The following is a 57,671-nucleotide window of genomic DNA, read 5'->3' on the forward strand; positions in this document are numbered from 1 at the left end:
CGCGCCCACTGGTTCGACGACGAAGAGTCGAGCGAACCGGCGGAAACCGCACCGCAAGCCGGGGAGGCCGCTGATGCGGACCCCGCACAATGATCAGCTGAGCGAACCAGACCGCGCTGGTCGGCGCGGCCAGCATGTGCCGGAACGGCGCTGCGTCATCACCGGCGAGGTTTCGCCGGCCGAAAGGCTTGTGCGCCTGGCGCTTAGCCCCGACGGCGATATTGCGCCCGACGTACTCGGCAAGGCGCCGGGACGCGGGGCGTGGATCGGTGTCGATCGCGCCACGCTCGAAGCCGCGCAGGCGAAGGGCAAGCTGAAAGGCGGGCTGGCGCGGGCGTTGCAGGACAGCAATTTCACCATCCCCGACGATCTGGGCGCGCGGATCGAGGCGCAACTGGCGCGCGCGACGCTCGACCGGCTGGGGCTGGAATCGCGTTCGGGTACGTTGCTCAGCGGCAATGAAAAGATCGAGACCGCGGCGCGCAAGGGGCAGGTGCGCTTGCTGCTCCACGCCAGCGATGCGGGCGAGGATGGGCGCAAGAAACTGGCGCAGGCCTGGCGCGTCGGCGAAGATGCCGAAGGCTCGGGGCGCGAGGGGCTGGTCTTGCCGGTGGACCGCAGCACCCTATCTATGGCATTGGGCCGCGAGAATGCGGTGCATCTGGCGTTGACCGACGCCCGCGCTGCGGCGCGGGTGCTGGCGCATTTGAGCCGCTGGCAGTTTTTTACAGGATGGAGTAGGGACGCGGCCAACCGCGATTCCGACCCGCACGCCCCGCCGCTTGCTGGCGAGGACAAAATTGGGGCGGCGCCGACAGGCTCCGCCGCTTCGGACGCGTTTTGAAGGAATGATGAGTTTCGATGAGTGACGAACAGGACAAACCGACCCTTACCCGCAAGCCTTTGGGGCTGAAGCGGACGGTCGAGGCCGGACAGGTGCAGCAGCAATTCAGCCACGGCCGCCGCAATACGGTGGTGGTCGAGGTGAAGCGTCGCCGCGTGCTCGGTCGTCCCGGCGATCCTGCGCCCGAACCGGTGGTCGAAGAGGTCGCGGCCGCTCCGGCACCCGCGCCGGTTGCTGCGCCCGCCCCCGCGCCGAAACCCGCCGCGCCGCGCGTGAGCGAGAATGACAGCCTGATGTCGCGTCAGGAGCGTCAGGCGCAATTGCTGCGCGAGGCCGAAGAGGCGCGCATGTCGTCGCTCGAAGACAATCGCCGCCGCGAAGAGGCCGCGCGCGCCCGCGCCGCCGAAGAAGAAAAGCAGCGTGCCGAGCAGTCGGCCGCCAAGCCCGCCGAGCCGACCCCTGCACCGGCGCCGGCCGCCGCTGCCGAGCCGGTTGCCGAGGCGCCCGCCGCCGAAGCGCCAAAGGCTGAAACCGCCGCGCCGCGCGCGCCCACCAGCGCCGCACCAGCGCCGCGCCGCTTTACCCCGGTCGAAGCGCCCAAGCGCCCCGAGCCGAAGCGTCCCGAACCGAAGCCGAGCCGCGGCGGCGACGCCCGCCGCCAGTCGGGCAAGCTGACCGTCACGCGCGCGCTGAACGAAGATGAAGGCGCTCGCGCCCGCAGCCTGGCGGCGCTGAAGCGCGCCCGCGAAAAGGAAAAGCGTTCGCACACCGCATCGTCGGGTCCGCGCGAGAAGCAGGTCCGCGAAGTCGTGGTGCCCGAAAGCATCACGGTCGCCGAACTCGCGAACCGCATGGCCGAAAAGACCGGCGACCTGGTCAAGGCGCTGTTCAGGCTGGGCAGCCCGTCGGCGAGCACCGACACGATCGACCAAGACATCGCCGAACTGCTCGTCGCCGAATTCGGGCATGAGATCATTCGCGTCAGCGAGGGCGATGTCGATATTCGTCACGACGAAGACATCGACGACGCCGAACATTTGAAGCCCCGCGCGCCGGTGGTCACGATCATGGGCCATGTCGATCACGGCAAGACCAGCCTGCTCGACGCGCTGCGCGGCGCCAATGTCGTCGCGGGCGAGGCCGGCGGCATCACCCAGCATATCGGCGCCTATCAGGTGAAGACCCCCGATGGGTCGCTCGTCACCTTCCTCGATACGCCGGGCCACGAAGCCTTTACCGAGATGCGCCAGCGCGGGGCCAATGTCACCGACATCGTCATCCTGGTGGTGGCCGCCGACGACGGGCTGAAGCCGCAGTCGATCGAGGCGATTGCCCATGCCAAGGCAGCCGGCGTGCCGATCATCGTCGCGATCAACAAGGTCGACAAGGAAGGCGCCAATCCGCAGCGCGTCCGCGAACGCCTGCTCGAACATGAGCTGGTGGTCGAGGAAATGGGCGGCGACGTGCAGAATGTCGAAGTATCGGCGCTCAAGAAAACCGGCCTCGACAAGTTGCTCGACGCGATCGCGGTGCAGGCCGAAATCATGGAGCTGAAAGCCAACCCCGACCGCGCCGCCGAAGGCACGGTGATCGAGGCGAAGCTCGACAAGGGTCGCGGTCCGGTGGCGACGATCCTCGTGCGTCGTGGTACGCTGAAGGTCGGCGACATCTTTGTCTGCGGCGCCGAAAGCGGCCGCGTCCGCGCGCTGATCGACGATCAGGGCAAGCAGATCAAATCGGCGACCCCGTCGATGCCGGTCGAAGTGCTGGGTCTGGGCGGTGTCCCGATGGCGGGGGATACGCTCACCGTCGTCGAGAACGAAGCGCGCGCCCGCGAAGTCGCGACCTATCGTCAGGAACAGGCAACGCGCAAGCGCACCGTGCAGGCGCCGGTCAGCCTGGAAGGGATGTTCGAGGCGCTGGCCGACAAGACCAACGTCATCCAGTTCCCGGTGATCATCAAGGGCGATGTGCAGGGGTCGGTCGAAGCGATAGTCAACGCGCTGAACAAGCTGTCGACCGACGAGATCCGCGTTCGCGTGCTCCAGTCGGGCGCCGGGGCGATCACCGAAAGCGACGTGACGCTCGCGGCGGCGACCAAGGCGCCCATCATTGGCTTTAACGTCCGTCCGAACCCGAAGGCGCGCGACATCGCGAAGCGCGAAAATGTGCGCTTCATGTATCATGACGTGATCTATCACCTGACCGACGAAATCCGCAAGGAAATGGCGGGCGAGCTGGGTCCCGAGCGGATCGAAACCGTGGTCGGCCGTGCCGAAGTCAAGGACGTGTTCCCGGCGGGCAAGCGCGACAAGGCCGCGGGTCTGCTCGTGCTCGAAGGCATCATTCGCAAGGGGCTGCACGCACGCCTTACCCGCGACGATGTCATCGTGTCGGCGACCACCATCGCGTCGCTGCGCCGCTTCAAGGACGACGTCGCCGAAGTGCGCGCGGGTCTGGAATGCGGTGTCGTGTTGTCGGATACCAACGACATCAAGGCGGGCGACAATCTGGAAGTCTTCGAAGTCGAAATGCGCGAACGGACGCTTTGATCTGAATTTCCTCGCCGCGGGCAGCGGGAATTGAGACGATCGACGCAAGGCGTGTAAGCTCATTGCTTACACTCCTTGCGTGATTTTTTCTTTTGGTCTAACGATTGTCGATGGACGTTCGCTATTCGAAAGCCGCGCAGCAGGCGCTGGTTCGATCGAACAAGCGGCGAATCCTTTTGGACAAGATCGCGCTACTGGCGTCAGATCCTGCGGCGCTGGAAAATAATGTGACGCGACTCAAAGGGCGGACGGAGAGCCGACTGAGAGTTCAAGACTGGCGGGTCATCTTTGTCATCGAGGGCGATACATTGATGATTCGCGATATTGCGCCGCGCTCGTCGGCTTATGAGGATGAGACATGACGGTTCAATTTATTGAAATCGCAGGCCAAAAAATGGTCATTCTGCCAGAAGCCGAATATCGAAGCCTTGCCGACCAGGCTGAAGAGCGTGCGGATAGTGAGGCGGCGGAAAGGGCGGAGGCGCGGCGCCTTGACGGCGAAGAATATGTTCCGGCGTCCCTTGTCGAACGCCTGGTGGACGGCGAAGCCGGGCTGTTGGTGTGGCGCGAGTATCGCGGCCTGTCGCAGCAGGCACTGGGTGAGAAGGTCGGTCTTTCCAAGATGACGATTTCCAGTCTCGAAAGAGGAAAGCGCGATACCAGCGCCAAAAATTGGCGCGCGTTGGCCGACGCCCTCTCGGTTGATGTCGACGACATCATGCCATTCGACTGACAGCGCCGTGTCCCGCTACGTCGCCCTGTTCGGCAGCATTAATGTCGGCGGCAACCGGCTGACCATGGCCGACCTGCGCGCGGCGTTCGCGGCGGAGGGGTTTGCCGATGTCGAGACCGTCGTGGCCAGCGGCAATGTCATTTTCTCGCACCCCGCGCGGCCGACGCGCGGGCTGGAGGAAAAGCTGACTTTGATGGTCAGCGACCGGTTCGACATGCAATGCGCGGCGCTGGTGCGCGATCGGGACGAGCTGGCGGCGGCGATTGCTGACAATCCCTTTGCGGGAACCAATGAGGACAAGTTCGTCCACACGATGTTCCTCGACGGGCAGCCGACGCAGGGGCAATTTGATGCGCTGGCGGCGGACAAGTGGATCAAGCCGAACGAGCGCCTCGCGCTCGGCGACCGCGCGCTCTATATCGATTATGGCGACGGGGTGGGCGAGAGCAAATTGACCGCGCGGATGATCGAGCGGCGGCTGGAACATAAGGGTACGGCGCGCAACATGCGCTCGATTGCGCGGATTGTCGCGAAACTGGATGAATTGGAGAAGGGTGCGGCATGAAAGCGGCAGACACCAAAGGCCCCACGGTTCGCGCGCTGCGCGTCGGCGAACAGGTGCGCCATATCCTGTCCGACATCCTGGCGCGCGGCGACGTGCATGACGATCAGCTGACCAAGCATCCGGTGAGCGTCACCGAAGTGCGCATGTCATCGGACCTGCGCCACGCGACAGTGTTCGTCAAATCGCTGCTCGGCAAGGAAGAGGAAGCGGTGCTGAAGGCGCTGCGCACCAACACCGCCTGGCTGCAAAAGAGCGTCGCCGAACGAATGGCAATGAAATATGCCGCGAAGCTGAAATTCCTGTCCGACGAGAGCTTTGACGAGGCGAGCCATATCGAAAAATTGCTGCGCGACCCAAAGGTCGCGCGCGACTTGGCCACGGATACGGGTGATTAGAGCGCGATCACGCCGCAAATTTGCGGGGCGTGACGCGGCTCACCGACCCTGACTGCGCCAGCGCTTGACGACCCGCTCCAGAATTTCCGCCTCGCCGCCGGTTTCCCTCCACAGCTTCGAGAACAGCGGATCGCTCGATGCGGGCCGCTTGTCCTCCGCCAGCGTGTCGAGATAGACGCGGATCGGGATCGATACGCCTTCGCCGCACACGATGCATTCGCGGTTGCGCAGCGCCGGGATGGAATCGATGAACCCGCGCGCGCCTTCGGGCATCGCTGCTTTCACGAAATGCTGATCGCGCTCGTTGTTCAGGCGCATCGAGATGATCGTCCCGCACTGCGACAGCACGCCTTCGGCCAGATCGGACGGGCGCTGGGTAATCAGGCCCAGCGACACGCCATATTTCCGGCCTTCCTTGGCGATCCGCTCCAAGATCTTGCGCACCGCCTGCCCCTGCCCCGTATCCTTCGACGGGATGTAGCGATGCGCTTCTTCGCAAACGAGCAGGATCGGGCGCTGCGGTTCACCGCGCGACCAGATCGCATAGTCGAAGGTCAGCCGCGACAGCACCGCGACGACGACGCCGGTGATGTCCGACGGCACCCCCGACACGTCGATGATTGATATGGGACGACCATCCGACGGCAGGCGGAAAATCTTGCCCAGGAACCCCGCCATCGTGTCCGCGACCAGCATCCCCGAGAACATGAAATTATAGCGGGGATCGGCGCGCATTTCCTCGATCTTGCCCTTGATGCGCATGAACGGCGCGCTTGACGTCGCCTTGTCGAGCTTGCCCATCTCGTTGGTCAGGATGCTCAGCAGATCGGACAGCAGATAGGGAATCGGCGAATCGACCGTGATCTTGGTCATGCCTTCGGCCAGCCGGTTCTTCGTCCGCGCCTGGAGCAGACAGCGCGACAGCACGTCGCAATCGGCCTGACGGTCGCGCCCCTCGGCGGTGACGAACACTTCGCAATGTTCTTCGAAGTTCATCAGCCAATAGGGCATGGCGAGGTTGTCGACATCGAACAGCGCCCCGATGCCCTTGAACGCCGCCGAATACTCGCCGTGCGGATCGATCATCACGATATGGCCCTGCGGCGCCAAGTCGCAAATCTTGTGCAGGATCAGCGCCGCGCTCGTCGATTTACCGGTACCGGTCGACCCCAGCAGCGCGAAATGCTTGCCGAGCATCGCATCGACATACAGCGAGCCGCGAATATCCTTGGTCGGATAGACGGTGCCGATTTCGACATGCGCGCGCTCGTCGGCGGCATAAATCTGTTTGAGGTCGGCGCTGGTCGCCGCAAACACCTGGCTGCCCGGGATAGGATAGCGGGTGACGCCGCGGCGGAAATTCGAAATGCGGCCAGTGATTTTTTCTTCTTCGCCTTCGCCCAGAAAGTCGATCGTCGCGACGATCAGCCCTTCGCCGCGCTCGTGCAGTTGCTGGTCGCGGATGCTGGCGATCAGCCAGATGTTGCCGACGCGAACCTTGACCTGCGCCCCGACCTGCCCCGCCATCGCCACCGCGGCATCGCTCGACCCCGACAGCTTGCCGATCGTCGCGGCGTCGAGCAGGATGCGCGAGGCCGACCCCGAAATATCGATCACTTCGCCAATCATCAGATCGTCGCGATGATGGTTGATCACCGGCGCCACCGAAGCGGCCACGCCGCCACCGGCGAGCCGCACATGCTGCGCCGCCGTCGAATCACCGGCGGGAAATCCGCCACCCTGCATATCCATCAAAATGCCCCGCCTGAAATGGTCCCGACGGTGGGTATCGCAGGCGAGGGTAAATATAGGCTCAACGACGGCGGAAAATCGCCGATGCCGCATAACCGAGCAGCAGCGACAGCGCGACCGCGGTCAGACCATAGAGAAAGCCGTGCCGCTCGGCCGCCAGCGCGACAAAGCGTTCGAACCCCGCCTTGCGGATCTGGACATCGCGCGATGCGACCGCGAGCACGCGGCCGCGGCTGATCAAAAAGGTTTCGGCGCGATACGTGCCCACCGGCACGCGCGCGGGCACCGGAATGCGGGCGCGATACAGCACGCCTTCGGTAATTTCGACCGCCGCCGGATTTTCATAAAAAAGCCCGAGCCGACTATAAAGGTCGGTGAGGCCGGCCTCGAAGCGTTCGAGCTTGGTCGCTTCCGAAAATTCGGTCGGCGACATCGACAGATTGGCCAGCCCCAGCTCGAAAATCGCCGCGGTGCGCTCATCGACCAGCTTGTCGATCGGGCGCGACGATCCGATCGCGTAAAAACCGGGCGAGGTGCGCAAGCGAATGCTGCTGGCGTTGACCCAGATTCCGGCGACCCGCCGCTTTTCGCGCAGCACGATCGGTCGCACCGGCCCTTTCAACACGACGACGATGTCGGCGCGGTCGTCGGGCAGCCGCTGGCCGGGATAGAGGATCGCGCCGAACAGCAGCAATTCCTCGCCGGTAAAGCTGTACTGGATGTCGATCGCGCGGCTCGACACATCGGGAACGAGCCGCGGATCGGCCGCCTGCGCCGCCGCTACCGGCAACAGCGCCGCGAGCCACAGGATCAGGGCGCGAAAACCGGTCATTGCACCGAATAAATTTCGTCAGGGCGAATGAACAGCCCGACGGCCATTTGCAACGCCACCAGCAACACGATCACCGCCAGCGCCAGCCGCAGATATTCGGGCCGCGCCTTTTGCGCAAAGCGCGCCCCGAACTGCGCCCCAACGACGCTGCCCAGCAGCAGCAGCGCCGCCAGCACGATATCGACCGCGCCGGTGGTCAGCGCGTGGACCATCGTCGTCGCGATCGTCACGAACAATATCTGGAACAGCGACGTGCCGACCACGACCTGCGTCCCCATGCCGAGCAGGTACAGCATCGCCGGGACCATGATAAAGCCGCCGCCGACGCCCAGCAGCATCGTCAGCACCCCGCCGATCATCCCGAGCAGCAGCGGCGCCAGCGGCGAAATATACAGGCCCGAACGGTAGAAACGCCAGCGCAGCGGCAGATTGGCGACCATCGGATGGTGGCGCCGTTTGCGCGCCGGGGCGGGCAATCCGGCTTGCGCAGCACGAAAGCTGCCCCATGCCTCGCGCCCCATGAACGTCCCGACCGTGCCGAGCAGCGCCACATACAGGATCGAAATCACCGTATCGATCTGGCCCCAGGCGGTGAGCAGTTCGAACAATCCGGCGCCGATCAGTGATCCGAGCAAGCCGCCCGCGACCAGCACCGCCCCCATCCGCAGGTCAACGCCGTCGCGTTCGAGATGCGCCATCACCCCCGACACGCTCGCCCCGGTGACCTGCGTCGCCGCCGACGCTGCCGCGACGGTCGGCGGAATGCCATAGAAGATGAGCAGCGGCGTGGTCAAAAACCCGCCGCCGACCCCGAACATGCCCGACAGAAACCCGACCCCGCCGCCCAGCAGGACGATGACCAGCGCATTGACCGACAAATTGGCGACGGGAAGATAAAGGTCCATGGGCCTCGAAACATGCGTCCGCGGCGTAAAACTGCGCCGAGTCCCATGACCCTAGACCATTTTTCTAGAGCGGGGAATCGGCTGGACCGCTATTTTTGCGCGACCTAGAAATCGCTCGCGAGCGTCAGCGCGAGCCCGCTGGCGGGGCGCGCATCGCCCGCAATGCGCTGGCGCCAATCGAGCGCGATCCGGCCGCCTTCGCCGACTTGCGGAAGGCGCAAAGTCAAGCGCGGCCCGACATCGACGCGCGCCGCGTCCGGCTGCACCGCCCCCGCCGCCAGCGCGCCCAGCCGCAACGGTGATGTCTCGTCCGGTCCAATCCCATGGTCGATCACGACCGCGCCGTCGGCGAAGCCGTCGCGCCGCCGCGCCCCGACGACGCCCGCCTGACCATAGGCCTCTAGCCGGAACCCATGCGGCAGCGCGACGTCGCCGACGCCGCCGCTGACCATCGCGGCCAGCGCTGTCCGCCCCTCTCGGCCCACCGCCACGCGCTGTTCGATCGCGGCATCGACCGGCCAATGGGCCAAGGGTGCAAACGCCAGTCCAAAGGCCAGCTCGCGCTGGGCGGCGCGTCGCACAGCGATCGTCGCGCGGGCATAGGCGCGCACGCGGCCGGTATCGCCAAACCCATAGGCGAGCCGTAATCCCGCCTGGCTGCCGCCGAGTTGGCTTGCCGCCGCGATACCATCAGGCGCGCGCAAAGCGCCACCGCGCAGATAGAGCCAGCCACCGAGCGACCAACCCGCCATCTGGCGCCGCATCCAGAATGGCTTGCCCTGTCCGGGCGTCGCCTGTTCCGACGCCTTGACCGGGTACCAGTCGGCCCTGCTGTGCCGCACAGCCGTCCGCATAGCGCCGCCCGGTGGCGACGAGAAAAGCCGTGCGATCAGTGCCGCGCGCAGGCCGTGGCGATCTGCGCCCCCGGAATCACCGGACGACCCGCTTTCGTCATGCGCGATTGCAGCCGCGTCGAACGTGCGAGGCTGCGCGGCAACGCCCTGCGTAAAGCCCGTCAACCGGGGCGCTGGCGCCATATCGTCCGTGGAATCGTGAACAGGTGCAGCGATGCCATTGCGCCAGCCGGTCGCAGCAAAGGGCGTCGGCACGGACCACGGCGGCGTCACCGTTTCGGGCGGCGGCGGCGTCACGTCGGGGTTCCAATGCGCCGCAACTCGCAGCACGGTCCACCCGCCAACGCAGAACAGCAGAAAGCGCAGCGCCGGGGCGTCGCGCGCGATGGCAAGGCGCCGCACGCTCATCGCGCCATCACTGGTGCGGCGGCGACATCCGGCGTCATGTCGCTTTCGCGATGCTCGGTCTTGTCCCACACGACCTCGCCCGACCGCAGCATACGCCAGTAGATGACCAGCGCGCGCCGCGCCGCGAGCATCGCCATGATATTGGCGACAAAAGCACGCGGTACAGCCCACACCCCCTCGCGCCAGCCATAACAGCGCCCGGCAAACAGGCTGCGCATCGCCAGCCGCCAGACCAGCAGCATCGCGCCCAGCGCCAGCAGGATACGCATTGCGTCGCCAACGATCACCGCTTCCCAACCCAGAACGGCGCGCCCCAGCCAGCCAGCAGCAGTCAAAAACAGACCGGCATAGGCCGACAGCAATACCAGCGCAGCTAGCGGTGCCCGACGGTCGCGCCACAGCATCCAGCGGGCCAACCAGACACGATCCGACTGCGCCGCCATGACGCCGCGGCGCGATCCCGGCCAGCCCAGATGGTCCCATCCCGCCAGCGCAATCCCGGCGATCCAGCGCGCCTTTTGCCGCACCGCCGCATCGGTGCGATCGGGAAATGCCCCGCGCGACACGACCCGGTCACCCGCTGGCCCGGTTTCATCGACAAAGCGCGCGCGGAGCCCGTAAGCGCCGATCACCATGCCGATTTCATAATCTTCGGTCAGGCTGTTGCAGCGGAACGGATCGCCCCCACGCTCGATCGCCAGCAGCGCGAGCGTATGGCGCGTTAGTGCACAGCCGACCCCTGCCGAGGGCAAGGGCATCCCCAGCCGCGAGCGCACGACCATTTCCTTGCCATGCGCCTCGGCAAACTCGTCGCCATAGTGACCGCCGATCCACCGGGCGCCGCGCGCGATGATTGGAACGACGGGGATTTGTACCATCGCGGCGTCGCTCAAATGGCGTCGATACAGCGCGATCTCGCCCGGATGGACATGGTCCTCGGCATCATGAAGTACGATCGCGGCAAAGCGCATCCCCTCGGCGCGCTCATCCGCACCCAGCGCCGCCCACAGCCGGTTAAGATTGTCGCCCTTCGTCGTCGGCCCGTCGCGCTCGTTGACGACCAATCGCAAGCGGCGGTCGCCAGCAATCAGCGGCGAGATCGCAAACAGCGTCGCGGCATCATTGGGGTAACAACCGATGTAAATGCGGACATCCTCGCCTTCCCATGCGGCGAGCGAACGGCGCAGCATCGCGGCCAGGATACGATGTTCGTCCCACGCGGGAATGAAGACAGCGATGGTTCCTGTCAGTGGCGGCTTACCGGTCGCGCCCGCTTGACGCTCACCGCGCGTCCCCAACCAGAACGCATCGAACAACAGGTCGTCGAGCCCGATCAGCAAGATACCCACCGATGCGAACAGCATCAGTTCGCGGCTGGCCCCCAGCACCAGCCATCCCAGCCATGCGGTCGATAGCTCCACCCACCAGCCTCGTGCCACCGCGGCGTCATGCCACCCACAGCGACATTGCTATATCCCGAGGTGAATTTGTAAAGACGAGCGGCAGGAGCTAGGACACCGGCACCGCCCATCGAACAAAAAGGAACGACCGACCCATGAACGGCAGAAATCCGCCCCCTTCGGCCTTGCGCAACTTTCTTGCGAGCGAAAGCGCGGGCGGGATGCTGCTGATTTTCGCCGCCATTTTGGCGATGATTATCGCCAACTCGGCGCTGGGCGATGCGTATTACCATGCCATCCATGCGGAGACAGGCCCGGTACTGACCGACAAGCTCGGCCCGATGACCGTCCATCTGTGGATCAACGACGGTTTGATGGCGGTGTTTTTCCTGCTCGTCGGGCTCGAAATCAAACGTGAGTTCGTCGATGGCCGCCTTGCCAGCTGGGACCGGCGGCGCCTGCCGTTCATCGCCGCGGCGGCGGGGATGGTGGTTCCCGCTGTACTCTATCTAGGCTTTGCAGGGTCGACACCTGGGCTGGCGCAAGGCTGGGCGATTCCAGCGGCCACCGATATCGCCTTTGCAATGGGCATTCTCGCATTGCTCGGTCGGCGCGCGCCGACGTCGCTCAAGCTGTTTCTCGTCACCGTCGCGATCGTCGACGACATGGGCGCCGTGGCGATCATCGCGCTCTTCTATACCGCCGAGATCAACATGATCGCGCTCGCAGCCGCTGCCGCGATTCTGGGCGCGATGTTCGTTATGAACCGGCAGGGGGTCAAAAGCCTGCCGCTCTACCTGCTCGCCTTCCTGCTCCTTTGGTATGCGATGCTGCTTTCGGGGGTTCACGCCACCATCGCCGGGGTGTTGGCCGCGATGGCGATCCCGTTCGAGCGCACCCCCGGCGCCCCCGACAGCCGGACCTCGCCGCTCCACCGGCTCGAGCATGGGCTCCACCCATGGGTCGCCTTTGCGATCGTGCCGATCTTCGGCTTCGCCAATGCCGGGGTCGATATCGGCGGGCTGACCGCCGAACAGATTTTCGCGCCCTTGCCGCTCGGCATCGCGGCGGGGCTGTTCTTTGGCAAGCAGATCGGGATTTTCGGCAGCGTGTGGCTCGCGGTCAAGCTCGGCGTTGCAGGCAAGCTGCGCGGCGCGACTTGGCTGCAAATCTATGGCGTCGCGATGCTGTGCGGGATCGGCTTCACGATGAGCCTGTTCATCGGCGGGCTCGCCTTCCCCGGCAACGCGCTGCTGATCGAAGAGGCCAAGATCGGCGTCCTGATGGGCTCGCTCGCCGCCGCTCTGCTGGGCTTTGCCGTCCTTCGCTTTGCGCCGCTCCATCCGGATCATGATGCGGTCGAGCGCGAAACCGATGCCGAGATTGCTGCCGACGGCGATGTCGAGGACACCTCCGAAGACGAGGAGCCGGTAGGCGCATGATGCTCCGGTCGATAACCTTGGCGTTGGTCGTCGCCACCATTCTCTCGGGCTGCGCGACGAGCCAGACCGCACCCCGGTCCGGCGCGACCGACGTCGCCGCGATCGACGTGCGCCGCGCCCCTGCTTCGGCGCAGGTGCTGAACGACATCGCGGCGACCTACCTAAAACTGACGCTCGAGATCGGTACCCATGAAAACGGTTATATCGACGCCTATTACGGCCCGCCCGAGCTGAAAGCCGCAGCCGAGGCCACACCGCGCGACAAACCCGCGCTGCTCGCCGCGACGCGCGACCTGACCGCGCGGCTTGACGCGACCGCGCGCCGCCTGTCCGACCCGCTCGACCGCCGCCGCGCCGCCTTCCTGCGCGCGCAGCTGCGCGCCGCCGAAACGCGGCTGATGATGATGGAGGGCACGCGCTTCGCCTTCGCCGACGAAGCCGAGCGGCTGTTCGGCGTCCGTCCGCAGCTCAAACCCCTCGCGGACTATGACCGGCACCTCGCCGCGGTCGAGGCGCTCGTCCCGGGCGAAGGCCCGCTGGCCGACCGCGTCGAAGCCTATCTCGACGCCTTCACCATCCCCAAGGACCGCCTGCAAAAGGTCTTCGACGTCGCCATCGCGCGCTGCCGCGGCCGCAGCCTGGCGCATATCCCGATGCCCGAAGGCGAGAGCTTCCGGCTCGAATTCGTCACCGGCAAAAGCTGGAGCGGCTATAATTATTATCAGGGCGCCTATCACAGCCTGATCCAGGTTAACACCGACCTGCCGATCCGCCTGTCGAGGGCGATCGACCTCGGCTGTCACGAGGGCTATCCGGGCCACCACCTCCTCAACATGAAGCTGGAGGAGAAACTGGTCAAAGAGCGCGGCTGGAGCGAATTCAGCGTCTATCCACTGTACAGCCCGCAAAGCCTGATCGCCGAGGGGACCGCCAATTACGGCATCGATCTCGCCTTCCCCGGAGCGAGCAAGGCCGAGACCGAGCGCGACGTGCTGATGCCGCTCGCCGAAATCGCCGTGCCGTCGGACGACCGCTACTGGCAGCTACTCGCCGCGACGAAGGCGCTGGGCGGCGCGCGGCTGACGATCGCGCAGCAATATCTGGATGGCGTCATCGACCGGCCCACCGCGGTCGCGCTGACCCAGAAATATCTGCTGGTGTCGCAAAAACGCGCCGAACAATCGGTCAGCTTCACCGACCAGTATCGCAGCTATGTGATCAACTACGGCCTCGGCGAGGCGATGGTCCGCACCCATGTCGAGCGCGGTCGGCCGAGCCGCGACGAGATGTGGCGCCGGATGGCCAGGCTGGTCAGCGAACCGACGCTGCCCGCGGACCTGCTGACCAAATGAAGCGCGCCGCGCTATTGCTATGGCTCGGCCAATCGGGATCGCCGCGGCGCCCGCCCGCGGGGGTGTATCCGCGGGGTTGAGGGACAGACCAAAGCCCCTCCCCTTCATGGGAGGGGTTGGGGTGGGGTCTGTCGGCGTAGCGTAAGCCCGATAAACCCCACCCGCTGCGACTAGGAAACAAGTTTCAAAGTCTCGCTGCCCTCCCCTGAAGGGGAGGGATACAGTGCATCCAATCTGCAAGGGAAATCCCATGCTCGACAAAACCGACATTCACACCCGCCTCGAAGCCCCCGTCCTCAAGGACTATGGCGTTTACCTCGCGGTCGACCGCCTGCTCGCCTGCCAGAAACCGCTCGCCACCCTCGTCACCCCCGACGAGCTGCAATTCCAGATCGTCCACCAGGTCGAGGAATTGTGGATGAAGCTCGCCGCCTTCACCCTCGCCGAAATCGACCAGCATTTGCGCGACGGTCAGTTCATGCGCGCCATCACCCTGTTCGGCCGCGTCCATATGCTGCTCAGGATGATGACCGACCAGCTGGCGCTGATCGAAACGATGAGCCCCTATGACTATCAGGCGATCCGGCTCCAGCTCGGCAACGGATCGGGGCAGGAAAGCCCGGGTTTCCAGATGCTGCTGACCTTGCCCGCGGGACTATGGGACACCTATCGCACCCTGTATCTGGACCCGCAAAAGCGGACGCTGACCGACATCTACGACACCGGCTATGCCCATGACGAAGCCTATATGGTCGCCGAGGCGCTGATCGAATTCGACGAGCTGTTCCAGAAATTTCGCGCCCACCACATCTACCTCGTCCACCGCTCGATCGGCATGGGATCGAAAGCGATCAGCGGCCGCGCAGTGGACCTGCTCGACGCCGGCGCGCGCCACCGCTTCTTCCCCGAACTCTGGGCGATCCGCGCCCAGATGACCGACCGCTGGGGCGCCGCATATGGCGTCAAGCGCGACAGCATCCGGCACGGCGACGCGGGGCATGGCAGCGGGGTTTAGCTAATCCCCATCATTGCGACCCCGGCGAAAGCCGGGGGAAGCAATCCAAGGTAGAGTAAACCGCTCTGGATTGCTTCGCTGCGCTCGCAATGACGAGCCTTCTAGCCTCAAATATCCACCACAATCTTCCCGAAATGCCCATTCGCCGCCTGATGCCGGAACGCATCGGCGAGGCGGTCGAGCGGGAAGTGGTCGCTGATGATCGGGCGGATGCCGTTCGCTTCGATCCCCGCAATCATGTCGAGCTGTTGCTGGCGGCTGCCCACCGTCAGCCCCTGCACGCGCAAATTCTTGGCCATCAGCAGGCCGGTCTGCACCGGTCCGGCAAAACCCGCGAGCACGCCGATCAGTGCGACATGACCGCCGACCCGCGTTGCCATCATCGACTGGTCGAGCGTGCCTGCGCCGCCGATTTCGACGACGGTGTCGACCCCGCGCCCGCCGGTCAGTTCGAGCGCCTTTGCGCCCCACGCAGAAACCTCCTTGTAATTGATCAGCTCATCGGCGCCGAGCGCTTTCAGCCGTTCGAGTTTCGCGTCGGACGAGCTGGTCGCGATCACCCGCGCGCCCGCGGCCTTGGCGAATTGCAGCGCGAACACCGACACCCCGCCGCTGCCCTGTACGAGCACGGTTGATCCGGGCTGAGTCACCCCGTCGACAAACAAAGCGCGCCATGCGGTGAGGCCGGCGCAGGTCAGCGTCGCGGCCTCGGCGGCATTGTACCCCTGCGGGACGCGCGTAAACCAATGCTGCGGCGTCACCACCACTTCGCGCGCATAACCGTCGATGCCGTCGCCCGGCACGCCGCGGAACGCCGTCGCGGGCGGGGCGCCGTCGATCCAGTCGGGGAAGAAGATCGACACCACGATGTCGCCGGGTTTGAACTGCGTGACCCCCTCGCCCACCGCCTCGACCGTCCCGGCGCCGTCGGACATCGGGATGCGTCCGTCCGCAGCGGGGAGTATCCCTGTCACGACCGCATAATCGTGGAAGTTGAGCGACGACGCGGTCAGTCGCACCCGGATTTCGCCCGGCCCCGGATCGCCGGGGTCGGCGAGTTCGACCAGCATTAGATTGTCGAGCGCGGCGGGGGCGCGCAATTGCATGGCTTTCATGGGGACATCCTTGGGTTATGGTTCAGGCGGCGGAGAGCGCGCCCGATTTCCAGAGCAGAAAGGGATAGGTAGCGACGATCGCGATGAAGCTGGCCGAAATGCCCCACGGCACATCGCCGCTGCGCCCCGCCGCGACGAGCGGCGCGACAAAGACGAGCAGCCACAAGCTCTTGTAGATGATCTGAACGACCAGCAGCGGCGCGAACAGCTTTGGCATCGCGAGCCCCGCGATGCTGCACGCGAGGATCGCAAACCACAGGCTGCCGACGAGCAGGCGCAGCCCCGCCGATTCCTCGACCTTACCTTCAAACACGCTCGCGACCCCGCCGCCGAGGAACATGCCCCAGCAGACGGGCACAAGGATCAGGACGTTTGCGGCATAGGCAATGCGGAGCAGCCCGGCGCCGTCGAACATCGGCCTATTCCGCCGCCATCGCCATTTCGACGCGCTGCGGGCCGCGGATCACGCCGCCGGGGGTTGGCCCCTGCATCGCACCGTCACGGAAGGTCACCTCGCCCGACTTGATCGTCGCGACATAGCCGTCGGCCTTTTGCAGCAGGCGCTTGCCGCCCGCAGGCAGGTCGAAGGCGAGCCAGGGCTTGCCGAGTTTCAGCCGCTCCATATCGATGACATTGAGGTCGGCGAGATAGCCTGGCGCGAGCACGCCGCGGTCCTCAAGCCCATAGAGCAAGGCGGTATCGCGGCACTGGCGCTTCACCGCATGTTCGAGCGCGATGCGCTTGCCCGCCCGGTCGCGCACCCAATGCTGCAGCATGAAGGTCGGCGAGGCGGCGTCGCAGATCGTCCCGCAATGCGCGCCGCCGTCCGACAGGCTGTTCACCGTGTCGTCGGCATGCTGCAAATCCTCAAGGAAATTGAGGTTGCCGTCGCGGTAGTTGAGGATGGGGAAGTAGATGAAGCCCTTGCCATCATCCTTCATCAGCAGGTCATAGGCATATTCGCCCGGCGAAACCCCCGCCGCGGTGGCGCGCGCCATGATGCTTTCGTCCATCTTCGGTTCGTAATTAAAATCGGGGTCCATTTCGAACTGCACCGGCCAGCCGAGCGCGACGATTTTCAGGAAATCGATGATGTCGCTTTCGGGCCAGACATTCTCCTCGGCGATCATCCGCGCCTTGAATTCGGGATCCTTCAGCTTGGCGAGCTGCGCCTCCCACGGCAGGTCGATGATCTCGTTCCACGCCGGCTTGAAGCGGAACGGATGCACCGTCCCCTGCCACGCCATGATGATGCCGTTGCCCCGCAGCGCGATCTGCGCGACGATGTTGGCGCCGGTCGCATTCTGGCGGCGCATTTCCTCGATCTGTTCTTCGAGCGGCAGTTCCTTGGCGATTGATTGCAGCGCGGCGAAGGTCACCGGCAGCCCGGTTTCACGGCTGAGATCACCCATCCACTGAAATTCGTTCCACTCGCGCTTCAGGTCGCTTGCCATTTCGAACACGCCGTATCCGACGCGCCCCATCGCGCGGCCGATTGCGATCAGTTCTTCGGCGGTCGCCGTGGTACCAGGGACGAGCTCGCCGTCGATCGATTTGTGCAGCACGGTGCGGCTGGTCGAGAAACCGAGCGCGCCGGCGCGGATGCCTTCCTCGACGATCCGCGACATCTCGGCGATGTCCTGTTCGGTCGGGATCGCGCCGGGTTTCTCGCGGTCGCCGAGCACATAGGCGCGCACCGCGCCGTGCGGGACATGGCAGGCGACGTCGACAGTACGCGGCAATTTCTCCAGCGCGTCCATATATTCGGGGAAGGTCTCCCAGTCCCAGCTCATACCCTCGGCCAGCGCAGTGCCGGGGATATCCTCGACCCCCTCCATCAGCGAGATCAGCCATTCGTGGCGGTCGGGTTTGGCGGGGGCAAAGCCGACGCCGCAATTGCCCATGACGACGGTAGTGACGCCGTGCCAGCTCGACGGCGCCATTTCGGCGTCCCAGGTCGCCTGCCCATCATAATGGGTGTGGACGTCGACGAAGCCCGGGGTGACGATCTTGCCGCTGGCGTCGATTTCCTTGGCGCCAGCGCCAAGATTTTCGCCCACCGCGACGATCCGGTCGCCATCGACCGCGACGTCCGCGACAAAGGGCGCGCCGCCCGTACCATCGACGACGGTGCCGCCGCGTATCACCAGATCAAACATCCCGACTCTCCCGATCTTTTTAGTTTCACGAAGAAACCTATCATCAAAATCGCGAGATGCAAATAAACGGGCGAAGCCGCTGCGATGCTGTTATACCGATGCGATACACCACGGGAGTCGATGCCATGATCCGTCCGCTTACCCTCGCCCTGCTGCTCGCCCTGTCGGCGACCCCGCTCGCTGCCAAAGAGGCCGCGGCGACCGACTATGCCGCCGCGCTCGCCGATCCGGCGCGCCCTTCCGCCGATCGTGAACGCGACGCGGCGCGCAAACCCGCCGAGCTGCTCGCCTTCGCGCAGATCGCGCCGGGCGAACAGGTCGGCGATTTTGTGATGGGCGGGGGTTATGTCACCCGCCTGCTCGCCGCTGCCGTCGGCCCGGCGGGCAAGGTCCACGCCTTCCAGCCCGCCGAGTTCATTGCCTTCAGGGCGCAATATGGCACCGATCAGGCCGCGGTCGATGCCGCTTATGCCAATGTCGATGCCGTCGCGGGTCCGTTCGCGGCGCCCGCCTTTGCCGCGCCGCTCGACACGATCATCACGGTGCAGAATTTCCACGACCTCTATCTTAAGCCCTTTCCCGAAGGCACCGGCGACAAGGCGAGCGCAGCGCTGTTTGCGGCGCTCAAGCCCGGCGGAACGCTGGTGATCGTCGATCATAGCGCCGCCGACGGCACCGGCACGACGCTGGCCGACAGCTTGCACCGTATCGACAAGGCGGCGGTGGTCGCGGCGCTGACCAAGGCCGGGTTCACGCTGGAGGCCGAAAGCGATCTCTATCAACGCGCCGACGACCCGCGCACGACGAACGTCTTCGACCCCGCAATCCGCGGCAAGACCGACCAGTTCACCCTGCGCTTCCGCAAACCGAGTTAGGATCAGCATGGCCGACGATGATTATGTCTATGACGAGGCGAGCGGCGAATGGATGGCGGCGGGCGACATCGCCGCGCGCGACCCCGCCGATGCCGCGGGACCCGAAGTGCGCGACGCCGTCGGCAATTTGCTGGCCGACGGCGACTCGGTGGTGCTGGTCAAGGATCTGACCGTCAAGGGCGCGGGGCAGACGTTGAAGGTCGGCACGGTGATCAAGTCGATCCGCCTGACCGGCGACGCGCAGGAAATCGATTGCCGCCATGAGGGGATCAAGGGGCTGGTACTGCGGGCGGAGTTTGTAAGGAAGCGGTGAGGCGAAACAATCCTCCCTGTCGCGAAGCGATGGGGAGGTGGCAGCCCGGCGGGCTGACGGAGGGGCAATAACGCTACTGTCGCGGCCCCTCCACCATTCGCTTCGCGAACGGTCCCCCTCCCCATGGCTTCGCCACAGGGAGGATTTCCCTTACCCCAACGTCCCCCGCCTTGGCCCCAGATACCCGAACAGATACGCCCCCACCTTCCGCATCTGGATCTCCTCCGCCCCCTCAGTGATGCGGTACCGGCGGTGGTGGCGATAGATATGCTCGAACGGCTTGTGCCGCGAATAGCCAATGCCGCCATGCACCTGCATCGCGCGGTCGGCGGCTTCGCAGCACAGCCGGTTCGCCCAGTAATTGCACATGCTGACCTTGTCCGACAGCGTGTGCTCGATCTCCTTGTGCGGGGTGTTGTCCATGTCCCACGCGGTCTTGCGGATCAGCAGCCGCAGCATTTCGGCCTGCGTCGCCAGCTCGACGAGCGGAAACTGAATCGCCTGATTGCGCGCCAGCGCCTCGCCGAATGGCTTGCGCTGTCGCGCATATTTCACCGACTCTTCGATACAGAATACCGCCGCGCCCAGCGATGATGCCGCCTGCCGGATGCGGTTCTGGTGGACAAAGCTCTGCGCGATCGACAGCCCGCCGCCGACCGGGCCCAGGCGCGCGCTGTCGGGCACCCACACATTGTCGAAGGTCATCCGCGGATGGTCGGTCGGCATGTTGAAGGTCCACATATATTCGTCGACCGTCATCCCCGGCGTGCCGGTGGGCACCAGCAGGCAGGTGATCCCTTTGGCATCGCCATCCTTGCCATCGGTGCGGCAAAAGGTCGCGCAGTGGGTCGCGACGTGCATCCCCGTGATCCACATCTTGCGCCCGTCGATCCGCCAGCCGTCGACGCCATCGCGGGTTTCACGGACGGCGCGCGTCTCCATATGCGTCGCGTCCGATCCATGATCGGGTTCGGTCAGCCCGAAGGCAGTGCGGCGCTTGCCCTCGAACCCGCCGAGGATGAATTCCTGCTTCTGCTCCTCGCTCGTCGCGAACTGCTCGAACATCTCGACGAAGGGGAAATTGCCGACGATGCTATGTTCGTTCTGCAGATCGTTGTGGAGGCCGAGACCCTTGGCGGCAAAATGCTCGCGGATCACCGCCATCCACAGGTTCGAGCCGTCCTTGCCGCCATATTTTTTTGGCGCCGAGAACCGCCAATGTCCCGCGGCATCGGCCTTGCGCGTCGCGGCGCGGAGAAGCTCTTCCCACTCGTGACGCGGCAGCCCCTGATTGTCCCAGTCGGTGCGCGCATGTTCGCGGCGATGGTCGAAAAAGCGGATATTGTCGTCGGCGTCCTCCAGCGGCTTGATCTCGGCCTCGATAAACGCATCGAGCTCGTCCAGATACGCCTGCAAGTCGGCGGGCATCGCAAAATCCATGTCTCTCTCCCTGATTATTCTTGTGCGCCCCAGCTTTCGCGCGCGCGGGCGAGCGCGGTATATTTAGGGCTGTCGACGGCGCATTTATCCAGCACCGCGCGGCGTAGTTTCGCGAGCAGGCCGGGCTGAGCGAGGGTGGTTGCGCCGCTGAGCAAGGCATCGGCCAACGCCCGGTCCTCGGCGCGCACCCCCGCGTTGAGATCGCGCATCACGATCCCGAGCGCATTCATCACCACCGCGACCTGAAACTTCCCATGCCCCTCGGCGCCGGGCTTGATCTCCTCGGCCAGCCAGTCGCGCACCGCCTGCACCATCTCGCGGTTGGTCGGCTCGCCGGTCGACGGGAGAGCATCAGGCGGCGGCGAAGGCAGCGCGCGGTCGCGTTCGTCCGCGGGCGCTTCCGCCTCCAGCAGCAACAGCAAGTCAAGCTCCTGCTCAGCAGTTCGCCGCCCGATGACGACGCGCTCGACCGTCGGATCGGCGCCGCTGCGCCACGCCTGCCCCATCTGCAAACAGCCGAGCGCCCACCACAGGGTGCGATAGACGAGCCAGAAGTGGAAGCGGTCGCGGTCGACCTTTACCCCGCCCGCAGCTTCATAGGCCGCGAAATACTGCTCTAGGCTGCCCACCCCGAACGCCGGTTGATCGATCCGCCCGAACCGCCACACGGTCATGCACCCGAACGCCAGATCCTCATGCGCGTCGCCGCGATGCGCGAGCTCCCAGTCGAGCACGACGGCCAGCCGCCCGCTCTCCTTGGCGACATCGACCATGATATTGCCCATCCGGTAATCGCCATGGACGAGCACGGGGTCGGCAGGCGTGGGCAGATGATCCTCGCACCATTTGATCGCCAGCGCGATTACCGGCCGGTCGCCGCCATAATCGAGGAAGCGCTCCTTCAGCTCGGCGAGCGCCGCCGCGGTGTCCATCAGCGGGATCGCGGCGGGAATGGTTTCGGCAGGAATCGCATGAATACGCGCCAGTTCGCGCCCCAGATCGGTCAGCAGCGACGGCGGCGGATCGGCCAATATCTTCGCCGGGTTTACCTCGGCGATCACCCGCCGCATCACATAGCCGGTGCCCATGCCGTCGCTGTCCGTCAGCACCCCGACCACCTCGGGCGCCTTTACCCCCGCGCCATGCGCCGCAATCACCAGCGCCGCCTCGTCGGCATGGCCATAGGGCCGCCCCGCCATATAATCCGCCGACGGCGCGCGGCGCAGGACATAAGCGCCGCCCGCCCAATCAAACGCCCAGCTTTCCATATTGGCGCCGCCCGACAGGCGCGTCAGACCGGTCAATGCACCGGGCCCCACCATGCGGGTCATCAAGCCGGACAGGGCGTGACTCAGGCTGTTCATCGGCGGATGATGCTTGCAGTTTACGTAAACGGCAAGCGAACATTTGCCTGTGCCGCCGGAGCGAGGCGCCACCGAGAACGCGCGTGGGGGCGACCGGATGGGGCCGCGCTACCTCTAGCGCCGCAGGCTCCCGATGCGTCGGTCGTACCATTTGCCTGCGAAATGGAGCGCCCAGGCGAGCGGCCCGGTCAACAAAATCCAGCCCCACCAATCGATCCGTTCGATCAGGCTTTCATCGAGATGCGAAAAGAAGGCGAGCGCGATGATTGGTACGGTCGCAGCAATCGATGCCGTCTGGAACCAGTTATGCCCGCTGCCCAGCCGCGCCGGGTCGATCGGCAGCGGGGCGCGCGCGGCGACCGCCGCCTCGATGCCGTCGCGGCGCGCGCGCCATCCCGCGACATAGTCCCAGATTTCGATGCCGATCATGCCGACCTCGACGATGAACGCCGCCAGCCCGATCGCGGGCGCATGGTATCGCGGCGCAATCGCCAGCTGGTCGAGCAGCCAGCCGCCGCCGAACACGATGATCAGCAGAGCGACGATCGCCCACGCGGCCTGCGCCGGGATCGAAGCGATCATCGCATCGACATGCGCCTCGACCTCGCCGCGCCAGCGCGCCACCTCATCGGGCTTCACCCCCCGCGCCCGTCCGTCACGGCCGCGATAGGCTGGCCCCATGGCGGTGTCGACGAACCAGCGGTCGAAACGCCGCAGTTCGGTGTCGCGCATCTGCCGCTGCTGATAATCGCTGATCAGGGCCATCGGTGCCCTATCGCGAATAGAGCTTACGATCCGGCTAACCGACCAACTGCATGACGCGCCGCGCGATCACAAAGCGCCATAGGATGCATAATCCTCGACATGCACATTGGGCCGGCGAAAACTTGTGAAACTCATGCTCGCCGACAGGTCGAGTGCTTCGACCTGATGCCACCAGCCGACCGGCAGGAAAATCGCTTCGCCGGGGGCGATGATCGTTTCCAGCACCGGCGGCGTGGCGGCATCGCCGGGTCCGGCGGGCAGCGCGGCATTGCCCCAATCCGAGAAGCAATGGCGACTGTTCTTCATCCGGTCGAACGCCCACGGCGGCGCCATCCGCACCCGCTTGCGGCCGATCACCTGGACCAGCAGATTGTTGGTCAGATCATGGTGCCAAGGGGTCAGCGTCCCCCTCGGCCCCAGCCAGAAAAAACCGTCGCTCGTGCGCGCCGGGTCGAGCAGGTCGATCGGCGCCATATCACCCCACAGTGGGGCGAGCGCCGCGGCGTTGGTGCCGCTGTTGTATGCGGTAAGGTAGATGTCGTTGCTTGGCTCGTCCTGGCGCAGCCAGTCGATCAGTTCGGCGAATCGAACGAGGCGGCGGTGATCATCCTTGGCAAGCTCATAATCCGGGTCCCGCTCGCGCTCGACCTGCGCCTCGACAACGGCATCGCCCGCAACCGCCGCGAAATGATCGAGCGACCAGCGGGTGAGCGCCGGCCAGTGATCGATCAGCCCGACCAGCTTCGCGGGCCGGTTCGCTTCGTAATAGTGACGATAGAAATGGTCGGCGTCGGGCGCAGCGAGCGTGTCGAGCGCAAATCCGCCCTCCGCCTCGAACGCCAGTCGCTGCTGGTTGGCGAACAACCAGCGCTGCTTGGCCATCCGCGCCGCCTGTGCGCGGAGTTCGGCCGCCATCGGATCCTTGGCGAGCCGGTCGACCTCATATTTCGCCGCCGCCGCCGAAACGCCCGCCGCGACCAGCCGCGCGTGCAGCGCCGCGTCATCATCACCGGCCGCCAGGCCTTCCGCCAGCAGGGCGCGTTTGTCGGACTGGGGCATGATCGACTCCTTGCGGCTGCTCAAGGGCATCATGATGACAAAAGAATGACACTGTCGGCGCGTCCATGCCGCTGGTACTAAGGCGCTTCTCCGGCTTCCGTTTCCGGCACCGGTGCCTCAGCCGCGGTCAGTGCGCCGTTCTGGATCAGCCATCGCGGGTGATCCGCCTGCACCGACGCCATGATCCGGTCGACCGCAGCCGCAACCTGTTCGCCCTCGGCCTCGCGGTCGCGCTGGACAATGACGCGGCGGGCCTGGGCATCGATCAGCACCCGGTCGCGGCGCACCAGTTCGCCGACGGTCAGGCTGGCCAGGATCGTGCGGCTATCGGCTTCGCGTTGCTCCAGCGTCGCGATGCGCTGGTTCAGCCGTTCCTCGAACTGCACCGCGGCGTTGGTCTGCTGGCGCAACTGGACGATATTGACGCGCACATTGCGGTCCAGCTCGCTGCGGACATTGCCCGCCAGCCGCTGATTGAGCCGCGCCGCATATTGATCGACCAGCACGACGCCGTCCACGGCGATGTCGTCATTCTCGACCCGCACCGTCAGCGTGTCGATGCGGTCGCCGTCACCCAGCAGGGTATCAAGCTCCGACTGGACTGTCGTACGCGCGCGCAGTTCGCGGGCGATATTGTTCAGCGACAGCGCCAGCGGGATCGACAATATGCCCAGCGTGACGATGATCCCGATCACCTGCATCGCGGTATGCTGCGGGGTCAGCGACGGCCCAAAGCGGTTGAGCCGCGCGACCGCGGTCGCGGCAAAGGCAATCGCCAGCGTATTGGTGAGGAACAGCAGCGCGGCGCCCAGCGCAAAGTCGAAGCGGCCCGTGGCCAGACCAAAACCAACGGTCGAAAGCGGCGGCACCAGCGCGGTCGCAATCGCAACCCCGACCATCACCCCCGACAGCTTGCGCATGATCGCATAGACGCCGGCGATCCCGCCGACGACCGCGACCCCCAGGTCGAGCAGGGTCGGCTGGGTCCGCGCGCGCAGTTCGGATGTGACGTCCTGAATCGGCGACATCCAGATGATCAGCATCGCGACGATGATCGCGACCGCCATGCCCGCAGCCATCGTAACCAGCGATCGTTTGATCAAATTGCTTTCGAGCGTCGCCAGCCCGAAGCCGACCCCCATGATCGGGCCGAGCAACGGCGACACCAGCATCGCGCCGATCACCACCGCCGCCGAGCTTTGCAGCAGGCCCAGCGTCGCGATCGCCGACGACAGCGTAATCAGCAGCAGGAACTTCTTGTCGAGCCGGGCATCGCGCGCAACGCTCGCCAGCGTTAGGGAGCGACCGTGGGTTTCGTCTTCGGCGGTCTCGTCATCCTCTTCGCCGCCACGCGGCGCCGGGCGCGCCGACCGGCGACCCCCCGCGTTGAACGGGGCGTCGCCGAGTCCGGGCACTCCGGGATGCTGGCCAGCCACGACCGGCCTAGATCTTGGCCGTCAGGTCCGGCACCGCGCTGAACAGATCGGCGACGAGGCCGAAGTCCGCGACCTGGAAGATCGGGGCGTCTTCGTCCTTGTTGATCGCGACGATCGTCTTGCTGTCCTTCATCCCCGCCAGATGCTGGATCGCGCCCGAGATGCCGATCGCGAAATAGACCTGCGGCGCGACGATCTTGCCGGTCTGGCCGACCTGATAGTCGTTGGGGACATAGCCCGCATCGACCGCGGCGCGGCTGGCGCCGAGCGCGGCGTTCAGCTTGTCGGCGAGCGGGACGATCACTTCCTGATACTTCTCCGACGAACCCAGCGCGCGGCCGCCCGACACAATGATCTTCGCCGACGTCAGCTCAGGACGATCCTGCTTGGCGATTTCGGCGCCGACGAAGGTCGAGATACCGGCATCGCTGCCCGCGCCGACGGCTTCGATGGTACCCGAACCGCCCGAGGTCGCGGCCTTGTCGAACGCGGTGCCGCGAACGGTGAGGACCAGCTTCGCATCCGATGATTCGACGGTCGCAATCGCGTTGCCCGCGTAGATCGGACGCGTGAAGGTCTTCGGACCTTCGACCGACAGGATTTCCGAAATCTGCATCACGTCGAGCAGCGCAGCGACGCGCGGCGCGATATTCTTGCCGGTCGTCGTCGCAGGCGCGAGGAAGGCGTCGTGCGACGCCATCAGCTCGGCGACGAGCGGCGCGACATTTTCGGGCAGATTGTGACCAAAGGCGGCGTTGTCAGCGACATGCACCTTGCCCACGCCCGCAATCTGCGCGGCTTCCTTGGCAACCGCATCGACGCCCGAACCGGCGACGAGCAGATGGACTTCGCCGAGCTTCGACGCGGCAGTGACCACCGCGAGCGTGGCATCCTTGACGGCGCTGCCGTCATGTTCGACCCAAACCAGAGTTTTCATGAATGCACTCCCATCGCCTTGAGCTTGGCAACCAGTTCATCGACATCGGCGACCTTGACACCCGCCGAGCGGACGGGCGGTTCCGACACCTTGACCATTTTGACCCGCGGCGTCGTATCGACGCCATAATCGGCGGGGGTCTTGGTATCGAGCGGCTTCGACTTCGCCTTCATGATGTTCGGCAGCGAGGCGTAGCGCGGCTCGTTCAGGCGGAGGTCGGTGGTGACGATCGCGGGAAGCTTGAGCTTCACCGTTTCAAGACCGCCGTCGACTTCGCGCGTCACGCTGACATGGTCGCCCTCGACATTGACCGCGCTGGCAAAGGTGCCCTGCGCCCAGCCAGTCAGCGCGGCGAGCATCTGGCCGGTCTGGTTGTTGTCGCCGTCGATCGCCTGCTTGCCGAGGATGACAAGCCCGGGCGCTTCGACATCGGCAATCGCCTTGAAGATTTTCGCGAGCGCCAGCGGTTCGACGTCGTCGTCGGTCTGCACCAGGATCGCGCGGTCGGCGCCCATCGCCAGCGCGGTGCGCAGCGTTTCCTGCGCCTTTGCCGGGCCGACGCTGACAGCGACAACCTCCGTCGCGACGCCCTTTTCCTTCAGGCGGATCGCTTCTTCGATCCCGATCTCGTCGAACGGGTTCATCGACATTTTGACATTCGCCAGATCGACGCCGGTGCCGTCGGATTTGACCCGCGGCTTCACATTGTAATCGAGCACCCGCTTCACGGGGACGAGGATTTTCATGGGCCTAAAGCTCCTCTCAGCAAATTGTGCACTGCGCCATAATTCGCGCTTACGTAAACGTCAACCTAATGCCCCTCTCCCCTTGAGGGAGAGGGTTGCGCAGACTTGCCAGCTTGCTGGCTAGTCGAAGCTGGGTGAGGGGATGACACGTCGCAGGCCCTCACCAAGTTCGACTAGGGCCCGACGGCCCAAGTCTCCCTATCCTCTCCCTCAAGGGGAGAGGATTAAAGTCACGCGACCGCGCGGACTTCCGCGACAATCTTCTTGGCGGCGTCGCCCAGATCGTTGGCCGCGACGATCGGCAGCCCCGAATTGGCGAGGATGTCCTTGCCCTGCTGCACGTTCGTGCCTTCCAGGCGGACGACTAAAGGCACCGACAGATTCACTTCCTTCGCCGCCGCGACGATGCCGTCGGCGATGATGTCGCACTTCATGATGCCGCCAAAGATGTTGACGAGGATGCCCTTCACCGCGGGATCTTTCAGGATGATCTTGAACGCCGCGGTCACCTTTTCCTTCGAAGCGCCGCCGCCGACGTCGAGGAAGTTGGCGGGAAATTCGCCGTTCAGTTTGATGATGTCCATCGTCGCCATCGCGAGGCCCGCGCCATTGACCATGCAGCCGATATTGCCGTCGAGCTTGATGTACGCCAGGTCATATTCCGACGCTTCGACTTCGGCCGGGTCTTCTTCGGTCAGGTCGCGCAGCTCTGCCAGATCCTTGTGGCGGAACATCGCATTGCCATCGAACGCGACCTTGGCGTCGAGCACGAGCAGCTCGTCGCCGTTCGCACCTTCGCACACCGCCAGCGGGTTGATTTCGATCTGTTCGGCATCGGTGCCGAGGAATGCGGCGTACAAACCGGCCAGAACCTTGGCAGCCTGTTTCGCCAGATCGCCCGACAGGCCAAGCGCCGCGGCGACGCTGCGGCCGTGGTGCGGCTGGAGGCCGGTGGCGGGGTCGATGGTGATCGTGTGGATTTTTTCCGGCGTGTCGTGCGCGACGGTTTCGATGTCCATGCCGCCTTCGGTCGAAGCGACGACCGCAACGCGGCTCGAACCGCGATCGACGAGCAGTGCGAGGTAGAATTCCTGCTTAATGTCGGCGCCGTCGGTGATGTACAGGCGGTTGACCTGCTTGCCGGCTTCACCGGTCTGGACCGTCACCAGCGTGTTGCCAAGCATGTCTTTCGCATGCGCTTCGACCTCTTCGATGGTCTTGGCGAGGCGGACACCGCCCTTGGCATCGGGGCCGAGCTCCTTGAACTTGCCCTTGCCGCGGCCGCCAGCATGAATCTGCGACTTCACGACGTAAAGCGGCCCGGGGAGCTGCTTTGCTGCGGCGACGGCTTCTTCGACGCTCATCGCGGCAATGCCCTTGGGCACCGCGACACCATATTTCGCGAGCAGTTCTTTCGCCTGATATTCGTGGATGTTCATGAGGTCTGCCGGGCCTTTCGAGTCTTGGGGCGGGGAGAATTGCCGCCGCCTAAGCACAAGTTGGCGGGCAAGGCTACCCCGCGAATGATCACGTCGCCCCCGCGAAGGCGGGGGCCGCTATACGTGTGTCGCAACGCCAGCGGCCCCCGCCTTCGCGGGGGCGACGTCATTTTACCGAAAAGCGCAGAGCGCCGCCGAGCTGGTCGTCACCGTCAATATCTCGGGGTCTTTCAGCGCGCGGACCTTGTGGAGAAACTGGTTCAGCGACAACTCGCTCATCCTTTTGTCCTTCAGGGTGGAGAGCGAACCCAGGCGGCGCAGCTGGACCAGCGACAGCCGGTCGACCATCCGTTCGGCCATGCAGGAAGCAATCGATTGCGACAGGCCAGCATTGACCAACCCGGTGCGCAGCCGCGCTTCGGGGGTCGCGCAGGCCGCGAGCGCAAGCAGCGACAAGGACAGAACAGCAATCCGCATCAGCGATTATCTTCCATGAAATTCGGCAACCGCGCTCGACACCGCCTGCATCAACGCCATGCGCGCCGGGATCGGCGACGTCGTACTACCCATAAAAACGACAATGGCATAGCGGGTGCCGTCGGGCGCGGTCGCAATGCCGATGTCGTTGTAGCCCGCAGTCATGCCGTTCAAGTTCTGGCCGGTACCGGTCTTGTGCAGGAACTTCCAGCCGGGCGGGAGACCGGCCTTCAACCGCTTCGGCCCGCTTTTGGTCCGGCTCATCACATCGAGCAGATATTCGGTCGATTCGGGCGAGAGCAACGTCCCGCGCGCAAGCCGGGTCAGCGCACTGGCGACCGCTGTCGGGCTGGCGCCGTCGATCGGGTTGGCCAGATAATTGTCCATCGCGGCGCGGCGGGTCGCGGGGGAGAGCGCCGACCGCGCAGTCTCGAAATTGCGCCCGACCGAATAGCTTTGCTGCCACGACATCCCGGCGATGCCGCTTTGCAGCAAGCGTTCGCCGGGGCCGAAGCGGATCGCTCCCAAATCCTTTTTGGAGATATAGGCGCGCACCGCACCCGGTCCGCCGACGGTGCGCAGCAGGCTGTCGTTCGCGGTATTGTCGCTTTGCGTGATCGCTGTTTCGATCAGGCTGCGCACGGTCATCGTGACCGACCCCTGCGCACGGACGCGCGCGGCGAGCGGCTGGTAAAACAGGGTCAAGTCCTCGGGGCCGATCCGCACTTGTTGGTCGAGCCGCAGCCGACCCTGATCGACCGCATCGAGCGCGGTCAGCGCAACCCAGAATTTCGACACGCTTTGCTGCGGGAACAATTCGCCACCGCGCTCGGCAATCGCCCATTCGCCGTCGATCCGCTGCACCGCGATCCCGGTCTTGCCCGGAAAGGCGCGCCACAGGAAATGGATGCGTTCGGTCAGTCCTGCGGGGGGGCGACGAAACCCGGGATCGATAGGACCAACCGGGCGCGGCATCGTCGATCGCACCGGCTGGCCGATCGGCACAGTTACCGAACCCGCGGGCCGCTGAACGACAGGCTGCGGCCGTGGCGGCGGCACCGCGGCACTGCTGACGCAGCCCGCGAGCACCGCGGCGCTGGTGACCATCGCCAGGAACGGTCGGCCCGAAAACTGAAAACCCATGCAAACCCCGCAGCCGACGACTTATATATTATCCCCGATTCTTGGTCTCGCAGGCGAGCATAGGGGGCTAGCGGTTTGCGACGAATGATTCCTCCCGCGCGACGAGTGGCGGCACTGCGGCGCGCTCAGGGCGCCGGGGTCGCGCGCACCATGGTGGGGAACAGCCGCTTGAACGCCGCTAGCTTCGGCGCGTCCCAGCGGACGATATAGCCGTTCGACGGATTGCGGCGCATGAAATCCTGATGATTGGGCTCGGCGCGGTAAAAGCGCTTGTAGCTTTCGACCGGGACGACGATCGGCTTGGCGAAATATTTGCCCTTGCCGATCTGCGCCAGATAGCTCGTCGCGACCTGACGCTGCGTGGCGTCGAGCGGGACGATCGCGGCGCGATATTGCGATCCGACGTCCGGCCCTTGGCGATTCTTCAAGGTCGGATCGGCGACCACCGAAAACAGCACGCGCAGCAGGGTGCCGTAGCTCACCTGCGTCGGATCATAAACGATCCGCACCGCCTCGGCATGGCCCGACGTGCCGTCGTGGGTCAGTTCATATTTCGCGGTCGCGGCGCTGCCGCCATGATAGCCCGATTCGACCGAGATCACGCCCTTAACATTGGCAAAGACGCCCTCGACGCCCCAGAAACAGCCGCCCGCCAGCACCGCGGTCGCGCGCTTCGTCTTCACCGCCGGATCGACGGCCGCAGCGGGCAGCTTGACGACGCTTTCGGCTTGTGCCGGGGCGCATTGCGCCAAGATCGCCCCCGCGACGAGCGTCGCGATGATACGGCTGAATGGCGCGCCGCGGCCTTGCGTCATGCGGGGAGCGGCAGCGCGGGCTGGTTGAGCACGATATAGGTTGCGCCAATCGCGAAACCGGCGAGCATCGACAAAAACCAGTCGGAGCGGAAGAGATTGAGCATGGGGAGCCTCTTTTTTCATCTATCGTTGTTCGCGGCCAAGACCGCTGCGGTTACACCGACGATATGGCGCGCCCCGACCAACCGTGCAGTGATGTCCGTCACCCTAAACAGGATGGCTTACTATCCGGTGAACCGGGCGCTTAACCGCCGTTCATGTCCAGATAGGCTCCGTACCCGGCATTACAAGACCGGTCGGTACAGAATTCCTATGCGCGGGGCGAGCGGCGCTTTAGCGCAGCGCCGCACACGCCTGCTGGATGCGCACGCAGGCTTCTTTCAGCACCGCTTCCGACGTCGCATAGGACACGCGGAAGGCGGGTGACAGGCCAAAGGCCGCGCCATGCACCGCCGCGACCTTCGCGCTGTCGAGGAAATAATCGATCAGCTTCTCGTCGCTGTCGATCAGCGCGCCGTTGGGGGTCTTTTTGCCCATGCAACCGCTTGCGTCCGGATAGACATAGAAAGCGCCATCGGGGGTCGGGCAGTTCAGCCCGGGCGCATCGTTCAACATCGCGACCACCATGTCGCGGCGTTTTTTGAACGCGGCGTTGCGGTCATCAAGGAACTGCTGCGGCCCGCCGAGCGCGGCGGCAGCGGCGGCCTGCGCGATCGAACAGGGGTTCGAGGTCGATTGCGACTGGAGCTTGCCCATCGCCTTGATCAGCCAGGCCGGACCGCCGGCATAGCCGATCCGCCAGCCGGTCATCGCATAGGCTTTCGAACAGCCGTTCACGGTCAGAATGCGGTCGATCAGGTCGGGACAACGCTGCGCAAAGGTCGTGAAGGCGAAATCGGCGTACCAGACATGCTCGTACATATCGTCGGTCATCACCATCACATGGGGATGGCGGCAGATGACTTCGCCCAGCGCGTCGAGCTCCTCGCCCGAATAGGCGGCGCCCGACGGGTTCGACGGCGAGTTGAGCATAACCCAGCGCGTCTTAGGGGTGATCGCCGCGTCAAGCTGTGCCGGGGTGATCTTGTAATTCTGTGCCGCGCCGCCCTCGATGACCACCGGCGTGCCGCCCGCAAACGCCACAATGTCGGGATAGCTCACCCAATAGGGCGCCGGGATGATGACCTCGTCGCCCTTGTCCACGGTCGCGACCAGCGCGTTGAACAGGGTATGCTTGCCGCCGACATTGACCGTGATCTGGTCGAGCCCGAAATCGAGCCCGTTGTCGCGGCGGAACTTGCCGCGGATTGCTTCTTTCAGCGCGACGGTGCCATCGACCAGCGTATATTTGGTCTGGCCGTTACGGATCGCCTCGATTGCCGCTTCCTTGACGAAATCGGGGGTGTCGAAATCGGGCTCGCCCGCGCTAAGGCCAATCACATCGACGCCCGCAGCTTTCAGCGCCGAGACGCGTGCCGTCATCGCGAGCGTCGCCGACGGCTGGATGCGGTTGAGGGCGGCGGATATATGCGGCTTCAGCGACATGACGATACTTTCCGTAGCTTGCGCGGACAGGCGGTGATTTGACCGGAAATTGCGCGGGGCCGCGCCTAAAGCCTCCGCCCGATCTTCGCAAGCGCAGCGTGGGATAAATTAGCTATGCAGCGCAGCACCGAACGAGAGAACAGACAGCGCCCGATCTTACGGCCAGGCTGACTCTCCCGTCTACTACTGTAGCGTGGTAACAGGGTCAGCCTATCTCCGTCACGGCGCGATATCCTTCATCAACCGCGCCGGGATCAGCCCGCGCAGCGAATTGCCGATGAAGAACCCGTCCGCCAGATCGGCCAGCCGCAGATGCGATTCGACCGCGCGCCCCTTGTCGATCAGTTCGGCGCGCAGCACCCCGGGCAGCAGCCCTAGCGCCAGCGGCGGGGTGAGCAGCTGGCCGTCGCGTTCGACAAAGATATTGCTCCAGCTACCCTCGGTCACGAAACCCGGCTCGTCGACAAACACGACCTCGGCGGCGCCGCTTTCCACACGCGCATCGTCATAAGCCGCGCGCTGGCTGGTCTTGTGCGCCAGCCGAAAATCGTCGGCGGCCATCGGCACGGGACGCACCGCGACCGGCACCGGCAGCTCGGCGAGCCGCGGCAGCGGCGACACCTCGACCGCGAGCGCCCCCGATGGCGCCAGCCGCATCCTCACCCGCGCCGCGCTGCGCAGCCGAAAGGTCGCCGATTGCAAACTGTTGCGCGCGCCGTGCCGGTCGAACGCGAAACCCAGCGTTTCGGCGCTCGCCTTCATCCGGGCCAGATGCCCTTCCACCCGTTGCACCCCCTCGATCGGGTCAAAGAACATGGTTTCGATCAGGTCGAAACGCGCCCCCGCTGCCCCCACAAACTCCCCCTTCGCCAGACATTCGCGCCATTCCTCAGCCGGTTGGCTGTCGGCGACAATTCCCGAACCCAATCCCAGCGTGGCGCGATTTGCACCGCCTGGCAAGTCGCCCGCGCGCGCAAGCACCAGCGTGCGGATCGCAACATTGAATGCTGCGTCGCCGTCGGGGTCGATGAAACCGATCGATCCCGTGTAAAGCCCGCGCGCGTCGCCCTCCAGTTCATCGATGATTTCCATCGCCCGCACCTTGGGCGCGCCGGTGATCGAACCGCAGGGAAAGGCGGCGCGCAATACATCGATCGCACCGACGCCGCCCGGCAACCGCGCGCTGACGTCAGAGACGAGCTGGTGGATCGTCGGAAAACTCTCGACGCGGAACAGGTCGGGGACCGCGACCGACCCCGGCACCGCGACGCGCGACAGATCGTTGCGGATCAGGTCGACGATCATCAGATTTTCGGCGCGCTGTTTGGGATCGTCAGCCAGCGCGTGTGCAGCCGCCGCGTCGGCGTCGCTATCAGGCAATCGCGCCGCGGTCCCCTTCATCGGCCGCGCCATCACCTGGCCATCGCGCAGCGCAAAGAACAGCTCCGGCGAATGCGACACGATGGCGCGCTCGCCGGTCCAGATCACCCCGCCATAACCCGCGCGCGCCGTCTGCCGCAGCCGGGCGTGAATCGCCAGCGGATCGCCCAGCACCGGCACATCGGCGCGAAAGGTCAAATTGGCCTGATAAATGTCGCCCGCCGCGATATAGGCGAGCACCGCCTCGACCGCCGCCAGATAATCGGCGCGGGACACCCGCGGCGCCACCGCGCCGATCCACGCGGCTTCGGGATCGGGCAGCAGCGCCGACACCGCATCGGCGTCGATCCGTTCAACCCGCTCGAACAGCCCGAACCAAGCCAGCGGCGGGCAATTCCCATCGACGGGCCGCGGCGCACCTCGCCACGCAGACGCCAACCCCTTACCCGCTTCATAGTGCATATAGCCCGCGGCATGGAGCCCGCGGGCGCTTGCCGTTTCCAGCGCATCAAACAGGGCAGAAATCTCCGCTGCGCCCCGCGCGACCAGAATTTCCACCGGGTTCTGAAACAGGCGCGCGGGCGCTGCGCCGACGGCCCGCGCATCATCGAGCAAAACAAATGGGGGGTTATCGCTGGTCGCGCGCACGTCTAGATCGCCTGACAACGGTGGCCCCGATCCGCTTCGCCCGCGACGGTGTCAACGCTCACGGCGAACGCGAATGCGTTTCAGACTGCCAATCTCGGCAAAATAACTGCCCACCGCGCCGGGAGTGATCACAACCTTTTCGCCCGCCCTGGGGTCGCGCGGCAAATCGGTCTGGTCTGTCTGAATCCAGACCGCGCCATCCTCGATTTCAAAACGCATCTTGTTATAGCCCTCGCGCCGTGCCCATTTGATCGTCGATTCCAGCCGGGTCATCTTTTCCTTGTCGTCGTCGCCTCCGCCAAAGAAGGGGAGATCGCGCAAGGTGAAACCGAACAGCCCGCGCCTTGCCTTTTGCGCCGAATTGCGATCGAAAAAGGTGATGTCACTGGCGATTTGCGCCTGTTCCAGCGCCGCGACCTGCTGGTCGAAACACGCGAGCCGCCCAGCGGCATCGGGAACCGCGCGGCAGTCATAGAGCTGTTGGATCTGCGCCGGGGTGGTCGGGGCATCCTTATCCTTCGCCGCGACCGACGTCGCAATCAGAACGCCCCAAGCGAGCGCGCAGGTTCCGATGGTCGAACGCCAATGCATTAAGTTCATGATCGTCCCCTTAATTGTTGTCTGCACGACTAGCGGCGGCAGTCGCGCGCCGCAAGCGCGGCCCGGTTGCGATGTCGGCTTACTGACCCTAGTGTCAGGAACCCGCACCTCCGCAAAAGGGACAAGCCGCCACAATGCCTGACGAATTTTCCTGGTCGACCGATTATCAGCATCCGACGGCCTGGGATCAGTCGTTCGCGCCGCTGTCGCTGCCCGCGATGTTCGCCGCCAGCGTCGAGCGGAGGGGCGCGGCGGCGATGCTCGATTTCATGGGTCGCCGCTTCTCCTATGCCGAGGTCGCCCGCGGCGCCGCGCGGGTCGCGCGCGGGCTGCAACAGCTGGGAATCGGCAAGGGCCGCCGCGTCGGCCTGTTCCTGCCCAACGTTCCGCATTATGTCGCTGCTTATTATGGCGCGCTCGCCGCCGGGGCGACGGTGGTCAATTTCTCGCCGCTCTACACCGCGCGCGAGCTGGAGGAACAGGTCGAGGATTCGGGGACGGACACCTTGTTCACCGTCAGCGCCGCGGCGCTGCTGCCCACCGCGCTCAAGGTGCTCGACGGGTCGAGCCTTCAGCGACTCGTTGTCGGCTCGGTCGCGGGCGGCCTCACCTGCCACAAGGCACTGCTCTACCGCCTGTTCAAACGCACCGACATTGCCACTATCCCGTCCGACCCCCGCATCATCCGCTTCTCGGCGCTGATCGCCAACGACGCCCGCCCCGACCCGGTCGCCATCGATCCCGAACAGGATGTGGCGCTGATCCAATATACCGGCGGCACCACCGGCACGCCCAAGGGCGCCAAGCTGACCCACCAGAACCTGACCGCCAACGCGCGGCAGGTGAACGCAATCGATCCCGATCATGCGGCGGAGGATCGTATTCTTGGCGTCCTCCCCTTCTTCCACGTCTTTGCCAACACCTGCGTGCTCAATCGCACCATCCTCAACGGTGGCACAATCACCATGCTGCCGCGCTTTGATGCGAAGCAGGCGCTGGCGGCGATCACCCGGACCAAGACGACCGCGCTCCCCGGCGTGCCGACGATGTATCAGGCGCTGCTCGATCATCCCGATCTGGCCAAGACCGACTTCTCCAGCTTACGCATTTGCATTTCGGGCGGCGCGCCGATGCCCGCCGAACTGCGCGAAAAATTCACCGCCGCGACCGGCGCCTCGCTGGTCGAGGGCTATGGCCTCACCGAAAGCTCGGGCGTCGTCGCGACCAACCCTTATGATGGCCCCGTGCGTCCCGGCACGATCGGCCAACCGCTCCCCGCGACGCACATCCGCCTGCTCGACAAGGAAGACCCGACCAAGGCGGCGCCCGCGGGCGAGCCCGGCGAACTCGCGGTCAAGGGGCCGCAGATCATGCAGGGCTATTGGAACCGCCCCGACGCCGATCTCGACAGCTTCACCGCCGACGGCTGGCTGCGCACCGGCGACGTCGCGGTGGTCGAGGACGGCGGCTATATCCGCATCGTCGATCGGCTAAAGGACATGATCGCGGTCGGCGGCTTCAAAGTCTATCCGAGTGTGATCGAGGCGCATCTTTACGAACATCCCGCGGTCAAGGAAGCGATCGTGCTCGGCGTTCCCGACGCCTATCGCGGCGAAGCGCCGAAAGCGTTCGTGACGCTGGAGGAAGGCTTCGAGATTTCAGGCGAGGCGCTCGCCGCCTGGCTCAACCCGCAGCTTGGCAAGCACGAACGGGTGAGCGCGGTCGAAGTACGGCTCAACCTGCCCAAGACGATGATCGGCAAGCTGGATCGCAAGGCTTTGCGGGCGGAACACGCATAGGCATCCTTGGGGCAGGACCCATGAATTGCGCGTTAGAGGCGTCAATATGGCGAAGACATTGAGTTCGGGTGGCCGCCGCGGGTAGCATCGCGAATGGCGGTTGCGCGGAACATGTCCCGGGTCATCTTATCCCGCCGCAAAGGCCGCAAATCGATCCGGAATGTCGTTTGGCTGTAACAGCCCTGGCTTAGCTGCGCTTCGTCGTTGCGCTCTGCATCGACGATCACAGCCAAATCAAAACAGGGACCCGCCATGATCCGTCGCGCTTCCAACCTGCTTGCGTCCAGCCTGCTCGCCCTCGCGGGAGCACTTGCTATTACCGATCCTGCTTTTGCGCAGGTCAGCCCAGCCGATTCCGGCGCCGCGATTCCCGCCGACGACAGCGCACCGGATAGCGGGGCGATCCTCGTCACCGCCACCAGGACGACGCGCTCGTCGACCGAGATACCGCAGGTCGAAATTCAGAAGATTCTACCCGGCGTGTCACCGCTCAAGGCGATCCAGACGCTCCCCGGTGTCCTGTACATCACGGCTGACCCATGGGGTTATAACGAACAGAATGCGCAAATCTTCATCCATGGATTTGCCGCAAACCAGCTTGGCTACACGATGGATGGCATTCCGCTGGGCGACCAGAGCTATGGCAATTACAATGGCCTGTCGCCCCAGCGTGCCGTAATTTCCGAGAATGTGAGCCGCGTCATCGTATCGACAGGCGCGGGCGATCTGGCCACTCCGTCTAACAGCAATCTTGGCGGTACAGTCGAAACCTATTCGTCCGATCCGCTTGACCGCTTTGGCATTCAAGTCGGGCAGACGGTCGGCAGTTACGGCACCTCGCGCACCTTTGGCCGCGTCGACAGCGGTGTGTTCGGCAGCGGCAATTCGCTCTATATCTCCGGCGCTCGCCAGCGCGCCCGTGCGTGGGACTTTAACGGCATACAAGGCGGGTGGCAGGCCAACGCCAAATTTGTCCACGACAGCGACATTGGCAAGATTACGCTCTATTTAGACTATAATGACATGACCCAGCCAAACGAAGATGCGACTGTATTCTTCAAGCCGTCCGCCGGGGGGACGGCGACCCCGGCCCAGCGCTTTACGCCCTATACCAAGCCGTTTTTCTATCCAGAACTCGACTCTTATCGCACAAGCTATTTGAGCGCGCTCGGCAATTCACCGGCGGCCGAAGGCAACAATTATCGCAACTATTATTCGGATGCCCAGCGCACCGACTATCTTGCCTATGGCCGCTATGACGCCCCGCTGGGCGACAATATCACCTGGTCGACGACGGGTTATTTCCATCATAATGATGGCGCGGGCGTCGTGGCAGGCCCCTTGGGACAATCGATCACCACCGCCCAGGCCTATCTTGATCCGGCCTATGCGACGCTTCCCGCCAACTGCCGCTTTACCGCCAATAATAACGGTGTACGGCCGTCAGCGTGCACCGCGCTGACCAATCAGCAAGCCGCGGCAGCCGGCGCCGCGCTTGTCGCCGCGACGGGCGGGTCGGGCCTTATCACCCGGACCACCGAGTATCGGATCGACCGCTGGGGCGTCATTTCTTCGATCCGTGCCGAGATCGGCAATCATAGCATCGAACTGGGTGGTTGGTTCGAACACAACAGCACGACGCAATGGCGTCGCTGGTACGCGGTCGATGTTAACAATCCAGGCCTGAGCACGCCATACATTCGTCCGCGCGATGTCGCGCAACCGCTGTTCACCCAATATCAGGGAGAAGCGCGGATCAAGCAGCTGCAACTGCACCTGCAGGACACTTGGCAGGTGACCGACAAGCTCTTGGTCCAGGGCGGCTTCAAGACCAGCGCCCAATGGGCCGATGGCTGGTACCCGGTGCAGCCGCGCGTGGGTTCGCTTGGCGGAACCACCGCGCTGCCGGAGGGCAAGATCAACACGAAGAAGTGGTTCCTCCCCGCCATTGGCGCGACCTATGATTTCAATGGGCATGAAGAAGTCTATTTCAACGTCCAAAAGAATATGCGGCAATATCAGGCCTATCTGGCGGGCGGTGGGGGGCCATGGTTCACCGGCAGCCAAGCCGCCTTCGATGCCTTTGCCAATGAAGGCAAACCCGAGACAAGCTGGACCTATGAAGCGGGTCTGCGCATCCGGCGCGAGCTCGGTAGCGACATCGGTCTGCAGGCGCAGATCAATTATTACCATGTCAAGTTCAGCAACCGACTTCTCGCGATTCCGACCAATCCGGGCGGCATTGCCGGCAGCGGCATCACCGGCGGTACGTCTGCGCTCGTCAATGTCGGCGACGTGAAAACCAACGGCGTCGATGCCGCTTTCACCTTGCGCCTTGGTCGGAACTTTTCGCTCTATAACGCGGTGTCCTACAATCTCTCGAAATATCAGAGCGACTATACGGCGACGGCGGTCGGTATCGGTGCTGCGACTGACACCTGTATCGGCGGTTTTCTCGTCGTCGGCGGCGTGGTGCCGACCTGTGGCAAGCAACTTCCCGGAACGCCCAAATGGATGAACAAGACAGTGGCATCGCTCGACATTGAACCCGTCGAACTACAACTTGTCGGCGATTATGTCGGTCGTCGGTTCACCACCTTCACCAACGATGCGAGCGTTCCGTCCTACTTCCTCCTCTCGGCGCGTGTCGGCCTGAAGATTCCGGAGACCCTCGTTCCGCTGCGCAAAGCGGAATTGTCCTTGAACGTGACCAACCTCGCCGACAAAAAGGGTGTCTCCACCATCTCGATCGGCTCGGCAACGAACAGCTATTCGGCTTATCCGATAGCGCCTCGGCAGTGGTTCTTGACCTTCTCGGCGGCCTATTGATCGATCCCCGCTGATGAACTGACGACATGTAGTGGGCGGGCTGTTGCTGACACCTGCCCACTACAGTCAGGGCAGCCCATGCCATGGGCGTGGATGGCAATGTGACGGCGACGACCGGCCAATACTCGGTCCGGCCAGGTTCGCGCGCTTTGGCGATGGCGTGCCCCAAAAGGCTTGGTGGCCAATATGTACAATGAGACATTGTAACCTTTGTCATGTTATGCCATATCCCCCATCGCAATTGCCCCAACGGAGAATCGGGTGACCCAAGTCGCCAGCCCAGCCCCTGCATCGACGCGCTTCGGCGCGATGGTCCGGGCTGCGCGCGACGCACGGCCGCTGACGTCGCTCAGCGGCGACCAGTTGGCGATGGGCCTGTCGGGGCTGTGCCTCGTCCATTGCCTCGCCAGCACGGTGCTGTTTGCCTCGATCGCTTCGGTCGGGGTCGCGTTCGACAATCATCTGTTCCACGAGATCGGCCTGATCATCGCGATCGGCTTTGCCCTCATCACCCTCGTTTCCGGCGTCCTCAGCCACGGTTACATGATGCCGTTCGCGGTGGGCAGCTTCGGGCTCGGCATGATGGCGGGCGCACTGTCGCAGCCACATGACGGCAGCGAAGTGCTGGCGACGATGATCGGCGTTACCGTTGTCGCGCTCGGTCACGACCTGAACCGCCGCGCCAGACACTGACGCGGGCGCTGACGACGCCACCGATCACGGCACCGGAATGGACTGGTCCGTAACTTGCGGACACCCCCCAAACCGCCTACATTCTGTCCAAGAGCTGGCGCGGATCGCCGCGCGGCACAAGGAAACGCCCATGGGCAAGCATGATCATCCGCACGTCGAGGCCAGCGGCGCCTCGCTCGCCAAGGCAGCGCAAACCGCGCTCGAAGGCGCGGGCGAAGCATGGACCGACATGCGCGCACAGATTTTCGATGCCGTCGCCGCCATCGGCAAGCCTGCCAGCGCCTATGAAATCGCCGATTTGGTGTCAAAGGCGCGCGGCAAGCGCGTCGCGCCGAACAGCGTCTATCGCATCCTCGACCTGTTCGTCGCCAACAACCTTGTCCGCCGCGTCGAAAGCGCCAACGCCTTCGTCGCCAACAGTCATCCCGGCTGCCTGCACGACTGCATCTTCCTGATCTGCGACAGCTGCGGCAGCGCCGTGCATATCGATGATGACAAGCTCTCGACCGGCGTCCGCGCCGCCGCCAACGCCACCGGTTTCGCCGCCGAGCGCCCGGTGATCGAAGTGCGCGGCAAATGCGCCGAGTGCCAATAGGGTGCGCCGCCGCGCTCCGGAGGCAGCGCCAATCGTCTATAGACAGGTGAGAGTTGTTCCCCGGCGAAAGCCGGGGTCCAGGGCGGTACGGCCCAGCTGTCGCGTTCGAACGCCCTGGGCCTCGGCTTTCGCCGGGGAACAGCGACTGGTGCGACCGGGGTAGGCGTCAGCGATGGCCGGGGGGCTCCAGCATTGGATCGAGGCGCAGCATGAGCGGCCACTCGCGCCGACACGCTTTTGGTACTGGACGCTGGCACTCGGCATCGCGGCGGCGCTGTTCGGCCTCCACCTGACGCAGGTCTTCCCGCAGACCGGCCACGACATCGCTCCCGGCTATGGCCCGCCGGTGCTCGCGTTCGAATTTGCCGGTGGGCAGGCCGACCTCGAAGCAATCTTCGGCTTCTTCACCGATCCGCAGCAAGTCATTCGCCTCGCGGCGATGCGTGCCGGCAACGAGCAGGATTACCTCTACATGCTGCTCTACGCGGGCTTTCTCGCCAGCGGCTGTCTCGCCCTGTGGCGCGAACTTCGCCTGCGCCCGCTGCTCGCCGCCGCCGCGCTCCCGGTCGCCGCGGCGCTGTGCGATGCGTATGAAAACTGGCTGCTGTTCGACATCCAGGCCGCCTTCACCGCGGGCGACTATTCGCCCGCGATGGCCAGCCTGCCCTACCCTGTCGCGGCAAAATTCCTGCTCCTTGCGCTGACCAATGTCGTCATCGGCGCCGCGGCGACGCAGCTCGGCCGCTGGTGGGCGCTGTTCGGGACCGTCGCGATCCTTGCCGCGATCCCCACCGTTATGGCGCTCATCACCCCCGCGGCTTTTGCCTGGGCGCTGATCCCCTCGGCGGCGGGCGGCTGGCTGTTGCTGCTCACGCTGGCGGCGGTCGGCAGTTGGCAGGCGCTGGTCCGCAAACACCCGCTCGTCGATCCGGGCCGCGCCTGCCCCCTCTTTCCACCCCGGCGATGCAGGTCTAGGGAAACCGGCGAATCCCGCAAACAGGGCGAAAGGCTGAACATGAACACCGTCACCATCCGCGAAGACGACCTCATCGAAACCATCGCCGACGCGCTCCAGTACATCAGCTATTTCCACCCGATGGACTATATCCGCGCACTGGCCGCGGCGTACGAGCGCGAAGTGTCCCCCGCCGCCAAGGATGCGATGGCGCAGATCCTGTCGAACAGCCGCATGTGCGCCGAGGGGCACCGCCCGATCTGCCAAGATACCGGCATCGTCACCGTCTTCATCAAATGGGGCATGGACTGCCGCCTCGACAGCCCGCGCAGCCTGCAGCAGGTGGTCGATGAGGGCGTGCGCCGCGCCTATCTCCACCCTGAAAACAAGCTGCGCGCGTCGATCCTCGCCGACCCGGCATTCAGCCGCGTCAATACCAAGGACAACACCCCCTCGGTGCTCAACGTCGAAATGGTCCCCGGCAACAAGGTCGTGATCGATGTCGCCGCAAAGGGCGGCGGCAGCGAGAATAAGTCGAAGTTCAAGATGATGAACCCGTCGGACTCGATCGTCGACTGGGTGCTCGACATGGTGCCGCAGATGGGCGCCGGCTGGTGCCCGCCCGGCATGCTCGGCATCGGCATCGGCGGCACCGCCGAAAAGGCGATGCTGCTCGCCAAGCAGTCGCTGATGGACCCGATCGACATGACCGAGCTGCTCGCGCGCGGTCCGTCGAACCCGACCGAGGAGCTGCGCATCGAGCTGTATGAAAAGGTCAACGCACTCGGCATCGGCGCGCAGGGGCTCGGCGGCCTCGCCACCGTGCTCGACGTCAAGATCGCCGACTGGCCGACCCACGCCGCATCGAAGCCAGCCGCAATGATCCCGAACTGCGCCGCGACAAGACATGCCCATGTGACGCTCGACGGCAGCGGCCCCGCCTTCCTCGAACCGCCGGTGCTCGCCGACTATCCGCAAATCGACTGGCAGCCCGACACCGCGGCGATCCGCGTCGACCTCGACAGCCTGACCCCCGAAGTCGTCGCGAGCTGGAAACAGGGCGACCGCCTGCTCCTCAATGGCAAGATGCTCACCGGCCGCGACGCCGCGCACAAACGCATCGCCGACATGCTGGCGAAGGGCGAGCCATTGCCGGTCGAGTTCAAGGGACGCGTCATCTATTATGTCGGCCCCGTCGATCCGGTCGGCGAGGAAATCGTCGGCCCCGCCGGCCCCACCACCGCAACGCGCATGGACAAATTCATGGATATGATGCTGGGGCAAGGCCTGCTCGCCTGCGTCGGCAAGGCCGAACGCGGCCCCGCCGCGACGCAATCGATCGCCAGGCACAAGAGCGCCTATCTGATGGCGGTCGGCGGCGCGGCCTACCTCGTCGCGCGCGCGATCAAGGGCAGCAAAGTCGTCGGCTTCGCCGATCTCGGCATGGAGGCGATCTACGAGTTCGAGGTGCAGGATTTCCCGGTAACGGTCGCGGTCGACAGCGAAGGCCAGAATGTCCACGTCAACGCGCCGATGCTGTGGCAAAAGCGGATCAAGGATGAGGGGTTGCTCGCGGGGGTGTGAGGGTGTCGCGGCCCGCCTCCTCATTTCCGTCACCCCGGCGAAGGCCGGGGTCTCGCCCTCTCGATCCAACACATCCGAAATGGCCAGATCCGGGCCTTCGCTGGGATGACGATATGGGTTAGGGTTAGGCTATGCGCCAACCCTGCATCTACATCCTTACCAACCGCGGCAACCTGCTCTTCTACATCGGCGTCACCAGCGACATCGCTGCGCGCATGATGCAGCATCGTGCCGGCACAGGGTCGGCGCATTGTCGCCGTTACAACATCTACAAGCTTGTTTATGTCGAATTCCACGCCACGATGTATGACGCAATCGCGCGCGAGAAGGCGCTCAAACAATGGCATAGGGATTGGAAGCGGCGGTTGATCACCGAGAGCAATCCTGAGTGGAACGACCTGTTCGAGACGATTTTAAACTGACGGTTCACAACTTCATCGGCGAGACCCCGGCCTTCGCCGGGGTGACAGGTTAAACTTGCGCTATTTCCCATCGTCACCCCGGCGAAGGCCGGGGTCTCGCCGGTGCCGCCTTGCCATACCGTTCGATTTAAAGAACACTCCCCCCAACGCAGACACCGCAGGGGGCAAGCCATGGATTTCCGTAACGACCGACCGAACCGCCGCGATCTGATTCGCGGTGCGGCCATGCTGGGCGCGGGTGCCGCGGTCATGCGCCCGCTGCCCGTCCTCGCCGCGGGCAGCCAGAGCGCCGCGATCCGCAAGGCCGCCGAGGCCGGCAAGGAAGCATCGATCAAGCGCATCCGCGACTGGATCGCCCTCCCCTCGATCGCCGCCGAAAACCGCAACATGCCCGAAGGCGCCGCCTATATGGCCGAACTCGCGCGCGATGCGGGGTTCAGCAATGTCGAGATCGTCCCCACCGACGGCCATCCCGGCGTGTTCGGCACGATCGACGTCGGCGCCCCGCGCACCCTCGGCATCTATTTCATGTATGACGTCAAACAATATGACCCCGCCGAATGGTCGTCGCCGCCGCTGGAAGGGCGAATGGTTGAACGACCAGGTTTCGGCCAAGCGATCATGGGCCGCGGCGCAGTGAATCAAAAGGGTCCGGAGGCAACCTTCCTCGCCGCGCTGCACGCGATTCGCGCGGCGGGTGCCAAGTTGCCGGTGAATATCGTCCTGATCTGCGAAGGCGAGGAAGAGATCGGATCGCCAAACTTTCGCCAGGTCGCGACCAAACCCAATGTTCTGGCCGCGCTCAGGAAATGCGAAGGCATTTTCATTCCCGCCAGCTGGCAGGACAAGAATGGCAATGTCTCGGTCAATCTGGGGTCGAAGGGCATCATCGAACTCGAACTGGTTGCCAGCGGCGAAAAATGGGGCCGCGGGCCCAAGGGCGATGTGCATTCCAGCCTGAAGGCGATGGTCGATTCGCCCGCGTGGCGGCTCATCGCAGCGCTCAACACCCTCGTCACGCCCGACGGCAACACTCCGGCAATCGACGGCTGGTTCGACAATGTCCGCCCGCTGACGCCCCGCGAAAAGGCGCTGATCCGCGAAGCGGCCAAGCTGGGCGACGAAGCGCAGCAGAAACAGGCGCTTGGTATTACCCACTGGATCGATAACCTGTCTTATGACGACGCGCTGATCCGCCTGGCGCAGGAACCAACGGTCAATATCGAGGGACTGGTCGCGGGCTACACCGGCCCCGGCGGCAAGACGATCCTGCCTGGCCGCGCGGTTGCCAAACTCGACTTGCGCCTCGTCCCCAACCAGACCCGCGCCGAGGCGGAACAGAAACTGCGCGCGCATCTCGACAAACGCGGCTTCCCCGATGTCGAGGTCAATGTCAGCGGCGGCTATGACCCGACCGAGGCCGACGAAAACAGCCGCCTGATCCGTACTGAACTGGCGACCTACAAAAAGCTGGGGGTTCAGGCGAACGTCAACGCGCGGCTCGCGGGCAGCTGGCCGGGCGCGACCTTCACCGCGCCGCCGGTATCGATCCCGGCCGGCCATTTCGGCACCGGCCACGGCGCGGGCGCGCACGCACCCGACGAATATTATCTGATCGATTCGACCAACCCCAAGGTCGCGGGCCTGGTCGATGCGACGATGGGCTATGCCGAGTTTCTCTACACGCTGGCGGCGATCAAATAGGCACCGATCGCTCCTTCCTGTGGCGCAGCCATGGGGAGGTGGCAGTCCGCAGGACTGAGGGAGGGGCATTGGCGCCACCGTCGCAAAGCCCATCCACCATTCGCTGCGCGAACGGTCCCCCTCCCCATCGCTTCGCGACCGGGAGGATCAAGTCTCTAAAACCCATACACCAACGTAAAACGCGTCTGGGTATCGACCCGTTCGATACCCGGCGGGGGGCTGGTGTCGATCTGCGCCGCATAAGCAATGCGCGCCGACAGCGCCCCGGTCAGCTTCGCATTGAGCGCGGTGAGCGAATTGGTCGAGCTGTTCGCTTCGCCGACGATCGTCGAGGCGACCTGTGTCAGCCGCAGGGTCGGCGACAATTGCCAGCCGAAGTCGAGCCCGCCGAGCGCCGTCAGCTCGCTGTCGCTGATCCCGCTGATGAAATCGGTCTGACGCCACGCCGGCCCGCCTTTCAGGCTCAGCGATATCGTCTTGCCGTCAATCACCTTGTAACCCAGCCCGCCCGACACGTTCCAGCGCGTGTCATAACCCAATATCCGGTCATGCTCCCAGCGCCCAAAGCCAAAGGCAAAGGCGCGGTCGTTGATCCGGTATTGCGGCTCCAGTTCGACCAGATAGCGTTCGACCGACGTACGCCCGTTGGTGCGCTGATAATCGGCCTGCGCGCGCAGCTTATGCGTCCAGTCGATGCCCTGGCGTGACAAGGCCACGCCCGCGCTCAGCCCCGCCGACTTGGTATTGCCGCTGCTCTGCGACGCCCCGATCTGCCCCTCGCCTTTCCAGTTCTGCCAGAACTTCGCCGCCGCCAGTTTCGCGCGCGCCGCCGCCGCCGCTTCGTCCTTCAGCCGCTGGCGTTCGGCGCGATAGGCAACCAGCCGCGCCTCGATCTCCGCTGCATCGTCGGGATGTGTATCCATCGCCAGCTTGGCGACCGCCTCGACGTCGGCATCCTTGCCGCTCGCGATGGCGGCGGCGAGCATATTGCGCACCGGATCGGGCGGCACGATCGGCGGATGCCCGCTGCGATAAAAGGCCAGCATCGCATCGATTTCCCCGACATTGCGGGGGTGAGTCATGCGCGCGAACTTGGCGACGGCTTCGACATCGTCGTTCTGGCCGCTGGCGAAAGCGGCGTCGATCATCGCGCGCACCGCATCGGGCAACGGCGGATCGAGCGGAACTTCAAAGGTCGGAACCGGGTTCGCCAGCAACGGGTCGGCGAGCGCGGGGTTCGGCTGCGGCGGGTTCGCGGGTTCCTGAGCGGCGTGCGCCGGCTGAATTACGAGGGCCAGCAGGCCGATGGCCGCCAAGCGGGGGAAAGATGCCATCGAAGAGTCCTTCTCTGGGGAGGCAGAAGCCGGGTTCGTTCGATCATTGGCGCCGCCCCGGCGCGTCCGATGCCTCGCTATAACCCGAAAGAGGCTGGCATTTCCACCCTGCCTCCCCCATTTGAACGCCATGGTCATTGCGCTCATCGCGATTTTTTGCGCCGGCATCGGCAATTTCGCGATGCATCGCGCCTTCATGGAAAGCGACGACCCGCTGATCCAGCAAATGGTCAAACCTCTCGCCGACAAGGCGGGGCCGCACATCACCTATATCTTCGAATTCCTGCTGCTGGTCGGCGCAATGGCGATCGCGACGCGGAATTGGTTCGCCGCGATGGTGCTATACGGACTTTATACGATATTTAACGCGATGGCGTTCAGCTGGATCATGCAGCGGCGGGATTGAGGGGGCGCCGCTAGCGACCACTTGCGGTCGGCCCTCCGATAAACGATTATGGCTGCATGCGGACCATTCTGATCGATTGCGAAGGAGTAACTTCGGCGTCAGACTTTTGGCAGCGATACATCGATGCCGCAAACCCCCAAGGCGCCAGTCTATTCGGACGTAATCTTGATGCGTTCTGGGATGCGATCGAACATGGCGGTCCCGGTTGTCCGGGAAAAGTAAGATTAGTTTTTGCAAATTCAGCCGGATTAGCCGCGGTTGGTGTTGTTAGCGGATCGCCCCTCCTAGACGGTCTGCGCCGGATAGCGGACGAGGCCACACGGATGGAGATTGAACTGGCGTAGGCCGATGGCTGCTTTCGCTGCGGGGGCCCAAAAGCCGGCATTCCGCTTCCCACCCGAAAGCCAAGATCGGCACCGCGGCATCACGCTACCCCGTGATACCACCACACCCCGTCGCGATCTTCGCGCCGCACCCGGCCTTCAACCTCCAGCCGTTTCAGATGCGCCAGCGCCTCGCCCGTCGCCAGCCCCTGATTATGCTCGCCGATCGGCCGGTTGAACAGCAACGGAAAACTGTCGACCGCGCGCATCGGCGCCTTCGCGGCGGCCTCGGCCAGATTATACAGCCGCATCCGGTGCTCGTCGCGCAGCGCCATCAGGCGGACATGGAGTCCCTTGAACGGTTCGCCATGCGCGGGGCAAACGGTGACATCGGCGGGAACGGTGGCGAGCAATTTGTCGATCGACGCCAACCATTCGCCCAGCGGATCGGCATCGGGTTCGGTGATGTTGACCGACACATTTGAACTGATCCGCGGCAGCACCTGGTCGCCCGACACCAGCACGCCCTCGCGCTCGTTCCACAGGCACGCATGTTCGGGGCTATGTCCCGATCCGACCACGACGCGCCACTGGTGCGCGCCCAGGTTGATCCGGTCGCCATCCTCGATCCGCACATATGAACGCGGAAGCGGGAAAACCATCATCCCGAACCGGCCCCAGCCACTTGCCTTATGCGTCGCAATCGCTGCTTCGGTCCAGCCCGCGCCCTGCCACTGCGCCAGTGCCTCGTCGGGTACGGTGTCGCTTGTGTCGCCGACGATCATCCGCGCCGTCAGCATCTCGCCCCGCGTCATCCACAGCTTCACGCCCTGCTTTTTCGCGATCCAGCCCGCCAGCCCGATATGGTCGGGGTGCAGGTGGGTGCCGATGACGCGCGTAATGCGCTTACCGTTCAGCGCCCCCGCATAGAGCGCCTTCCAAGCGTCCGAACATATGGTCAGACAGATGCCGGTGTCGACGATCGCGACACCATCATCGCCGTCAGCGTCGTCGTCGAGCAGCCAACTGTTGATATGCCCCAGCGACCCCGGCATCGGGATGCGCGCCCAGCTGATCCCCGGCGCGATGCGCATCGTCTCGCCTGCGCCCGGTGCGGCATCGCCCCACGGATAAGTCAGGCCGGCATGGCTGGTCGCGGTAAAACTGTCGTCTTGGGTCAGCGACGCATCCGGCGAGCCGCTGGCCGCCGGGATATTGTCGTCATCCTGCCCCGCTGCCACGCGTCAGTCTGCCGCCGCGTCGCTTGGGGTTTCCGCCGCTTCTTCGGCCGCGCGCGCTTCGTTGGCGGCGGTGCGTTCGGCGCGCAGTTCTTCGAGCAGCGCTTCGCGGTCGCCTTCGAACCGGTTGTCGGTCGGCGCTTCGATCCCCGCCTTTTTCGCCGCCTTGGCAACCAGCGCATCGAGTTCGCGCTGCGAGCACAGGCCCAACGTCACTGGATCCTTGGCGACGATATTGGCGCTGTTCCAGTGGCTGCGGTCGCGGATCGCGCTGATGGTGTTGCGGGTGGTGCCGATCAGCTTGCCGATGGCGCCGTCCGAAACCTCCGGATGGTTCTTCAGGATCCACGCGATGCCGTCGGGCTTGTCCTGGCGCTTGCTGACCGGCGTGTAGCGCGGGCCGCGGGTGCGGCGGATCGTGTCCTGCGCCTGCTTGCTCATCTTGAGCTTGTAGTTCGGATCGTTCTGACCCTTTTCGATTTCTTCCATCGACAGTTCGTGCGCGCGGACGGGATCACGGCCGGTATATTTGGTCGCGGCGGTCTCGTCGGCGATCGCCTGCACTTCGAGAATATGGATGCCGCAATAGTCGGCGATCTGAACAAAGGTCAGGCCGGTGTTGTCGACCAGCCAGGCGGCGGTCGCATGCGGCATCAGCGGGGTGGCGTCGGCGGTGGCCATGGCGATTTTCTCCAAGCGGAAATAAAAGGGCCGCCCCTCACGGAGCGGCCGAATAATGGCGGCGGCTGTAAACCGGATTGGCCACAGGGGCAAGGGGGCGCGGTGCAGCGTCCATTTTCGACGCTCACATCATCAGCACGATCTTGCCGACATGCGCGCCCGCCTGCATCCGCGCATGGGCGGCGCTGGCGTCGGCGAGCGGGAAGCTCTGGTCCATCGCCGGCTTCCAGCCCCCCTCGCCCAGTCGCGGCCACAGCGTGCGGTGGATCTCGTCGGCCAGCGCCGCCTTGAAGTCGGCGCTGCGCGCGCGCAGCGTCGATCCGGTCATCGTCAACCGGCGGCGCATCACTTGCGAAATGTCGATCTCGACCTTCGCGCCGCGCTGGAACGCAATGGTGACGTGGCGGCCATCGTCGGCAAGGCACTCCAGGTTGCGTGGCACATAATCCCCGCCGACCATGTCGAGCACCGCGTTGACGCCCTTGCCGCCGGTGAAAGCCTTGACCGCCTCGACATAATCCTCGCTCGAATAATCGACCGCCAGGTCAGCACCGAGCGCCGTAGCGGCAGCACATTTATCGGCACTGCCGCACGTCACGATGACCCGGATGTCGAACAGCTTGCAGAGGCCAATCGCGGTGGTGCCGATGCCGCTGGTGCCGCCATGGACCAGCACCGTCTCGCCATCCTTCACCCACGCGCGTTCGAACAGATTGTGCCACACGGTGAAGACGGTTTCGGGCAGCGCCGCGGCTTCTGCCATCGAAAAGCCCTTGGGTACCGGCAAACAGCTGCCGACCGGTGCGACGCAATATTCGGCATAGCCGCCGCCCGCGACCAGCGCACACATCGCCTGCCCCAGCAATTCGGGATCGCCGCCGGGCCCCACCGCAACAACCGTCCCCGCGATCTCCAGCCCCGGCAGGTCCGATGCCCCCGGCGGTGGCGGGTAAAAGCCCATGCGTTGCAGGACGTCGGGGCGGTTGACCCCCGCGGCGGCGACGCGGATCAGCACCTCGCCCGGCCCCGGCTGCGGAACCGGGCGCTGCTCGGGCACCAAGACTTCGGGTCCGCCGGGCGCACTGATGGCGATTGCGGTCATGCTCGCTGGCAGGCTGGTCACGTTGAATTTCCCCACTTTTTACTTCGCCCTACGGCCACCTTATTGACAGCGCAGCACACCGGGTCAACAGTCGCGAGGCTGTTCAGGAGGAACCGCCATGGACGATGACGACCTTCCCCGCCGCCGCGACGATGTGCTTGCGGCGCTGACCCGGCAACCGCTCGACCCGCTGTCGGTGAGCGAACTCGATGACCGTATCGCGACGCTCGAGGGTGAAATCGAACGTGTGAAAGCGCATCGCGCCGCCGCAGCGAGCCACAAGGCGATCGCCGACGCGCTGTTCAAAAAGGGGTAGAATGTCCTTGGGGCCGCTCGCGCACTTGCTGGCCGCAGTCCTGGCATTGGGTACCAGCACGACATCCGATGCCCAGAAGGGCAGTCAGGTGAATGATCTTGTCGTTATGGGGAAGGTTGAAAACGGCCTGACTTATGAGGTGCTCGACGAATTCGGAATGAATGTCCGGATTACTGCGCGGTTCACGATATCGCGCGTTGTAACAGGGCGTCTCACGCCGCCGGTTATCAAAATTCGGTACATCGCACATGGCGATATGCCGACGGATCGCGAGGTCGAACTTCGGCTCCGTCGTTCGGACGACGGCATCTATCTTGTTTGCAGCGAGGGCGGTGGCAGGGGATATATATGCGACTGATGGGGCGTGTCACCGCTCTCGGCTACTCCGCCTCGGTACTCAGCCCCAGCTCGGGAATACCGATCGAGCGCCGCCCGCCGAAATCGGAGCGCACGACAATCGCGCCCTGCTTTTCCATATAGTCGACCAACCGCCGGATGCGCCCCGGTGAATGGCTGCCATAGGCGCGCCCCAGCACCTCATCGTCGGGACAGGGCTCGCCGTCGATCGCTGCGCGCGCGATCTGCAAAAACGGCGCCAGCATATCGTCGGGCAGCCGCTCCGCGACGCGCAAGGCCTCCGCCCAGCGCGGCTCCGACGGATCGAACACCCCGCCTTTGGCCAGCGCAAAGCGGCGGCGGAACGCAGCGAGATCGAGCGGCACCTTCTTCAGCTTCGCCATCCGGCAGCGCACCGAAAAATCCTGATACAAAAAGGCTTCGGGCTGGAAGGCGCTGTCGGGGTCGGCCAGCATCTCTGCGAGCATCGCGATCACCACCGCGTCGCTCTGCACGGCCTCTTCGACCGCGGCGACGATGTCGAGCACCACCGGAGCGTCGCGGTCCTCGTGTAGCCCCTCGACCGCCGCGATGCGTTCGAGCACTTCGCTCGCCGCGATCGGCTCGGGTTCGGGAGCAAAGGCGCGCTGCGCCACCGGCGCTTCCATCTCGGTGAACAGCATCGACCGCATGTCGGCGCCCCCCGCCTCGGGCAGCGGCATCAGGCTGTGCGTCCCCATCCGCGTCGCCGTCTGCGTCGCGCCGATGCGGATCGACAGCGGACGGCGCGAAATCGCGGGGCCAAGCCCCAGAAAATGCCCGCGCTCCAGATCGCGGATCGCCTCGGCCTGCCGCCGCTCCATCCCGAGCAGGTCGGCGGCGCGCGCCATGTCGATGTCGAGAAAGGTACGCCCCATCAGGAAATTGCTCGCCTCGGCGGCGACATTCTTCGCGAGCTTCGCCAGTCGCTGCGTCGCGATCGCCCCGGCCAAACCACGTTTACGCCCGCGGCACATCAGGTTCGTCATCGCCGACAGGCTCGCGCGGCGGACGGTGTCGGACACATCCCCGGCGACGCTCGGCGCGAACATCTGCGCCTCGTCGACCACCACCAGCGCCGGAAACCAATGCTCGCGCGGCGCATCGAATAATGCGTTCAGGAACGCAGCGGCGCAGGTCATCTGCGCCTCGATATCGAGCGATTCCAGGCTGAGCACGATCGACGCGCGATGCTCGCGAATGCGCGCGCCCATCGCAGCAATCTCGCGCTCATTATAATCGCCGCCGTTGATCACGACATGGCTGTACGCATCGGCGAGCGTGACGAAATCGCCCTCGGGATCGATGACGATCTGCTGCACTAACGACGCGCTTTCCTCAAGGATGCGGCGCAGCAGGTGCGACTTGCCCGACCCCGAATTGCCCTGAACGAGCAGCCGCGTCGCCAGCAGCTCCTGCACGTCGATGCGCACGTTTTGCCCCGCGGCGTCGGTCCCGATGTCGATGCTGGTCTTCACGGACGCCGCCCTATCGGGCGTCCGTAGGAATGACAACCAGACGGGTTTTCAGATGGGCCGATTTTTCCTGCGGCAATAGACCAACCTCACAACCGTTCGCCCTGAGCTTGTCGAAGGGCCGTTCTTTCTTTGGGCGTCAAAGGAAGAACGGTGCTTCGACAAGCTCAGCACAAACGGGGATTGGGAGCGCGTTCAGCGCGACAACTTGCCAATCGAGCAAAACCAGCCAAAGACAACCCCATGGATTTCGACGACCAACTCCGCCGCTATTTCGGCACCGCCGACCTGTCGGCAATCCACCCCGAGGCCCACGCCGCAGGCACCGAACGCATGCGCGTCGACTTCGGCCTCGAAACCAACCCCGGCCGCCGCTTCGCCCTGTGGGCGTTGATGTACATGCTCGGCGTCGCCCCCGACCTCGACGTCGCGTTCAAGGATGAGTGCGAGCGCAATGTGGCGCGCGATTTCATGGATATGGTGGATAAAGCGGGCGAAGGTACGGCGTCGAACGACCAATAGCGGACATATGCCCATTCTTCCTCTCTCCCCTTGAGGGAGAGATACGAAGGCTTGGCAGCTTGCTGCCTAGCCGCAGTTGAGAGGGGTTTGCGCCGCTGGCTGCTCATCCCCTCACCAAGCTTCGCTAGCTCCTGACGGAGCAAGCTTCACTATCCTCTCCCTCAAGGGGAGAGGATATTTTGGCAGCTAAACACCCCTAAGCCGACATCAAAAAAAAAGCGCTTTCCTACAAAATTGCGCCCACCTACGCTGGCACAATCATAGATGACCGATCCACCGCCTCGGCACACCCCCGCGCCCTGTGGGGTCGATGTATCGACAAGTTTGACAACTTCGGATGAAAATTGCGCCAGCGCGAACGAAAATATCAACGTTCCGTTAACCATAACACAACCCCGTCATCGTAATTTCACAAACGCCATCCGCTTTTCCCTTGCAGGGCGGCGGCGGCATCGCCACCTTGGGTTCCTAGGGGCCGCCTCTCTCCCCCCGGCGGGCCTCGCAAGGAGAAAAGTCCATGCCGTCCTTTTCGGAGAGCCTCGAAAAGACCCTGCACAATGCGCTGAAAGCCGCATCGGAGCGTCACCACGAATATGCGACGCTGGAGCATCTGCTCTTCGCGCTGATCGACGACGACCATGCCGCCGAAGTCATGCGCGCCTGCGGCGTCGCGGTCGACGACCTGCAATCAGCGGTCGTTCATTATCTCGACACCGAACTCGACAGTTTGAAGGTCGAGGGGCACAGCGACCCGTCGCCGACGAGCGGGTTCCAGCGCGTCGTCCAGCGCGCGATCCTGCACGTCCAGTCGTCGGGCAAGGATGAGGTGACCGGCGCCAACGTCCTCGTCGCGCTCTTCTCCGAACGCGAAAGCTACGCGGTTTACTTCCTGCAGCAGCAGGATTTGACCCGCCTCGACGCGGTCTCCTACCTCAGCCACGGCGTCGGCAAGGGCGGCAAACCCTCGCCGCAGGCCGAGCCCGAGGAGAAGGAAGAAACGAAGGACAAGGACAGCAGCGGCAAGAACAAGAAGGAAACCGCGCTCGACCAGTTCACCGTCAACCTCAACGAGAAAGCCAAGATCGGCAAGGTCGATCCGCTGATCGGCCGCGGCGCCGAGGTCGATCGCACGATCCAGATCCTGTGCCGCCGGTCGAAGAACAACCCGCTCTATGTCGGCGACCCCGGCGTCGGCAAAACCGCGATCGCCGAAGGCCTCGCGCGCAAGATCATCGAGGGCGACGTGCCCGAGGTGCTGCTGCCCGCGGTCATCTATTCGCTCGACATGGGCGCGCTGCTTGCGGGTACGCGCTATCGCGGCGATTTCGAGGAGCGGCTGAAACAGGTCGTGACCGAGCTCGAAGGCCTGCCGCACGCGATCCTGTTCATCGACGAGATCCACACCGTCATCGGCGCGGGTGCGACGAGCGGCGGGGCGATGGATGCGTCGAACCTGCTCAAGCCCGCGCTGTCGGGCGGTGTCATCCGCTGCATCGGCTCGACGACGTATAAGGAGTTCCGCAACCATTTCGAAAAGGACCGCGCGCTTCTCCGCCGGTTCCAGAAGATCGACGTGGTCGAACCGACGCTTGAGGACACGAAGAAGATCCTCGCCGGGCTGCGCAGCGCGTTCGAGAGCCATCACCAGGTGCGCTACACCCCCGACGCGATCAACGCCGCGGTCGAGCTGTCGGCACGCTACATCAACGACCGCAAATTGCCCGACAAGGCGATCGACGTGATCGACGAAGTCGGCGCGATGCAGATGCTCGTCGCCCCGTCGAAGCGCAAGAAGACGATCACCGCCAAGGAAATCGAGGCGGTGATCGCAACGATGGCGCGCATCCCGCCCAAATCGGTGTCGAGCGACGACAAGGCGACCCTCGCCAGCCTCGAAACCGACCTAAAGCGCGTCGTGTTCGGCCAGAACGTCGCGATCGAAGTGCTGTCGTCGGCGATCAAGCTCAGCCGCGCGGGCCTGCGCGATCCCGAAAAGCCGATCGGCAATTATCTGTTCAGCGGCCCGACCGGCGTCGGCAAGACCGAGGTCGCCAAACAGCTCGCGTCGATCATGGGCATCCCGCTCCAGCGCTTCGACATGTCCGAATATATGGAGCGCCACTCGGTCAGCCGCCTGATCGGTGCGCCGCCGGGCTATGTCGGTTACGATCAGGGGGGTCTGCTCACCGATGCGATCGACCAGAACCCGCATTGCGTGCTGCTGCTCGACGAGATCGAAAAGGCGCATCCCGACCTGTTCAACATCCTGCTGCAGGTGATGGATAACGGTCGCCTGACCGATCACCACGGCAAGACCGTCGATTTCCGCAATGTCATCCTGATCATGACGACCAATGCGGGCGCCAGCGACATGGCGCGCGAATCGATCGGTTTCGGCCAATCGACGCGCGAGGACGTGCAGGAAGAGGCGGTGAAGCGCATGTTCACCCCCGAATTCCGCAACCGCCTCGATGCGATCGTCCCGTTCGGCTATCTGCCGCCCGAGGTCGTCGCACGCGTCGTCGACAAGTTCATCCTCGAACTCGAGCTGCAATTGGCCGACCGCAACGTCCATATCCAGCTCGACGATGCAGCGCGCGAATGGCTGACCGGCAAGGGTTATGACAAGCTGTACGGCGCCCGCCCGATGGGCCGCCTGATTCAGGAAAAGATCAAGCAGCCGCTCGCCGAAGAACTGCTGTTCGGCAAACTCGTCCATGGCGGCGAGGTCAAGGTGAAGATGAAGACCGGCGACGACGCCAAGGTCGGCAACCCGCTCGCCTTCGAAATCGTCTCGGCGCCGCCGAAAGCGGGCAAGGGCAAGGCGAAGGCACCGAAGGCCGACAACGCGAAGAAGGCGGCGGAGTAAGCTAAGTTGAGCCCCTACCCTTCAGGGGAGGGGCAGTGAGACTTGGTCCGGCGTAGCCGGGCCTTTAGTCGAGCAGGGTGGGGTCTATTCGGCGCAGCGCCATGCTGACAGACCCCACCCCAACCCCTCCCCTGAAGGGGAGGGGCTTAAAAAGCCACCCTCGCAATTAGGCGCCATATCGCCTATATCCCATCCCATGTACGATTATGTCTCCGTAACCACCGCCGACGCCGGCGCGCCCACCCCGGTGCGCGACGGCACCATCAAGCTGCACGACGAAGCCGGCTTTGCCGGGATGCGCAAGGCGGGGCGGCTATCGGCCGAAATCCTCGACGCGCTCGTCCCCTTCGTCCAGCCGGGCGTGACCACGGCGCAGATCGACGACCTTGTCCGCACCATGATGCTCGACGGCGGCGGCATCCCCGCGACGCTCGGTTATCGCGGCTTCACGCACAGTTGCTGCACCAGCATCAACCATGTCGTCTGCCACGGCATCCCCGACGACAAGCCGGTGCGTGAGGGCGACATCGTCAATATCGACGTGACGACCATCATCGACGGCTGGCACGGCGACACCAGCCGCATGTATCTGGTCGGCGACGTGCCGATCAAGGCGCGGCGGCTCGTCGAAGTGACCTATGAATGCCTGATGCTCGGCATCGAACAGGCGAAGCCCGGCAACCGGATGGGCGACGTCGCGCACGCGATCCAGACCCACGCCGAGCGCCACCGCTATTCGGTCGTCCGCGATTTCTGCGGCCATGGGCTGGGACAGATGTTCCACGACGCGCCCGAGGTGGTCCATGCGGGGCGGCCCGGTACCGGCCCGGAGCTGCGCCCCGGCATGTTCTTCACCATCGAGCCGATGATCAACACCGGCAAATTTGCGGTGAAGATGCTCCCCGACGGCTGGACCGCGGTGACCCGCGACCGCTCGCTGTCGGCGCAGTTCGAACACAGCATCGGGATTACCGAGACGGGCTGCGAGATATTCACAGCGAGTCCGAAGGGTCTGAACGCGCCGCCTTGGCAGTGAGTTTATAGATTCGCGCAGAGGGCGCAGAGATAAGGTTCACGCGGAGCCGCGGAGACGCGGAGATACATCTCAACTCCGTTCGTGCTGAGCTTGTCGAAGCACCGCTCT

At 64.6% G+C, this 57,671-nt stretch carries 52 protein-coding genes; 25 read left to right on the plus strand and 27 right to left on the minus strand.

The annotated features are described in order from the left end of the window. The first annotated feature begins 73 nt into the window (after positions 1-73). The 6 genes from VGN68_RS05335 (at position 74) to rbfA (ending at position 5,089) form a co-directional block, all read left to right on the plus strand. Positions 74-844, plus strand: coding sequence for a DUF448 domain-containing protein (locus VGN68_RS05335; RefSeq protein WP_327474612.1), 771 nt, complete (start codon positions 74-76; stop codon positions 842-844). Between the two features lie 17 nt (positions 845-861). Further along, complete coding sequence (gene infB, locus VGN68_RS05340; RefSeq protein WP_327474614.1) at positions 862-3,396, plus strand: translation initiation factor IF-2; 2,535 nt, start codon at positions 862-864, stop codon at positions 3,394-3,396. 110 nt (positions 3,397-3,506) lie between these two features. Next, a complete protein-coding gene (locus VGN68_RS05345) occupies positions 3,507-3,758 on the plus strand; it encodes an addiction module toxin RelE (protein ID WP_327474617.1) in 252 nt (83 codons plus the stop codon). Continuing rightward, positions 3,755-4,129: a helix-turn-helix transcriptional regulator gene (locus VGN68_RS05350; protein ID WP_327474619.1), complete on the plus strand. Its 375-nt coding sequence runs from the start codon at positions 3,755-3,757 to the stop codon at positions 4,127-4,129. The genes VGN68_RS05345 and VGN68_RS05350 overlap by 4 nt, the downstream gene beginning before the upstream one ends. Before the next feature lie 7 nt (positions 4,130-4,136). Next, positions 4,137-4,694 (plus strand): DUF1697 domain-containing protein, encoded by a 558-nt coding sequence (locus tag VGN68_RS05355; RefSeq protein ID WP_327474621.1) that lies wholly within the window; start codon positions 4,137-4,139, stop codon positions 4,692-4,694. Next, positions 4,691-5,089, plus strand: a complete 399-nt coding sequence (gene rbfA / locus VGN68_RS05360) for a 30S ribosome-binding factor RbfA (protein ID WP_327474623.1) — start codon at positions 4,691-4,693, stop codon at positions 5,087-5,089. The genes VGN68_RS05355 and rbfA overlap by 4 nt, the downstream gene beginning before the upstream one ends. Before the next feature lie 39 nt (positions 5,090-5,128). Here rbfA and VGN68_RS05365 read toward each other — a convergent pair whose 3' ends face one another. From VGN68_RS05365 to VGN68_RS05385, 5 genes are all read right to left on the minus strand, one after another. Next, positions 5,129-6,841 (minus strand): ATP-binding protein, encoded by a 1,713-nt coding sequence (locus VGN68_RS05365; protein ID WP_414713011.1) that lies wholly within the window; start codon positions 6,839-6,841, stop codon positions 5,129-5,131. Positions 6,842-6,902: 61 nt separating this feature from the next. Next, positions 6,903-7,673, minus strand: a complete 771-nt coding sequence (locus VGN68_RS05370; RefSeq protein ID WP_327474625.1) for a TIGR02186 family protein — start codon at positions 7,671-7,673, stop codon at positions 6,903-6,905. Beyond that, positions 7,670-8,578: a sulfite exporter TauE/SafE family protein gene (locus VGN68_RS05375; protein WP_088442729.1), complete on the minus strand. Its 909-nt coding sequence runs from the start codon at positions 8,576-8,578 to the stop codon at positions 7,670-7,672. Before VGN68_RS05375 ends, VGN68_RS05370 begins: the two co-directional genes overlap by 4 nt. A 104-nt stretch (positions 8,579-8,682) precedes the next feature. Then, on the minus strand, positions 8,683-9,840 hold the full coding sequence (locus VGN68_RS05380; RefSeq protein ID WP_327474633.1) for a hypothetical protein: 1,158 nt from the start codon (positions 9,838-9,840) through the stop codon (positions 8,683-8,685). After that, on the minus strand, positions 9,837-11,261 hold the full coding sequence (locus VGN68_RS05385; protein WP_327474635.1) for a glycosyl transferase family protein: 1,425 nt from the start codon (positions 11,259-11,261) through the stop codon (positions 9,837-9,839). The genes VGN68_RS05380 and VGN68_RS05385 overlap by 4 nt, the downstream gene beginning before the upstream one ends. A 134-nt stretch (positions 11,262-11,395) precedes the next feature. On the opposite strand from VGN68_RS05385, the gene nhaA reads away from it, so the two are divergent. The 3 genes from nhaA (at position 11,396) to VGN68_RS05400 (ending at position 15,049) form a co-directional block, all read left to right on the plus strand. Continuing rightward, positions 11,396-12,682 carry a Na+/H+ antiporter NhaA gene (gene nhaA / locus VGN68_RS05390; RefSeq protein ID WP_327474637.1) on the plus strand — a complete coding sequence of 429 codons (1,287 nt, stop codon included), beginning with the start codon at positions 11,396-11,398 and terminating at the stop codon, positions 12,680-12,682. Further along, on the plus strand, positions 12,679-14,034 hold the full coding sequence (locus VGN68_RS05395) for a hypothetical protein (protein WP_327474639.1): 1,356 nt from the start codon (positions 12,679-12,681) through the stop codon (positions 14,032-14,034). Before nhaA ends, VGN68_RS05395 begins: the two co-directional genes overlap by 4 nt. A 250-nt stretch (positions 14,035-14,284) precedes the next feature. Next, positions 14,285-15,049 carry a tryptophan 2,3-dioxygenase family protein gene (locus VGN68_RS05400; protein WP_327474641.1) on the plus strand — a complete coding sequence of 255 codons (765 nt, stop codon included), beginning with the start codon at positions 14,285-14,287 and terminating at the stop codon, positions 15,047-15,049. A gap of 107 nt (positions 15,050-15,156) precedes the next feature. Here the strand turns inward: VGN68_RS05400 and VGN68_RS05405 are convergent, their stop codons facing one another. The 3 genes from VGN68_RS05405 to VGN68_RS05415 are packed head-to-tail and all read right to left on the minus strand — an operon-like array spanning position 15,157 to position 18,323. Then, on the minus strand, positions 15,157-16,164 hold the full coding sequence (locus VGN68_RS05405; protein WP_327474643.1) for an NAD(P)-dependent alcohol dehydrogenase: 1,008 nt from the start codon (positions 16,162-16,164) through the stop codon (positions 15,157-15,159). 22 nt (positions 16,165-16,186) lie between these two features. Next, positions 16,187-16,579: a hypothetical protein gene (locus VGN68_RS05410; RefSeq protein WP_327474645.1), complete on the minus strand. Its 393-nt coding sequence runs from the start codon at positions 16,577-16,579 to the stop codon at positions 16,187-16,189. A gap of 4 nt (positions 16,580-16,583) precedes the next feature. Then, entirely contained in the window at positions 16,584-18,323 is a 1,740-nt protein-coding gene (locus VGN68_RS05415; protein WP_327474647.1) for a D-aminoacylase, read from the minus strand. A 125-nt stretch (positions 18,324-18,448) separates the two neighbouring features. On the opposite strand from VGN68_RS05415, the gene VGN68_RS05420 reads away from it, so the two are divergent. Together VGN68_RS05420 and VGN68_RS05425 are read left to right on the plus strand one after the other, a co-directional pair. Continuing rightward, positions 18,449-19,198 (plus strand): methyltransferase, encoded by a 750-nt coding sequence (locus VGN68_RS05420; RefSeq protein ID WP_327474649.1) that lies wholly within the window; start codon positions 18,449-18,451, stop codon positions 19,196-19,198. Between the two features lie 7 nt (positions 19,199-19,205). Next, positions 19,206-19,511: an alkylphosphonate utilization protein gene (locus VGN68_RS05425; protein ID WP_327474651.1), complete on the plus strand. Its 306-nt coding sequence runs from the start codon at positions 19,206-19,208 to the stop codon at positions 19,509-19,511. Positions 19,512-19,661: 150 nt separating this feature from the next. Here the strand turns inward: VGN68_RS05425 and VGN68_RS05430 are convergent, their stop codons facing one another. The 14 genes from VGN68_RS05430 to VGN68_RS05495 all read right to left on the minus strand — a co-directional run bounded on the left by VGN68_RS05430 (position 19,662) and on the right by VGN68_RS05495 (position 35,305). After that, complete coding sequence (locus tag VGN68_RS05430; RefSeq protein ID WP_327474653.1) at positions 19,662-20,951, minus strand: acyl-CoA dehydrogenase family protein; 1,290 nt, start codon at positions 20,949-20,951, stop codon at positions 19,662-19,664. A gap of 14 nt (positions 20,952-20,965) precedes the next feature. Next, the gene (locus tag VGN68_RS05435; protein WP_327474655.1) at positions 20,966-22,315 is read right to left on the minus strand and encodes a phosphotransferase family protein; all 1,350 of its coding nucleotides are present in this window, start codon (positions 22,313-22,315) and stop codon (positions 20,966-20,968) included. A gap of 114 nt (positions 22,316-22,429) precedes the next feature. After that, the gene (locus VGN68_RS05440; protein ID WP_327474657.1) at positions 22,430-23,080 is read right to left on the minus strand and encodes a hypothetical protein; all 651 of its coding nucleotides are present in this window, start codon (positions 23,078-23,080) and stop codon (positions 22,430-22,432) included. Between the two features lie 66 nt (positions 23,081-23,146). Beyond that, complete coding sequence (locus VGN68_RS05445) at positions 23,147-24,139, minus strand: cupin-like domain-containing protein (RefSeq protein WP_327474659.1); 993 nt, start codon at positions 24,137-24,139, stop codon at positions 23,147-23,149. Between the two features lie 77 nt (positions 24,140-24,216). Beyond that, positions 24,217-25,554, minus strand: a complete 1,338-nt coding sequence (locus tag VGN68_RS05450; RefSeq protein WP_327474661.1) for a TIGR00341 family protein — start codon at positions 25,552-25,554, stop codon at positions 24,217-24,219. Positions 25,555-25,582: 28 nt separating this feature from the next. Then, a complete protein-coding gene (locus VGN68_RS05455) occupies positions 25,583-26,512 on the minus strand; it encodes an electron transfer flavoprotein subunit alpha/FixB family protein (protein WP_327474663.1) in 930 nt (309 codons plus the stop codon). After that, positions 26,509-27,258 (minus strand): electron transfer flavoprotein subunit beta/FixA family protein, encoded by a 750-nt coding sequence (locus VGN68_RS05460; RefSeq protein ID WP_327474665.1) that lies wholly within the window; start codon positions 27,256-27,258, stop codon positions 26,509-26,511. Before VGN68_RS05460 ends, VGN68_RS05455 begins: the two co-directional genes overlap by 4 nt. A 230-nt stretch (positions 27,259-27,488) precedes the next feature. After that, the gene (gene sucC, locus VGN68_RS05465) at positions 27,489-28,697 is read right to left on the minus strand and encodes an ADP-forming succinate--CoA ligase subunit beta (protein WP_327474667.1); all 1,209 of its coding nucleotides are present in this window, start codon (positions 28,695-28,697) and stop codon (positions 27,489-27,491) included. A 171-nt stretch (positions 28,698-28,868) separates the two neighbouring features. Continuing rightward, positions 28,869-29,174, minus strand: a complete 306-nt coding sequence (locus tag VGN68_RS05470; RefSeq protein ID WP_293701957.1) for a hypothetical protein — start codon at positions 29,172-29,174, stop codon at positions 28,869-28,871. 6 nt (positions 29,175-29,180) lie between these two features. Further along, entirely contained in the window at positions 29,181-30,317 is a 1,137-nt protein-coding gene (bla, locus tag VGN68_RS05475) for a class A beta-lactamase (protein WP_327474672.1), read from the minus strand. Between the two features lie 125 nt (positions 30,318-30,442). After that, positions 30,443-31,132, minus strand: coding sequence for a peptide-methionine (S)-S-oxide reductase MsrA (gene msrA, locus VGN68_RS05480; RefSeq protein WP_327474673.1), 690 nt, complete (start codon positions 31,130-31,132; stop codon positions 30,443-30,445). 333 nt (positions 31,133-31,465) lie between these two features. Beyond that, the gene (locus VGN68_RS05485; RefSeq protein ID WP_327474674.1) at positions 31,466-32,677 is read right to left on the minus strand and encodes a pyridoxal phosphate-dependent aminotransferase; all 1,212 of its coding nucleotides are present in this window, start codon (positions 32,675-32,677) and stop codon (positions 31,466-31,468) included. A 219-nt stretch (positions 32,678-32,896) separates the two neighbouring features. Then, positions 32,897-34,705, minus strand: a complete 1,809-nt coding sequence (gene pabB, locus VGN68_RS05490) for an aminodeoxychorismate synthase component I (RefSeq protein ID WP_327474676.1) — start codon at positions 34,703-34,705, stop codon at positions 32,897-32,899. Positions 34,706-34,756: 51 nt separating this feature from the next. Continuing rightward, complete coding sequence (locus VGN68_RS05495) at positions 34,757-35,305, minus strand: hypothetical protein (protein WP_327474678.1); 549 nt, start codon at positions 35,303-35,305, stop codon at positions 34,757-34,759. 134 nt (positions 35,306-35,439) lie between these two features. Between VGN68_RS05495 and VGN68_RS05500 the strand changes: the two genes are divergently transcribed. The 7 genes from VGN68_RS05500 (at position 35,440) to VGN68_RS05530 (ending at position 45,886) form a co-directional block, all read left to right on the plus strand. After that, positions 35,440-37,104: an AMP-binding protein gene (locus VGN68_RS05500; protein ID WP_327474679.1), complete on the plus strand. Its 1,665-nt coding sequence runs from the start codon at positions 35,440-35,442 to the stop codon at positions 37,102-37,104. 252 nt (positions 37,105-37,356) lie between these two features. Next, complete coding sequence (locus tag VGN68_RS05505) at positions 37,357-39,933, plus strand: TonB-dependent receptor (protein WP_327474680.1); 2,577 nt, start codon at positions 37,357-37,359, stop codon at positions 39,931-39,933. 261 nt (positions 39,934-40,194) lie between these two features. Further along, positions 40,195-40,626: a MerC domain-containing protein gene (locus VGN68_RS05510; RefSeq protein ID WP_327474682.1), complete on the plus strand. Its 432-nt coding sequence runs from the start codon at positions 40,195-40,197 to the stop codon at positions 40,624-40,626. A gap of 130 nt (positions 40,627-40,756) precedes the next feature. Then, on the plus strand, positions 40,757-41,221 hold the full coding sequence (locus VGN68_RS05515; protein WP_327474683.1) for a Fur family transcriptional regulator: 465 nt from the start codon (positions 40,757-40,759) through the stop codon (positions 41,219-41,221). Between the two features lie 1,015 nt (positions 41,222-42,236). Further along, on the plus strand, positions 42,237-43,760 hold the full coding sequence (locus VGN68_RS05520; protein WP_327474729.1) for a fumarate hydratase: 1,524 nt from the start codon (positions 42,237-42,239) through the stop codon (positions 43,758-43,760). A gap of 131 nt (positions 43,761-43,891) precedes the next feature. Then, a complete protein-coding gene (locus tag VGN68_RS05525; protein WP_327474684.1) occupies positions 43,892-44,182 on the plus strand; it encodes a GIY-YIG nuclease family protein in 291 nt (96 codons plus the stop codon). A gap of 171 nt (positions 44,183-44,353) precedes the next feature. Beyond that, positions 44,354-45,886, plus strand: coding sequence for a M20/M25/M40 family metallo-hydrolase (locus VGN68_RS05530; protein WP_327474685.1), 1,533 nt, complete (start codon positions 44,354-44,356; stop codon positions 45,884-45,886). A 155-nt stretch (positions 45,887-46,041) separates the two neighbouring features. Here VGN68_RS05530 and VGN68_RS05535 read toward each other — a convergent pair whose 3' ends face one another. Continuing rightward, complete coding sequence (locus VGN68_RS05535) at positions 46,042-47,220, minus strand: DUF481 domain-containing protein (protein WP_327474686.1); 1,179 nt, start codon at positions 47,218-47,220, stop codon at positions 46,042-46,044. 130 nt (positions 47,221-47,350) lie between these two features. On the opposite strand from VGN68_RS05535, the gene VGN68_RS05540 reads away from it, so the two are divergent. Together VGN68_RS05540 and VGN68_RS20515 are read left to right on the plus strand one after the other, a co-directional pair. Further along, positions 47,351-47,626, plus strand: a complete 276-nt coding sequence (locus VGN68_RS05540; RefSeq protein WP_327474687.1) for a hypothetical protein — start codon at positions 47,351-47,353, stop codon at positions 47,624-47,626. Positions 47,627-47,682: 56 nt separating this feature from the next. Next, on the plus strand, positions 47,683-47,970 hold the full coding sequence (locus VGN68_RS20515; RefSeq protein WP_414713012.1) for a barstar family protein: 288 nt from the start codon (positions 47,683-47,685) through the stop codon (positions 47,968-47,970). A gap of 80 nt (positions 47,971-48,050) precedes the next feature. On the opposite strand, the gene VGN68_RS05545 is transcribed toward VGN68_RS20515, so the two are convergent. From VGN68_RS05545 to VGN68_RS05555, 3 genes are all read right to left on the minus strand, one after another. Next, on the minus strand, positions 48,051-49,190 hold the full coding sequence (locus VGN68_RS05545; protein ID WP_327474688.1) for an MBL fold metallo-hydrolase: 1,140 nt from the start codon (positions 49,188-49,190) through the stop codon (positions 48,051-48,053). Between the two features lie 3 nt (positions 49,191-49,193). Further along, complete coding sequence (locus VGN68_RS05550; protein WP_327474731.1) at positions 49,194-49,841, minus strand: DUF1013 domain-containing protein; 648 nt, start codon at positions 49,839-49,841, stop codon at positions 49,194-49,196. 151 nt (positions 49,842-49,992) lie between these two features. Beyond that, positions 49,993-50,991, minus strand: a complete 999-nt coding sequence (locus VGN68_RS05555; RefSeq protein WP_327474689.1) for an NAD(P)H-quinone oxidoreductase — start codon at positions 50,989-50,991, stop codon at positions 49,993-49,995. 97 nt (positions 50,992-51,088) lie between these two features. Between VGN68_RS05555 and VGN68_RS05560 the strand changes: the two genes are divergently transcribed. After that, on the plus strand, positions 51,089-51,286 hold the full coding sequence (locus tag VGN68_RS05560; RefSeq protein WP_327474690.1) for a DUF1192 domain-containing protein: 198 nt from the start codon (positions 51,089-51,091) through the stop codon (positions 51,284-51,286). A gap of 1 nt (position 51,287) precedes the next feature. Beyond that, positions 51,288-51,644 carry a hypothetical protein gene (locus tag VGN68_RS05565; RefSeq protein ID WP_327474691.1) on the plus strand — a complete coding sequence of 119 codons (357 nt, stop codon included), beginning with the start codon at positions 51,288-51,290 and terminating at the stop codon, positions 51,642-51,644. Between the two features lie 22 nt (positions 51,645-51,666). Here the strand turns inward: VGN68_RS05565 and VGN68_RS05570 are convergent, their stop codons facing one another. Next, on the minus strand, positions 51,667-53,139 hold the full coding sequence (locus VGN68_RS05570; RefSeq protein ID WP_327474693.1) for an ATP-binding protein: 1,473 nt from the start codon (positions 53,137-53,139) through the stop codon (positions 51,667-51,669). A gap of 240 nt (positions 53,140-53,379) precedes the next feature. Here VGN68_RS05570 and VGN68_RS05575 point away from each other — a divergent pair, with 240 nt between their 5' ends. The 3 genes from VGN68_RS05575 (at position 53,380) to map (ending at position 57,563) form a co-directional block, all read left to right on the plus strand. Next, positions 53,380-53,658, plus strand: coding sequence for a hypothetical protein (locus VGN68_RS05575; RefSeq protein ID WP_327474694.1), 279 nt, complete (start codon positions 53,380-53,382; stop codon positions 53,656-53,658). 517 nt (positions 53,659-54,175) lie between these two features. Next, the gene (gene clpA / locus VGN68_RS05580) at positions 54,176-56,527 is read left to right on the plus strand and encodes an ATP-dependent Clp protease ATP-binding subunit ClpA (RefSeq protein WP_327474695.1); all 2,352 of its coding nucleotides are present in this window, start codon (positions 54,176-54,178) and stop codon (positions 56,525-56,527) included. Positions 56,528-56,723: 196 nt separating this feature from the next. Next, complete coding sequence (gene map, locus VGN68_RS05585; protein WP_327474696.1) at positions 56,724-57,563, plus strand: type I methionyl aminopeptidase; 840 nt, start codon at positions 56,724-56,726, stop codon at positions 57,561-57,563. Positions 57,564-57,671 lie beyond the last annotated feature (108 nt).

The organism is Sphingopyxis sp. (assembly GCF_035998965.1).
Taxonomy (GTDB): Bacteria; Pseudomonadota; Alphaproteobacteria; order Sphingomonadales; family Sphingomonadaceae; genus Sphingopyxis.

Excerpts from the sequence above, each read along its gene's own strand:
- VGN68_RS05420 (WP_327474649.1), top strand. The coding sequence starts at position 18,449 with ATGATCCGTCCGCTTACCCTCGCCCTGCTGCTCGCCCTGTCGGCGACC.
- VGN68_RS05500 (WP_327474679.1), top strand. The coding sequence starts at position 35,440 with ATGCCTGACGAATTTTCCTGGTCGACCGATTATCAGCATCCGACGGCC.
- msrA (WP_327474673.1), bottom strand. The coding sequence starts at position 31,132 with ATGACGCAAGGCCGCGGCGCGCCATTCAGCCGTATCATCGCGACGCTC.
- VGN68_RS05345 (WP_327474617.1), top strand. The coding sequence starts at position 3,507 with ATGGACGTTCGCTATTCGAAAGCCGCGCAGCAGGCGCTGGTTCGATCG.
- VGN68_RS05525 (WP_327474684.1), top strand. The coding sequence starts at position 43,892 with ATGCGCCAACCCTGCATCTACATCCTTACCAACCGCGGCAACCTGCTC.
- VGN68_RS05415 (WP_327474647.1), bottom strand. The coding sequence starts at position 18,323 with ATGTTTGATCTGGTGATACGCGGCGGCACCGTCGTCGATGGTACGGGC.
- sucC (WP_327474667.1), bottom strand. The coding sequence starts at position 28,697 with ATGAACATCCACGAATATCAGGCGAAAGAACTGCTCGCGAAATATGGT.
- VGN68_RS05405 (WP_327474643.1), bottom strand. The coding sequence starts at position 16,164 with ATGAAAGCCATGCAATTGCGCGCCCCCGCCGCGCTCGACAATCTAATG.
- VGN68_RS05455 (WP_327474663.1), bottom strand. The coding sequence starts at position 26,512 with ATGAAAACTCTGGTTTGGGTCGAACATGACGGCAGCGCCGTCAAGGAT.
- rbfA (WP_327474623.1), top strand. The coding sequence starts at position 4,691 with ATGAAAGCGGCAGACACCAAAGGCCCCACGGTTCGCGCGCTGCGCGTC.
- clpA (WP_327474695.1), top strand. The coding sequence starts at position 54,176 with ATGCCGTCCTTTTCGGAGAGCCTCGAAAAGACCCTGCACAATGCGCTG.
- VGN68_RS05470 (WP_293701957.1), bottom strand. The coding sequence starts at position 29,174 with ATGCGGATTGCTGTTCTGTCCTTGTCGCTGCTTGCGCTCGCGGCCTGC.
- VGN68_RS05530 (WP_327474685.1), top strand. The coding sequence starts at position 44,354 with ATGGATTTCCGTAACGACCGACCGAACCGCCGCGATCTGATTCGCGGT.
- VGN68_RS05565 (WP_327474691.1), top strand. The coding sequence starts at position 51,288 with ATGTCCTTGGGGCCGCTCGCGCACTTGCTGGCCGCAGTCCTGGCATTG.
- VGN68_RS05535 (WP_327474686.1), bottom strand. The coding sequence starts at position 47,220 with ATGGCATCTTTCCCCCGCTTGGCGGCCATCGGCCTGCTGGCCCTCGTA.
- VGN68_RS05575 (WP_327474694.1), top strand. The coding sequence starts at position 53,380 with ATGGATTTCGACGACCAACTCCGCCGCTATTTCGGCACCGCCGACCTG.
- nhaA (WP_327474637.1), top strand. The coding sequence starts at position 11,396 with ATGAACGGCAGAAATCCGCCCCCTTCGGCCTTGCGCAACTTTCTTGCG.
- VGN68_RS20515 (WP_414713012.1), top strand. The coding sequence starts at position 47,683 with ATGCGGACCATTCTGATCGATTGCGAAGGAGTAACTTCGGCGTCAGAC.
- VGN68_RS05435 (WP_327474655.1), bottom strand. The coding sequence starts at position 22,315 with ATGAACAGCCTGAGTCACGCCCTGTCCGGCTTGATGACCCGCATGGTG.
- VGN68_RS05505 (WP_327474680.1), top strand. The coding sequence starts at position 37,357 with ATGATCCGTCGCGCTTCCAACCTGCTTGCGTCCAGCCTGCTCGCCCTC.
- VGN68_RS05400 (WP_327474641.1), top strand. The coding sequence starts at position 14,285 with ATGCTCGACAAAACCGACATTCACACCCGCCTCGAAGCCCCCGTCCTC.
- VGN68_RS05440 (WP_327474657.1), bottom strand. The coding sequence starts at position 23,080 with ATGGCCCTGATCAGCGATTATCAGCAGCGGCAGATGCGCGACACCGAA.
- VGN68_RS05410 (WP_327474645.1), bottom strand. The coding sequence starts at position 16,579 with ATGTTCGACGGCGCCGGGCTGCTCCGCATTGCCTATGCCGCAAACGTC.
- VGN68_RS05395 (WP_327474639.1), top strand. The coding sequence starts at position 12,679 with ATGATGCTCCGGTCGATAACCTTGGCGTTGGTCGTCGCCACCATTCTC.
- VGN68_RS05335 (WP_327474612.1), top strand. The coding sequence starts at position 74 with ATGCGGACCCCGCACAATGATCAGCTGAGCGAACCAGACCGCGCTGGT.
- VGN68_RS05375 (WP_088442729.1), bottom strand. The coding sequence starts at position 8,578 with ATGGACCTTTATCTTCCCGTCGCCAATTTGTCGGTCAATGCGCTGGTC.
- VGN68_RS05445 (WP_327474659.1), bottom strand. The coding sequence starts at position 24,139 with ATGCCCCAGTCCGACAAACGCGCCCTGCTGGCGGAAGGCCTGGCGGCC.
- VGN68_RS05515 (WP_327474683.1), top strand. The coding sequence starts at position 40,757 with ATGGGCAAGCATGATCATCCGCACGTCGAGGCCAGCGGCGCCTCGCTC.
- VGN68_RS05380 (WP_327474633.1), bottom strand. The coding sequence starts at position 9,840 with ATGAGCGTGCGGCGCCTTGCCATCGCGCGCGACGCCCCGGCGCTGCGC.
- VGN68_RS05495 (WP_327474678.1), bottom strand. The coding sequence starts at position 35,305 with ATGAACTTAATGCATTGGCGTTCGACCATCGGAACCTGCGCGCTCGCT.
- VGN68_RS05425 (WP_327474651.1), top strand. The coding sequence starts at position 19,206 with ATGGCCGACGATGATTATGTCTATGACGAGGCGAGCGGCGAATGGATG.
- VGN68_RS05560 (WP_327474690.1), top strand. The coding sequence starts at position 51,089 with ATGGACGATGACGACCTTCCCCGCCGCCGCGACGATGTGCTTGCGGCG.
- VGN68_RS05460 (WP_327474665.1), bottom strand. The coding sequence starts at position 27,258 with ATGAAAATCCTCGTCCCCGTGAAGCGGGTGCTCGATTACAATGTGAAG.
- VGN68_RS05370 (WP_327474625.1), bottom strand. The coding sequence starts at position 7,673 with ATGACCGGTTTTCGCGCCCTGATCCTGTGGCTCGCGGCGCTGTTGCCG.
- VGN68_RS05365 (WP_414713011.1), bottom strand. The coding sequence starts at position 6,841 with ATGGATATGCAGGGTGGCGGATTTCCCGCCGGTGATTCGACGGCGGCG.
- infB (WP_327474614.1), top strand. The coding sequence starts at position 862 with ATGAGTGACGAACAGGACAAACCGACCCTTACCCGCAAGCCTTTGGGG.
- VGN68_RS05485 (WP_327474674.1), bottom strand. The coding sequence starts at position 32,677 with ATGTCGCTGAAGCCGCATATATCCGCCGCCCTCAACCGCATCCAGCCG.
- VGN68_RS05350 (WP_327474619.1), top strand. The coding sequence starts at position 3,755 with ATGACGGTTCAATTTATTGAAATCGCAGGCCAAAAAATGGTCATTCTG.
- VGN68_RS05550 (WP_327474731.1), bottom strand. The coding sequence starts at position 49,841 with ATGCCGCATGCGACCGCCGCCTGGCTGGTCGACAACACCGGCCTGACC.
- VGN68_RS05540 (WP_327474687.1), top strand. The coding sequence starts at position 47,351 with ATGGTCATTGCGCTCATCGCGATTTTTTGCGCCGGCATCGGCAATTTC.
- map (WP_327474696.1), top strand. The coding sequence starts at position 56,724 with ATGTACGATTATGTCTCCGTAACCACCGCCGACGCCGGCGCGCCCACC.
- VGN68_RS05520 (WP_327474729.1), top strand. The coding sequence starts at position 42,237 with ATGAACACCGTCACCATCCGCGAAGACGACCTCATCGAAACCATCGCC.
- VGN68_RS05430 (WP_327474653.1), bottom strand. The coding sequence starts at position 20,951 with ATGGATTTTGCGATGCCCGCCGACTTGCAGGCGTATCTGGACGAGCTC.
- bla (WP_327474672.1), bottom strand. The coding sequence starts at position 30,317 with ATGGGTTTTCAGTTTTCGGGCCGACCGTTCCTGGCGATGGTCACCAGC.